The organism is Bacillus sp. 491mf (genome assembly GCF_900112415.1).
Lineage (GTDB): Bacteria > Bacillota > Bacilli > Bacillales > Bacillaceae_G > Bacillus_A.
Genome location: NZ_FOLV01000016.1, coordinates 1 through 57,671, shown reverse-complemented (window position 1 = coordinate 57,671; position 57,671 = coordinate 1). Strand labels below are relative to the sequence as shown.

General features: G+C 36.9%; 48 protein-coding genes and 1 pseudogene (1 of these 49 running past the window's edge). 30 read left to right on the top strand and 19 right to left on the bottom strand.

Features of this window, described 5'->3' with window-relative positions:
* The 5 genes from BM211_RS15590 to rlmD form a co-directional block, all read left to right on the top strand.
* A protein-coding gene (locus BM211_RS15590; protein ID WP_090998462.1) for an ATP-binding protein crosses the window boundary here: on the top strand, window positions 1-792 show its 3' portion. The gene continues 465 nt to the left of window position 1, outside the view; 792 of the gene's 1,257 nt are visible here — the last part of the coding sequence; the start codon falls outside the window, past its left edge; the stop codon is at window positions 790-792.
* A gap of 111 nt (window positions 793-903) precedes the next feature.
* A complete protein-coding gene (locus BM211_RS15585; RefSeq protein ID WP_035433453.1) occupies window positions 904-2,430 on the top strand; it encodes a fumarate hydratase in 1,527 nt (508 codons plus the stop codon).
* A gap of 176 nt (window positions 2,431-2,606) precedes the next feature.
* Window positions 2,607-3,389 (top strand): delta-lactam-biosynthetic de-N-acetylase, encoded by a 783-nt coding sequence (gene pdaA / locus BM211_RS15580; RefSeq protein WP_090998460.1) that lies wholly within the window; start codon window positions 2,607-2,609, stop codon window positions 3,387-3,389.
* 58 nt (window positions 3,390-3,447) lie between these two features.
* Window positions 3,448-4,311: a DNA-3-methyladenine glycosylase family protein gene (locus tag BM211_RS15575; RefSeq protein WP_035433455.1), complete on the top strand. Its 864-nt coding sequence runs from the start codon at window positions 3,448-3,450 to the stop codon at window positions 4,309-4,311.
* Window positions 4,312-4,321: 10 nt separating this feature from the next.
* Window positions 4,322-5,707: a 23S rRNA (uracil(1939)-C(5))-methyltransferase RlmD gene (rlmD, locus tag BM211_RS15570; RefSeq protein ID WP_035433457.1), complete on the top strand. Its 1,386-nt coding sequence runs from the start codon at window positions 4,322-4,324 to the stop codon at window positions 5,705-5,707.
* 110 nt (window positions 5,708-5,817) lie between these two features.
* On the opposite strand, the gene BM211_RS15565 is transcribed toward rlmD, so the two are convergent.
* Window positions 5,818-7,266, bottom strand: coding sequence for a L,D-transpeptidase family protein (locus BM211_RS15565; protein ID WP_035433458.1), 1,449 nt, complete (start codon window positions 7,264-7,266; stop codon window positions 5,818-5,820).
* 390 nt (window positions 7,267-7,656) lie between these two features.
* Between BM211_RS15565 and BM211_RS15560 the strand changes: the two genes are divergently transcribed.
* Both BM211_RS15560 and abc-f read left to right on the top strand, forming a co-directional pair.
* Window positions 7,657-8,541 (top strand): DnaD domain-containing protein, encoded by an 885-nt coding sequence (locus BM211_RS15560; protein WP_090998459.1) that lies wholly within the window; start codon window positions 7,657-7,659, stop codon window positions 8,539-8,541.
* A gap of 462 nt (window positions 8,542-9,003) precedes the next feature.
* A complete protein-coding gene (abc-f, locus tag BM211_RS15555) occupies window positions 9,004-10,932 on the top strand; it encodes a ribosomal protection-like ABC-F family protein (RefSeq protein WP_090998457.1) in 1,929 nt (642 codons plus the stop codon).
* A gap of 256 nt (window positions 10,933-11,188) precedes the next feature.
* Here the strand turns inward: abc-f and BM211_RS15550 are convergent, their stop codons facing one another.
* Window positions 11,189-11,854, bottom strand: coding sequence for a TetR/AcrR family transcriptional regulator (locus BM211_RS15550; RefSeq protein ID WP_051957313.1), 666 nt, complete (start codon window positions 11,852-11,854; stop codon window positions 11,189-11,191).
* A 150-nt stretch (window positions 11,855-12,004) separates the two neighbouring features.
* On the opposite strand from BM211_RS15550, the gene BM211_RS15545 reads away from it, so the two are divergent.
* The 4 genes from BM211_RS15545 to truA all read left to right on the top strand — a co-directional run bounded on the left by BM211_RS15545 (window position 12,005) and on the right by truA (window position 15,646).
* Window positions 12,005-12,973 carry an aldo/keto reductase gene (locus tag BM211_RS15545; protein WP_035433461.1) on the top strand — a complete coding sequence of 323 codons (969 nt, stop codon included), beginning with the start codon at window positions 12,005-12,007 and terminating at the stop codon, window positions 12,971-12,973.
* A 142-nt stretch (window positions 12,974-13,115) separates the two neighbouring features.
* On the top strand, window positions 13,116-13,961 hold the full coding sequence (locus BM211_RS15540) for a hypothetical protein (protein WP_090998455.1): 846 nt from the start codon (window positions 13,116-13,118) through the stop codon (window positions 13,959-13,961).
* A 193-nt stretch (window positions 13,962-14,154) separates the two neighbouring features.
* Window positions 14,155-14,652 carry a DinB family protein gene (locus tag BM211_RS15535; RefSeq protein ID WP_035433463.1) on the top strand — a complete coding sequence of 166 codons (498 nt, stop codon included), beginning with the start codon at window positions 14,155-14,157 and terminating at the stop codon, window positions 14,650-14,652.
* Between the two features lie 256 nt (window positions 14,653-14,908).
* Window positions 14,909-15,646: a tRNA pseudouridine(38-40) synthase TruA gene (gene truA / locus BM211_RS15530; RefSeq protein WP_035433464.1), complete on the top strand. Its 738-nt coding sequence runs from the start codon at window positions 14,909-14,911 to the stop codon at window positions 15,644-15,646.
* Window positions 15,647-15,697: 51 nt separating this feature from the next.
* Here the strand turns inward: truA and BM211_RS15525 are convergent, their stop codons facing one another.
* Window positions 15,698-16,576 (bottom strand): aminoglycoside phosphotransferase family protein, encoded by an 879-nt coding sequence (locus tag BM211_RS15525; RefSeq protein ID WP_090998453.1) that lies wholly within the window; start codon window positions 16,574-16,576, stop codon window positions 15,698-15,700.
* 64 nt (window positions 16,577-16,640) lie between these two features.
* Entirely contained in the window at window positions 16,641-18,041 is a 1,401-nt protein-coding gene (locus tag BM211_RS15520) for a sigma-54 interaction domain-containing protein (RefSeq protein ID WP_090998452.1), read from the bottom strand.
* A 282-nt stretch (window positions 18,042-18,323) separates the two neighbouring features.
* Here BM211_RS15520 and BM211_RS15515 point away from each other — a divergent pair, with 282 nt between their 5' ends.
* The gene (locus BM211_RS15515; RefSeq protein ID WP_035433467.1) at window positions 18,324-18,578 is read left to right on the top strand and encodes a biotin/lipoyl attachment domain-containing protein; all 255 of its coding nucleotides are present in this window, start codon (window positions 18,324-18,326) and stop codon (window positions 18,576-18,578) included.
* Window positions 18,579-18,812: 234 nt separating this feature from the next.
* Window positions 18,813-20,228, top strand: coding sequence for an amino acid permease (locus BM211_RS15510; RefSeq protein ID WP_090998450.1), 1,416 nt, complete (start codon window positions 18,813-18,815; stop codon window positions 20,226-20,228).
* A gap of 61 nt (window positions 20,229-20,289) precedes the next feature.
* Here the strand turns inward: BM211_RS15510 and BM211_RS15505 are convergent, their stop codons facing one another.
* Window positions 20,290-20,958 carry a DUF1232 domain-containing protein gene (locus tag BM211_RS15505; protein WP_035433469.1) on the bottom strand — a complete coding sequence of 223 codons (669 nt, stop codon included), beginning with the start codon at window positions 20,956-20,958 and terminating at the stop codon, window positions 20,290-20,292.
* A 127-nt stretch (window positions 20,959-21,085) separates the two neighbouring features.
* On the opposite strand from BM211_RS15505, the gene BM211_RS15500 reads away from it, so the two are divergent.
* Together BM211_RS15500 and BM211_RS26510 are read left to right on the top strand one after the other, a co-directional pair.
* Entirely contained in the window at window positions 21,086-21,694 is a 609-nt protein-coding gene (locus BM211_RS15500) for a manganese efflux pump (RefSeq protein ID WP_035433470.1), read from the top strand.
* A gap of 247 nt (window positions 21,695-21,941) precedes the next feature.
* A complete protein-coding gene (locus BM211_RS26510; RefSeq protein WP_020061179.1) occupies window positions 21,942-22,100 on the top strand; it encodes a hypothetical protein in 159 nt (52 codons plus the stop codon).
* A 47-nt stretch (window positions 22,101-22,147) separates the two neighbouring features.
* Here BM211_RS26510 and BM211_RS15490 read toward each other — a convergent pair whose 3' ends face one another.
* Window positions 22,148-22,489 (bottom strand): DUF3969 family protein, encoded by a 342-nt coding sequence (locus BM211_RS15490; protein ID WP_035433471.1) that lies wholly within the window; start codon window positions 22,487-22,489, stop codon window positions 22,148-22,150.
* 188 nt (window positions 22,490-22,677) lie between these two features.
* Entirely contained in the window at window positions 22,678-23,607 is a 930-nt protein-coding gene (glsA, locus tag BM211_RS15485; protein WP_035433472.1) for a glutaminase A, read from the bottom strand.
* A gap of 453 nt (window positions 23,608-24,060) precedes the next feature.
* Between glsA and nagE the strand changes: the two genes are divergently transcribed.
* Entirely contained in the window at window positions 24,061-25,557 is a 1,497-nt protein-coding gene (gene nagE, locus BM211_RS15480; RefSeq protein WP_090998448.1) for an N-acetylglucosamine-specific PTS transporter subunit IIBC, read from the top strand.
* Window positions 25,558-25,605: 48 nt separating this feature from the next.
* On the opposite strand, the gene BM211_RS26035 is transcribed toward nagE, so the two are convergent.
* The gene (locus BM211_RS26035) at window positions 25,606-25,887 is read right to left on the bottom strand and encodes a hypothetical protein (RefSeq protein ID WP_141771652.1); all 282 of its coding nucleotides are present in this window, start codon (window positions 25,885-25,887) and stop codon (window positions 25,606-25,608) included.
* A 110-nt stretch (window positions 25,888-25,997) separates the two neighbouring features.
* On the opposite strand from BM211_RS26035, the gene BM211_RS15475 reads away from it, so the two are divergent.
* Together BM211_RS15475 and BM211_RS15470 are read left to right on the top strand one after the other, a co-directional pair.
* Entirely contained in the window at window positions 25,998-27,176 is a 1,179-nt protein-coding gene (locus tag BM211_RS15475; RefSeq protein ID WP_256217131.1) for a serine hydrolase domain-containing protein, read from the top strand.
* A gap of 262 nt (window positions 27,177-27,438) precedes the next feature.
* A complete protein-coding gene (locus tag BM211_RS15470) occupies window positions 27,439-28,257 on the top strand; it encodes a sugar ABC transporter ATP-binding protein (protein ID WP_090998445.1) in 819 nt (272 codons plus the stop codon).
* A 387-nt stretch (window positions 28,258-28,644) separates the two neighbouring features.
* On the opposite strand, the pseudogene pyk reads toward BM211_RS15470, so the two are convergent.
* Window positions 28,645-30,054: pseudogene (gene pyk / locus BM211_RS15465) on the bottom strand (pyruvate kinase); the annotation flags it as partial.
* Window positions 30,055-30,549: 495 nt separating this feature from the next.
* On the opposite strand from pyk, the gene pflB reads away from it, so the two are divergent.
* The 3 genes from pflB to BM211_RS15450 all read left to right on the top strand — a co-directional run bounded on the left by pflB (window position 30,550) and on the right by BM211_RS15450 (window position 35,174).
* The gene (pflB, locus tag BM211_RS15460; RefSeq protein WP_035433477.1) at window positions 30,550-32,799 is read left to right on the top strand and encodes a formate C-acetyltransferase; all 2,250 of its coding nucleotides are present in this window, start codon (window positions 30,550-30,552) and stop codon (window positions 32,797-32,799) included.
* A 67-nt stretch (window positions 32,800-32,866) separates the two neighbouring features.
* The gene (pflA, locus tag BM211_RS15455; protein WP_035433478.1) at window positions 32,867-33,598 is read left to right on the top strand and encodes a pyruvate formate-lyase-activating protein; all 732 of its coding nucleotides are present in this window, start codon (window positions 32,867-32,869) and stop codon (window positions 33,596-33,598) included.
* Between the two features lie 412 nt (window positions 33,599-34,010).
* Entirely contained in the window at window positions 34,011-35,174 is a 1,164-nt protein-coding gene (locus tag BM211_RS15450) for a diglucosyl diacylglycerol synthase (protein ID WP_035433479.1), read from the top strand.
* Between the two features lie 653 nt (window positions 35,175-35,827).
* On the opposite strand, the gene BM211_RS15445 is transcribed toward BM211_RS15450, so the two are convergent.
* From BM211_RS15445 to BM211_RS15430, 4 genes are all read right to left on the bottom strand, one after another.
* Window positions 35,828-35,950, bottom strand: a complete 123-nt coding sequence (locus BM211_RS15445; protein WP_081904876.1) for a YfhE family protein — start codon at window positions 35,948-35,950, stop codon at window positions 35,828-35,830.
* Between the two features lie 67 nt (window positions 35,951-36,017).
* Window positions 36,018-36,575, bottom strand: coding sequence for a GNAT family N-acetyltransferase (locus BM211_RS15440; RefSeq protein ID WP_035433480.1), 558 nt, complete (start codon window positions 36,573-36,575; stop codon window positions 36,018-36,020).
* Window positions 36,576-36,825: 250 nt separating this feature from the next.
* The gene (locus BM211_RS15435; RefSeq protein WP_090998441.1) at window positions 36,826-37,950 is read right to left on the bottom strand and encodes an amidohydrolase; all 1,125 of its coding nucleotides are present in this window, start codon (window positions 37,948-37,950) and stop codon (window positions 36,826-36,828) included.
* Window positions 37,951-38,108: 158 nt separating this feature from the next.
* Window positions 38,109-39,014, bottom strand: a complete 906-nt coding sequence (locus tag BM211_RS15430) for a TIGR01777 family oxidoreductase (RefSeq protein ID WP_090998439.1) — start codon at window positions 39,012-39,014, stop codon at window positions 38,109-38,111.
* Window positions 39,015-39,095: 81 nt separating this feature from the next.
* Between BM211_RS15430 and recX the strand changes: the two genes are divergently transcribed.
* Both recX and BM211_RS15420 read left to right on the top strand, forming a co-directional pair.
* Window positions 39,096-39,908, top strand: a complete 813-nt coding sequence (recX, locus tag BM211_RS15425; RefSeq protein ID WP_035433483.1) for a recombination regulator RecX — start codon at window positions 39,096-39,098, stop codon at window positions 39,906-39,908.
* Window positions 39,909-39,919: 11 nt separating this feature from the next.
* Complete coding sequence (locus BM211_RS15420) at window positions 39,920-40,240, top strand: YfhH family protein (RefSeq protein WP_035433484.1); 321 nt, start codon at window positions 39,920-39,922, stop codon at window positions 40,238-40,240.
* A 62-nt stretch (window positions 40,241-40,302) separates the two neighbouring features.
* On the opposite strand, the gene BM211_RS15415 is transcribed toward BM211_RS15420, so the two are convergent.
* Together BM211_RS15415 and sspK are read right to left on the bottom strand one after the other, a co-directional pair.
* Window positions 40,303-40,455, bottom strand: coding sequence for a YpzG family protein (locus BM211_RS15415; protein ID WP_081904877.1), 153 nt, complete (start codon window positions 40,453-40,455; stop codon window positions 40,303-40,305).
* 38 nt (window positions 40,456-40,493) lie between these two features.
* Window positions 40,494-40,652 (bottom strand): small, acid-soluble spore protein K, encoded by a 159-nt coding sequence (gene sspK, locus BM211_RS15410; RefSeq protein WP_035433485.1) that lies wholly within the window; start codon window positions 40,650-40,652, stop codon window positions 40,494-40,496.
* 286 nt (window positions 40,653-40,938) lie between these two features.
* On the opposite strand from sspK, the gene BM211_RS15405 reads away from it, so the two are divergent.
* Complete coding sequence (locus BM211_RS15405) at window positions 40,939-41,205, top strand: YfhJ family protein (protein WP_035433486.1); 267 nt, start codon at window positions 40,939-40,941, stop codon at window positions 41,203-41,205.
* Window positions 41,206-41,231: 26 nt separating this feature from the next.
* Here BM211_RS15405 and BM211_RS15400 read toward each other — a convergent pair whose 3' ends face one another.
* Window positions 41,232-42,212 (bottom strand): metal-dependent hydrolase, encoded by a 981-nt coding sequence (locus BM211_RS15400; RefSeq protein WP_035433487.1) that lies wholly within the window; start codon window positions 42,210-42,212, stop codon window positions 41,232-41,234.
* Between the two features lie 148 nt (window positions 42,213-42,360).
* Between BM211_RS15400 and mutY the strand changes: the two genes are divergently transcribed.
* Together mutY and BM211_RS15390 are read left to right on the top strand one after the other, a co-directional pair.
* A complete protein-coding gene (mutY, locus tag BM211_RS15395) occupies window positions 42,361-43,455 on the top strand; it encodes an A/G-specific adenine glycosylase (protein WP_035433488.1) in 1,095 nt (364 codons plus the stop codon).
* A 114-nt stretch (window positions 43,456-43,569) separates the two neighbouring features.
* Window positions 43,570-47,979, top strand: a complete 4,410-nt coding sequence (locus tag BM211_RS15390) for a lamin tail domain-containing metallophosphoesterase family protein (RefSeq protein ID WP_090998438.1) — start codon at window positions 43,570-43,572, stop codon at window positions 47,977-47,979.
* A gap of 14 nt (window positions 47,980-47,993) precedes the next feature.
* On the opposite strand, the gene BM211_RS15385 is transcribed toward BM211_RS15390, so the two are convergent.
* On the bottom strand, window positions 47,994-48,218 hold the full coding sequence (locus BM211_RS15385) for a hypothetical protein (RefSeq protein ID WP_035433508.1): 225 nt from the start codon (window positions 48,216-48,218) through the stop codon (window positions 47,994-47,996).
* Window positions 48,219-48,338: 120 nt separating this feature from the next.
* Here BM211_RS15385 and BM211_RS15380 point away from each other — a divergent pair, with 120 nt between their 5' ends.
* The 4 genes from BM211_RS15380 (at window position 48,339) to BM211_RS15365 (ending at window position 51,530) form a co-directional block, all read left to right on the top strand.
* A complete protein-coding gene (locus BM211_RS15380; protein WP_177206948.1) occupies window positions 48,339-48,614 on the top strand; it encodes a gamma-type small acid-soluble spore protein in 276 nt (91 codons plus the stop codon).
* Between the two features lie 152 nt (window positions 48,615-48,766).
* Window positions 48,767-49,027: a YgaB family protein gene (locus tag BM211_RS15375; protein WP_035433491.1), complete on the top strand. Its 261-nt coding sequence runs from the start codon at window positions 48,767-48,769 to the stop codon at window positions 49,025-49,027.
* A gap of 153 nt (window positions 49,028-49,180) precedes the next feature.
* On the top strand, window positions 49,181-49,711 hold the full coding sequence (locus BM211_RS15370; RefSeq protein ID WP_035433492.1) for a nucleoside tri-diphosphate phosphatase: 531 nt from the start codon (window positions 49,181-49,183) through the stop codon (window positions 49,709-49,711).
* 61 nt (window positions 49,712-49,772) lie between these two features.
* A complete protein-coding gene (locus tag BM211_RS15365; protein WP_090998436.1) occupies window positions 49,773-51,530 on the top strand; it encodes an ABC transporter ATP-binding protein in 1,758 nt (585 codons plus the stop codon).
* Window positions 51,531-51,547: 17 nt separating this feature from the next.
* Here BM211_RS15365 and BM211_RS15360 read toward each other — a convergent pair whose 3' ends face one another.
* Window positions 51,548-52,636 (bottom strand): FUSC family protein, encoded by a 1,089-nt coding sequence (locus BM211_RS15360; RefSeq protein WP_035433494.1) that lies wholly within the window; start codon window positions 52,634-52,636, stop codon window positions 51,548-51,550.
* Window positions 52,637-52,825: 189 nt separating this feature from the next.
* Window positions 52,826-57,265, bottom strand: a complete 4,440-nt coding sequence (locus BM211_RS15355; RefSeq protein ID WP_090998434.1) for a glutamate synthase-related protein — start codon at window positions 57,263-57,265, stop codon at window positions 52,826-52,828.
* Between the last annotated feature and the right edge of the window lie 406 nt (window positions 57,266-57,671).

Here is a 57,671-nt window from a genome sequence, read left to right as displayed (position 1 = left end):
CCCTTTACTTCACCCGGGTTATTTGAACGGTTTAAGAAAAAAGTTGGTGGCGGTATTTTATTATATGGCCCTCCTGGTTGCGGTAAAACATATATTGCAAAAGCAACTGCGGGAGAATGTGGAGCGCATTTTACGACAATGAGTATTACTGATATTCTTGATCCGTATGTTGGCGTAAGTGAACAAAACATACGAGAAATTTTCCAATATGCTCGTTCCAAAAAACCATGTATTTTATTTCTAGATGAAATGGATGCGCTTGGATTTAACCGGAGTAAAGCATCAGGGCATCCGACACTAAGAACAGTTATAGATCAATTGTTAACAGAAATCGAAGGTATTGATACGAATACAGATAAACTATTGTTAATTGGTGCGACAAATATGCCGTGGGATATTGATCCTGCATTTAAAAGACCAGGTCGCTTTGACAAAATGATTTTTGTTTCACCGCCCGATTTAGAAGCACGGAGCAGTATTTTTAAAATTAAGTTGGCAGGCAAACCGATTTCAACAATAGATTACGATTTGCTAGCGAAAGAAACAGAACTCTATTCTGGTGCTGATATTGAGAATGTAGTGGAGCTAGCTTTAGAAAATGTTTTAGAAGAAATTATGACAACGGGCATAGAGCGAATGATTACAATGAAGGATTTAACCGATGCCATAGTAGAAACAAAGCCATCTACGTTAGAGTGGTTCCGTACAATTAAAAATTATATTAAATATGCAAATGAAAGCGGTGCATATGATGATGTACAAGCATATTTAAAAAGATACAAAAAAATATAATCTCATTAAGACGCTATTGAAAATAGAAGGAATGGAAAAAAAAGAGTATAATCATATTGTGAAATTTTGAAATGCGTTTTGGTAGCGTTCACAATTGAGGGGGAAGTAATTATGAAAAAGCTTCAAGAAAGCATGTATCAACTAATTGTTGAAACGTCAACGAATTTACCGAAAGATGTAAGGCGTGTAATTCAACAAGCGAAGGAACGAGAAAATGCAGGAACTCGTTCTGCGATGGCACTTGGCACAATTACAAATAACATTAAAATGGCTGATGATAATATTTCGCCAATTTGCCAAGATACAGGGATGCCAACTTTTAAAGTGTACACACCAGTTGGTGTAAACCAACTGCAAATTAAAGAAGCAATTTACAAAGCAATCGAACAAGCAACGAAAGACGGGAAGCTTCGCCCGAACTCTGTAGATTCTCTGTTTGGTGATAACAGCGGAAATAACTTAGGACCAGGAACACCTGTCATTAAGTTTGAGCAATGGGAAAAAGATTATATTGATGCACGCCTTATTTTAAAAGGCGGTGGCTGTGAAAATAAAAATATTCAATACAGCTTACCTTGTGAAATTGAAGGACTAGGCCGAGCTGGCCGTGATTTAGAAGGAATTCGTAAATGCCTTCTTCATGCGGTATATCAAGCACAAGGGCAAGGATGCAGCGCCGGCGTAATTGGCGTTGGTATCGGAGGAGATCGCACGTCAGGTTATGAACTTGCGAAAAACCAATTGTTCCGTTCATTAGATGATGAAAATTCAATTCCAGAATTGAAGCAACTTGAAGATTATATTATGGAAAATGCCAATAAGCTTGGTATTGGAACGATGGGATTTGGCGGCGAAACAACATTACTTGGCTGCAAAATCGGTGTATACAACCGTCTTCCAGCTAGCTTCTATGTTTCTGTTGCGTATAACTGTTGGGCATATCGCCGCCTAGGTGTAACGATTCACCCAGAATCAGGTGAAATTATTGACTGGTTATACCAAGAAGGTGAAGACACGTTAAAACACGAGGAAGCAAACGAAGAAGCAAATACACAACGTGAAATCGTCTTACAGGCGCCAATTACTGAGGAACAAATTCGCGAACTTCGCGTTGGTGACGTTGTAACGATCAACGGTATGATGTATACAGGCCGCGATGCAATTCATAAACATTTAATGGATAACGATTGCCCAGTTGATTTAAATGGACAAGTTATTTATCACTGCGGACCAGTTGTTGTAAAAGATGAAAACGACAATTGGAAAATTAAAGCGGCAGGACCGACAACAAGTATTCGTGAAGAACCGTACCAAGGCGATATTATGAAGAAATTTGGTATTCGCGCTGTTATCGGTAAAGGTGGTATGGGTGCGAAAACATTGGCGGCATTAAATGAACATGGCGGCGTATACTTAAATGCAATCGGCGGTGCAGCACAGTACTACGCAGAGTGCATTAAAGAAGTAAAAGACGTTGATTTCTTACAATTTGGTATTCCAGAAGCAATGTGGCATTTACGTATAGAAGGATTTAAAGCGGTTGTAACGATGGATTCTCACGGTAATAGCTTACATGCTGATGTAGATAAATCATCTTTAGAGAAGTTAGCATCGTTTAAAGAACCAGTTTTTAAATAAGAATGAGGAGCTGACGTTTGTCGGCTCTTTTTTTTGCGTTCGGTGCGTCGAACGTAAAAAAAGAGCCGATATATTGGTTTCTTTGTATTGGTATAAATGGAAAAACGTGTTCGGCATGAAAAAATTATAGACACAGAAACTACAAGTACGATTATATAGGAAAAGGAGCTTATACAATGAAGCGTAATTGGTTATACATTGGTATTATCTTTTCAATTATGATGGTACTTGTTCCGACTTCTGTGCTTGCTTATGTGAATACACCAAATCATTGGGGAATTCCACGCGCGAAAAATGAAACTCCCCCGGATGCTGGTCAAAAATTTACAGAGCTGCTGCAGAAAAACGGAGGATTTTATTTAGGGGATACAAAGAAAAAAGATATTTATTTAACGTTTGATAATGGATATGAAAATGGCTTTACCGGAAAAATTCTTGATGTGTTAAAAGAAAAGAAAGTCCCAGCAACGTTTTTTGTGACAGGACACTATATTAAAACGCAACCAGATTTATTAAAACGAATGGTGAATGAAGGACATATTGTTGGAAATCACTCACAGAGTCATCCCGATTTTACAACGGTACATGATGCAAAGCTTCGCGTGGAATTGCAAATTGTAACAGACGAAATTAAAAAGGTGACAGGACAAAAAGAAGTACGATATGTAAGGCCACCGCGCGGTATTTTTAGTGAACGTACATTAGCGCTTGCAAAAGATATGGGCTACTATAATGTCTTTTGGTCACTTGCTTTTCTCGATTGGAAAGTAGACGAGCAAAGAGGATGGCAATATGCTCATAATAATGTAATGAATATGATTCACCCTGGAGCAGTTATTTTGCTGCACGCTATTTCGAAAGATAACACAGAAGCACTTGCGAAAATCATTGATGATTTACGCGAGAAGGGGTATCATTTTAAAAGCTTAGATGATTTAGTAAAAGGCAATCAACCGTAAGCATGTATGCTTGCGGTTTTCTCATGCTATAATGATGTGTAAAAAGGATGAGGAATGCATGTGGAGTGAACAAATTACGTTAGATTATCCGTATCGTTTTGAAGAAGTATTAAAACGTTTATCTTTTGACCCGTTAAATATCATTCATTTAGAAGATAAAACCATTCATGTCCCACTTACCCTAGATGGAAAGCAAGTTATTGTCCGTGTACAAGGGAAGGGGACAACTGGAGCACCGCAATTTTGGATTTCTAGCCAAAGCGATAAACAAGATGAAATTATGAAGCGTATTTCTTCTATTTTTCAATGGAATCAACCTTTTCATGAGATTCAGCATCATTTTTTAAACACATCGTTACGGCCGCTTTTTGAAACATTTGCATATACTCCAATTATTTTAGAGTTCGATTATTTTGCTTGTCTTCTTCGCTGTATTATTCATCAACAAGTTCACCTGAAATTTGCGACAGCACTGACAGAACAATTTGTAAAAACATATGGAACAGAAAGAAAAGGCGTTTTCTTTTTTCCGACGCCTGAACAAGTAGCAAATATTACAGTAGAAGAATTAAGAAATCAAAAATTTAGTCAGCGTAAAGCAGAGTATATCATTGGACTTGCACAACATATTGTGGACGGAAAGCTAAACTTAGAAGAGTTAGAGGAGAAAACAGACGAAGAAGTTGCAGCGGTGCTATTACCAGTGCGAGGTATTGGGGCATGGACTGTACAAAATTTCTTACTATTTGCTCTTGGACGTCAAAATATGTTTCCAAAAGCTGATATTGGGATTCAACGTGCACTTCAACAGCTATTTCAATTAGAACAAAAGCCAGATGACGTATTTTTAGAACGAATGAAACAAGAGTGTGAACCATATTGCAGTTATGCATCATTATATTTATGGAAAAGTATAGAGTAGAGGTGTAACAATGATACAAAAACAACATGAGAGTAAGTTAGAAGTTGGTCAAACATTTCCTGTGACAATTAAGCGTCTTGGGATTAACGGAGAGGGCGTAGGTTACTTTAAGCGCCAGGTTGTCTTCATTCCAGGAGCACTACCAGGAGAAGAAGTTGTTGCAGAAACAACGAAAATTCAGCGTGGCTTTGCAGAAGCAAAAGTGAAAAAAATTCGTAAAGCTTCCCCGCATCGCTTGAAGCCGCCATGTGCTGTTTATGAGAAATGCGGCGGTTGTCAGCTTCAGCATTTAGATTATCAAGAACAATTAAATCAAAAACGTGACATCGTTGTACAAGCATTTGAGAAGTATATGAACGGCAGTATGGAAGATAAGATTCGTCAGACGCTTGGTATGGAAGACCCATGGCATTATCGTAACAAAAGCCAACTGCAAGTCGGACGTAAAGATGAAAAGGTCATCACAGGATTATACGAACAAAACTCACATCGCTTAATTGATATCTCGCATTGTATGATTCAACATAAAGCAACGAACGAAGCAACAAAAGTTGTAAGACGTATATTAGAAAAACTGAACATTTCTATTTACAATGAAAGAAAACAAAAAGGTCTTGTACGTACAATTGTAACGCGTGCTGCAGTGCAAACAGGGGAAGTGCAAGTTACATTAATTACGACAAAAGAAGAATTGCCAAATAAAGAACAGTTTATTGCAGAAGTGCAAAAACAAATGCCGTCTGTAAAATCGATTATGCAAAATGTGAACTGGCGTAAAACATCAGTCATCTTCGGCGATAAAACATTCCGCTTAGCTGGAAAAGAAGTAATTCAAGAAACACTCGGGGATTTATCATTTGAATTATCTGCACGCGCATTCTTCCAGTTAAATCCTGAGCAAACCGTTGTGTTATATAACGAGGCGAAAAAAGCAGCTGCTTTAACAGGAACTGAAAAAGTTGTAGATGCTTATTGCGGCGTTGGAACAATCGGACTGTGGCTTGCAAAAGATGCAGCAGAAGTGCGCGGTATGGATGTTATTCCAGAAGCGATTGAAGATGCGAAGAAAAATGCAAAGCGTCACGGTTTCACAAATACAAAGTACGAGGCTGGAAAAGCGGAACAATGGCTGCCAAAATGGGTAAAAGAAGGCTGGCGTCCAGATGTCATCGTTGTGGATCCGCCGCGCACTGGTTGTGATGATAAACTACTTGAAACGATTTTAAAAGTAAAACCGGAAACGGTTGTGTACGTATCTTGTAACCCGTCATCATTAGCGCGTGATGTGAAAACGTTAATGAAGAGTTATGACGTGGAGTATGTACAGCCAGTTGATATGTTCCCGCATACGGCGCATGTGGAGAATGTTGTTAGGCTTGTTAGAAAAGAAAAGTAAATGAATTACGCTGAACCGTACCATAAGTACATGGCATAAATAATAAAAAACAAAGAAGCAGACAATCACTTAAGATTTCCTGCTTCTTTGTTTTTATAAAGAAAATATTGTTAGTACACAACAACCGGTTCATTAGTACTAAGATTATCATACACAGTTTTCGCAATACTAGGAGGGAGGTTAACACATCCGCCCGAACCTCCAGTTAAATAGGCATTATTTGCCCAGTTTGTTCGCCAGCCGGCATCGTGGAATCCTTGTCCGCCGTTTGTAAATGGAGCCCAGTAATCCACATTAACGGAATAATCGGGTTTACCTACTGCACTGCCTTTTAGTGTGTACGGTGTTCGTTTATAAAGGATATACCATACACCTGGTGATGTATCTTCACTCGTGCTATGTTTACCAGTTACTACATTCGTTGTGACTACCAATTGTCCATCTTTGTAAATCCAAATTTGCTGTTCAGCAATTGACACTTCCGCATACGTGTCTCCAATGCCGTTATTCGCTGTTGTTTCATAACCGATGCCTTCATTATTCCAGCCATTTCCGTAAATATGAGAAGCAGAAAGCGATTTTTCCCCTTTTTCGAAGGCTTCTTTGACGCGTTTTGCTTCTTTTTCAATATCTATTGCCCAGCCATAGCCTTGTCCTCTTACTGATATGACCGAACCAGAATGGGTTTTAAATGTGAAGTTTTTAGTTAATGTTGATTGAGAATTATTAATTTCAGCAATCTTGTTCTTAATGTCACTTGCGTCGATTGTAACCTTCATATCTTTTGACATAGAGGCGTTTTTAATTAAATCTTTAGCTTTTAAAGAGTGCACTTTATTTTGTACCTTATAATCAATGGTTTGTTGAAGAAGATTCTGTAGTGCTTGTTCTTCTTTTTTAACAATCGAATCGTTTTCTTTAATAGGCTTTATGTATACAGTTTTCAAATGAATTTCACTTTTATACTTCTGCTTGTCGTAATCTTTTAATAGACTAGCAACGTCATACTGTTTTCCGTCAACGCTTTTTGAAATAACAACTTTACCTTGTTCGAGTTTCGCCATAGCATCTTGAGGCGCTTTTAAATCTTCATTCATAGAGATGAGCTTTTCTTCTACAAGTTTTTTCAGCGTTTCGCTTCGATACTGATCCGCATTTTTCGGTAGCAGTGAATAATTTTTTCCCTTTGAAGAAGGGAAAAATGTCCACTGGCTTTTTAATAGTTCCTTAACTTTAGGCAAATCTTTTTCTGTAAGTTCCGTTTGTGTATTTTTTTCATCTAAAATTTGTTTCTCTCCGACATAGACCTTGTTTTCTAATCCAGATACTTTTAATTTCTGGATTGCCTGATCAGCAGTCATACCACCGACTTTTGTGTCATTAATCGTAATCTGTGAATTGAAGTGGGTTGTCTGATAATAACTCACTCCCCCAATAAGAAGCGCGATAATACCAACGCCGCCCGCTGTGATAAGTTTCCAATTTGTAGAGCGTTTGCTTGATCTTGACCGTTTTTTATCAACTTCTTCAACTGATTCATTTATTGTGTTGTTGTTCATAAACTATTCCTCCGTATATATCAACGTCAATCGATTTTAAACTAAAACCATTGATTAGTGTACCTTATTCTTCTTAAATTTTCATTACTTTTGACTAGATTTTATTGTTCTAAATTGGACAAATTTGGATTTTTTTAAATAGAATGACACTGAATAGCCCATTATAACCCCCTTGCAAGCCCCTTAAAAGCCCCTTAAAAGCCCCTTATAAGTAATAAATCATTAAAAAAACAAAATAAAAAACTACTACTACAAGAATCACCCCCGAAAGAACTAAAACCGTAGTAGTCATTTTTTTGAAAATCAAATTACCAAATCTCCTCTTTTGTCCTTATATCTATTAAGGAGACGGAAATCTCATATGTGTCATCAAAGATGGGAGGAATTAATATGGCGGTATACCGAAATGTACAGGTGGATTTTTGGCAGGATGATTTTGTATTGGAGTTAACGCCAGAGGAACGATACTTTTACATATACTTGCTGACATGTTCTAAAACGACGCAATGCGGCATTTATTCCTTGCCGAAGCGTTTAGCGGAGATGGAAACAGGTTATAACCGAGAGACTGTTGAGAAGCTGCTGCAGCGGTTCATCGACTATGGAAAAATAGTATATGATGCAGAAACGAAGGAGTTATACATCAAAAATTGGTTACGCTATAACCCGGTTACGAATACGAACATCGAAAAATGTGTGTTGCGTGAGTTAAAGACTGTGAAAAGCAAAAAGTTTGTACACATGTTTTTGGAAAAATGTTTGGAGGAAGAGATGAATATTCCATTATTATTAGAGCATTTTGGCGTACCAGTTAAGGATTCTCAAGCCGATGCTGAAAGCTGTGAAGCAGATGAAGGAATGACTCCAGATAGCGATGTATTCACGTTTTATGAACAAAACTTTGGCAGCTTGTCACCGTATACGAAGGAGGAACTGAATACGTGGATGAATGATTTGTCAGATGAACTTGTATGGAAAGCACTCCAGATTGCCCATGAAAATAACAAGCATACGCTTGCTTATGTGAAAGGCATTTTACGGGACTGGCATGAGAGAGGATATACGAAGCTTAGTGAAGTAGAGGAAGCAGCAGTACGGTTTCGGAAGAAGGAACCTTCTGTCGTTCATGAGACTGAGGAGTTTCTAAAGGAGTGCGAAGAGTGGGAGAAAAATGTACCGTCTGAAGAAGAATTGCAGAAGTTCTTGCAGGAACATGGTTGGCATCCGCGAACTGGAAATTCCATTAATTGTATTTACAAAAATATCGAAAAGTGAGATAATAAAGAAAATTCCGAAGGGGGAAAGTAAGTTATGACACCAACTAATTGCTAATATTGATTTTAAATTAAAATTAATAGGGATTTTATAATGAGTATTAATTTTCCTAATTTTACTAGGTTTATTTGGTTATGCTCTTTATGGAATCAAGGCAATGTAGAAGGTAACTTACTTTACTAAAATCGAGATTATAATTTATAACATATTTCAAAAGTTGTTTTGAAATTGTTCGCCTCTGTTTAGTAGGCGAAGTGTATAGGCATAACAATGTGTTTTTGACGTACACATTTTCTGCTTGTATACAGTTTCATAAATTATATTACACAGATTATTTAGACTGTAAGAAGAGATCATCTTCTTATGGTCTTTTTATTTTTAACAATAAAATAGTAATGAAGGTCTTCTTTGTCCTGTCCATAAAATGCGTAACTTGTATTATGGATGAAAGAAGGGAATTGCATGTTTGAATTAACGTTAAATGGTATTAAGAAATATATGGATGCTACACTTGTTCTTAAAAATATAAGTTTTGAGGTTTATGCAGGAGAGAAGGTTGGGGTTGTTGGCGCAAATGGCAGCGGAAAGAGCACGATCCTAAAGTTAATTGCGGGGATAGAGCCTATGCATTATTATCCAGGTTATCCACAAACCTCAAGCTCTGGATATGATGAAGGTCTTATTCACTTTCCGAGAGGGGCAACTTGTGCATATCTCGAGCAAACGCCTTCGTATCCACAAGGTTTAAAGGTGATTGATGTTTTAAACATGGCTTTTGAGGAAGTTCATTGTATAGAGAAAGAAATGCGTGTATTAGAAGGGCAAATGAAGACGTTAGAAGATGCCGCGTTAGAAAAAGCCCTGCAAAAGTATAGTGATTTAGTTCAATTATATGAAGCGAAGGGCGGATATGATATAGAAGAAAAATTAGGCAAGGTTTGCACAGGGCTGAAATTTGATGAGAGCTTTTTAAACAAGGATTTTGATTTATTGAGCGGCGGTGAAAAAACGACCGTTGTACTTGGGAAACTACTGATTCATGATCCAGACATATTGTTGCTTGATGAGCCGACCAATCATTTAGATATGGATTCCGTTGAATGGCTCGAGGGCTATTTGAAGAGCTATAAGGGAGTTGTCATTATCGTATCCCATGATCGATATTTTTTAGACAATGTAGTCACAAAAATTGTAGAAATAGAGGATATGGAGTCTATCACCTACAAGGGGAACTATTCATCTTATGTGAATCAAAAGGAAGAGAATTTACGCATTCAGTATGAGCATTTTAGAGAGCAGCAAAAAAAGATTAATTCCATGGAAAAGACCGTAACGGATTTGAGAGATTGGGCTATGAGAGCCGATAATAACAAGTTCTTTAGAAGAGCTGCTAGTATACAAAAAAAGCTCGATAAAATGGAGCGGATTGAAAAGCCGGTGTTTGAGAGACAAAATATGAAGCTACATGTAAAGGCTGCGCAAAGATCCGGAAATGAAACCATTAAAGCAGTAGGACTTTCTAAAAGCTATGGAGATAAAGTAATTTTTAAGGATGCTGATGTAATGGTTCATTACGGGGAAAGAGTGGGGCTAATCGGCTCTAATGGCAGCGGGAAAACCACGTTTTTAAAGATGCTTTTAGGGGAAGAGCAGCCGGATCAAGGTGTAGTGGAATTAGGTGCTAATGTAATGGCGGCATATTTACCGCAGAAAATTACTTTTAAAAGTGAAGAACTTACGGTACTGGAATGCTTTAGAGAGGATATCTCGATACTGGAGGGAAAAGCACGGGAATATTTATCAAAGTTTATGTTTTATAAAAATAGCGTCTTCAAAAAAGTAAAGCATTTATCAGGTGGGGAAAGAATTAGACTCAAACTTGGTATGTTGTTATATCAAGATGTAAATTTATTAATACTGGATGAGCCGACCAATCATCTGGATATTGATTCGATAGAGACTCTTGAGGAAGCTTTAGAGGATTTTAAGGGAACTATATTTTTTATCTCTCACGACAGATATTTTATTAATAAAATCGGTGAAAGAGTAATTGATATTGAGGATCACTCCTGTAAAAGCTATCTTGGAAATTACGATTATTATAAAAGCGTAAAAGAGGAGTTAAGCCTGAAGAATGTGAAGGAACCGGTTAAAAAGAGCGTGAAGGTGAAGAAACAAAGAAATGATGCGGACGATATAAAGGGGGAAGCAGTAAAGACTAAGGCACTAGTGAAGATTGAAAGGCTTGAAGAGGAAATAAGACAGCTAGATATAGCTATGGCTGCTGATCCTATCGAGTATGAGGAACTCAATCAGCTATATGGTAGGAAACTTGAATTAAATCATGAACTAGATTCGGCGATGGAATTGTGGTTAAGTTTTGGAGATTAACTTTAACGGTCTATATCTCTCCTAAGTTTTGTAAGTATTTAGAGATGAAAAGCTTTAAGTCTTTTGAGCAAATAATTGTAATTCATCAGATATAGAAATTGACATACAAAAACACTATCCTTTCTTATGATTCTATGGAAAGGATAGCGTATTGTTCATTTTAGGGGGATTAGCTTGATGGAAATATCGTGCCCCCTATAAGGTCTTTAAATGTTGAAAGAAATAAATGTGAAACAAGTGTTAGTTGGTAACCTGTCTATATATAATTCGATACTTTTTGAACAATATACTGTATTGTGGATTCCATTTTCGAATCATCTATCTCGTCCTTATATTTATGATGAATGACTTGTTGCTTTTTAAGAATGTAATAATCAAAAAGTGCTTGATATAAAGTCATATTGTTTTGAATTAAGATTGTAGGTTCAAAGAGCTTCCGCAGTAGTATATCGTCTTGGATAAGGATGAGTGCAGGGTTTATCGTGTTGAACACTTCTGTTTTTATATGTTTTTCATAGAATTTTTTTAATTTATTATTTCGTTCGTTTTGAGCTTGTACGATTTGCTCGTATAGTACAGGAGCACTATGCTTTAAATCTAATATAAAAGTATCAGATATATAAAAAGCAATGAGTAATGACTGCTCAAATGTTTTTTGAAAACGCTCTCCGAACGGGACTGTTTCTTCAAAAATGGTTTGATCGATACTAGTAATATATTCGGCATAAATCTTGACGATGTATTGGATAATCTCATCTTTTGATGAGAAATACTTGTACATAGTTGCTTTGCTAATATCCATATAACGAGCAATATCATCTGTTCGTAATGGGCTTATACCTTGTTTTTTTACAATCGGTAATAATTTAAAAATGAGCTTTTTTCTCATTTCTGCTTGATTATCGATATTGTTATTTAACATAACAACCCTCCTTGCATTCATTTTATTATAGGCTAGTTTATGGATTTATACAAATTAAACTAATTGAACTAAAAACACAAAAACAGTTTACTTGTTATTTTTTGTGTGTTATTCTCTTTTTACATTATCTTTTCGAAAGAAGGGGAACTTATGAAAAAGAAGAAACTAGGTTCACAAGGTTTAGAAGTAGCGGAAATCGGATTAGGTTGTATGGGGATGTCTGAATTTTATGGTCAAACAGATGAGATAGAGGCGACAAAAACAATTCATCGTGCTTTTGAACTTGGAATTACAATGTTCGATACAGCGGATATTTATGGATATGATGAAGAGGGAATGGGAACAAATGAAAAACTAGTAGGGAAAGCGTTACAAAAGGTTCGGTATGATGTGAAAATTGCAACGAAGTTCGGAGCGTTGCGAAATGAAACAAAATCACTAGGATATAACGGTTCTCCTCAATATGTGAAGGAAGCATGTGAAGCAAGTTTAAGAAGATTAGGAACAGACTACATTGACTTATATTATTTACATCGAGTTGATCCAAATACACCAATTGAAGAAACTGTAGGGGCAATGGCAAAGTTAGTGCAAGAAGGAAAAGTACGTTATATTGGACTGTCTGAAGTAACAGGTGAGCAATTAAAAACAGCTCATGCAATTCATCCAATTTCAGCTGTTCAAACAGAATATTCTCTTTGGTCACGCGATCCAGAGAAAGATATTTTACCAGTTTGCCGTGAATTAGGCGTTGGATTCGTTCCGTATAGTCCACTTGGCCGCGGATTTTTAACAGGAAATTTAACAAGTCGTGATCAATTAACACCTGATGATTGGAGATATTATAATCCACGTTTTTCAGAAGAAGCGTTTGCTTCGAATATGAAAATTGTCGAAGGAATTAAGCAGCTTGCGCTAAAGAAAGAATGCACGCCTGCACAATTAGCACTTGCTTGGGTTGTTGCCCAAGGCGAAGGAATCGTGCCAATTCCGGGTACAAAGCGAGTGAAGTATTTAGAACAAAATGTAGCAGCTCTTGAAGTAACTTTAACAGAAGAAGAACTAGCATATTTAAACACGATTGCGCCAATTGGCGGTACGATTGGTAATCGATATTAAGATTGATAATCATATGAAAAATCAAATAGAGAAACGTATGACTTCGAATTAATAAATATGTTTTATCTATATATAAATATAAATAATAAAATGATTTTGTGTACCCAATTTGAAATGTTAGATCATAAAGGAGCAAAAAAACATGAACAAATTTAAAGACATTCAAAATAATCATTTAGTATTAACACAATATCATCGTTGGTATCAAGTATATGAAGCTCCATTTAACAAAGCACGTATTGACAATCAGTTAGATATTTTAGCGGAAGAAATCGACATTTCATCGCAAATTGGAACAACGAAAGGGAAAATGGGTATAGAAGATAAATTAAAAATGTTTGAAGGATGGCAAAATGCACATCATGTTGAAAACACATCAATCAAACAGTTGAACGATGAGGAACTTTCATTAGAAGCAGATATTCTTTATCAAAATATACGCCCAGATAATAGTAGATACAGCTACAAAATTCATTATTCAACAATTTTGACACTTAGAGAGAATGACTTGCCTCTTTTTACAAAGGTTCATTTAAAACCAATCGGTAATGTAGAAAATCCGCAATTTACATCGGCCTATGCAGACAATAGAGCAAAATCATTTATGCATTACTGGTTATATTTAATGGAAACGGTATCTGTGGACGGTGATAAATTCAAAGAACTACTAGCGGAACAATTTGAATTGAATTTAAGTACAGGTTCTAAAATCGATACATTAAAAGGATTTAACGAATGGTTGGCAACCATTTCAAATCAAGTGAAACAAAGCGGACATTATCCGAAAAATTTCTCAGTTACAGAAAATGCGGATAACACGATAAATGTTTCCGTAGATTTTGAATGGGAAGGTATTTCTGTTGATGATAAACCGATGGTTGCGGAAACACATCATGAATGGGTACTTGAAAATAATTTAGATGAGCGATTTGCTCGTATGAAAATGATGAAAGTAACTCAAACAAAGCCATTCCAAACAGTAGAATAATTTGAAATATAGTTCTGATACGAACAAAACAAGAAAATTGTATGTTAAGGTACCATTTAAATAAAAATCACCGATTTCCTGTACGTTAAAAAGTCGATGATTCTTGATATTTTGTTTCTTGTAATGTTCATAAAAGAAACAGAACAATAAAATTAGCAAATTAGAAAATAAAACAGGATGTGAGTCGATTATTATGGAGCAATCAAATAAAGCGTTTAGCGAGGCATTAGTAAAATCGTTAAGGGGAGAACGAGGACATCTTCCCATCAAGAATGCTTTGTCGGATATAGACGTGGCTCTTGCGGGAAAACGCAGAGAGGAACTACCTTATTCTATTTATCAATTAGTGAAACACATGACCTACTGGCAAGACTTTCTCTTATTAGCTGCTCAGGGGGAAAAACCTGCACTGCCTGCTCATGTAAGAGAGAGCTGGCCTGAAGGAGAATGTCCTGGCAGTGAGGAAGAGTGGAAACAGACGATTCAGTATTTTCTTCAGGGGATTGAGCAGGCATGCATGATTGCCCAAACTGCTCAATTGGACGAACCATTGGAGAGCTGGCCTGGTGAAACCCGAGGCGGTGTGCTACGCAATATTGCATCTCACAACTCCTACCATTTAGGAGAAATTGTACTGATTCGCAGATTATTTAGTGCTTGGCCACCGCCAACAGGTGGATATCCGGTCTAAACAAGGTTATTGGTTGAACCCTTTCCTGTGAATTGACTTCTATATTTTTAGATATGAATAATTACTTTGCGGTCTACAACAAGACCCTGTGATTACTCCTATAATACCGAATACAAGAGACCGATTTTGTATTCATAATCTACCACGGTACCCTGTAGCGTGGTATTTTTTCATATGAAGGTGTATATTTAGGTACAGGTAAAAGAAAGGCGGTGAGTCTGTTACTAAAACAGAATAACTTTAGTAGCAGAAAATAATGAACAACTACAAACTAACAATTCAATATGACGGCGGCCGCTATAAAGGCTGGCAGCGTCTTGGTAATAGCGAGAATACCATTCAAGGAAAAATAGAAAATGTATTATCTGAAATGTTCGGAAAAGAAATTGAAATTATCGGCTGCAGCAGAACAGATGCGGGTGTGCATGCTTTGAATCAAGTAGCTAACTTTAAGATTGATGAGAATTTGACGGAGCATAAAGTGAAAAAAAGTTTAAATCAATACTTACCAAATGATATTAGTATTACTGATGTGGAATTAGTTTCGGAGCGTTTCCATGCTCGCTACAATTCGAAAGCGAAAACGTATTTATATAAGATTTGGAATGAAGAACATACGAATCCGTTTATGCGAAAGTATAGCATGCATGTTGGAAAAAAGTTGAATATTGAAAGCATGAGAAAAGCAGCTCAATATTTTATCGGTTCGCATGATTTTACAGCTTTCTCTAATGCGAAGTCGAAGAAAAAATCAATGGTTCGTGAAATCTATTCATTAGATGTAATGGAACAGGATGGCTTCGTTCAAGTTAGAGTAAGCGGAAACGGATTTCTTCACAATATGGTGAGAAAAATTGTTGGAGCGTTAATAGAAGTCGGATTAGGCCAGTTAGACGCTGAAGCAATACCACAAATTTTAGAGGGAAAACAACGAAATCAAATCAATTGTCTTGCGGAGGCAAGTGGATTGTATTTGGAGAAAGTTGATTTTTAATTTAAACAAGCCCCCGTTTCAAAACACATTAGCTTTGAATTGGGGGCAAATTTATCGCACGTTTGAAAAAAACGTGTTTAGAATTGCTAAATTCTCCTGTAAAAAGGTTTGATGTTTTTCAATGCCTCTTTTTTTACACCAACCAATTGAGTTAAATGCATCCATAAAGCGATAAAATGGTAAAACTTCCTGTAAATTAATAAGAGGGCGAACGGACTCGTAGCCTTGTTGATAAGCTTCCATTGTGCCGGGATATTTTATAAAGATATCACGATTGATTTTTGTGAAATCTATTTCGGTTGCTCCGATGCGGGTACCTTCAAAGTCAATGATACCCGCTACTTGATTTTCATAAACTAAAATATTACCAGGGCGAAAATCCATATGTATAAAACTAGGTCCGTCTGGAGACGGAAGTAATTTCAAATGATGTTCAAAATATTGCAAGCTTTGTTCGTATAAATGTGGGTCGATTACTTCTTTTGCATATTTTGTAAAGGAATAAAAAAATTGCTGAATAAACGCAGACCATTGATTATACACATTGGGAATGGAACTTTTGAAGTCTTGCTCATTCGGAATAATTGCATGCAACGTAGCGTGTTGCACTCCGATATCATAAGCTAATTTGGCATCTACCTTCTCTGTAGCCGGTACACCGTTGATTGCGGATAATAACAATGCACCGCTACATTCCTCATTTCCTCCCCAATAATCTAATACTTGTGGTACGGATAACTCATGGGGTAATCGATCAAGTATGGTATATTCACGTTCAAGTTTTACTTTAGAAGAAGGAATCTTAACATAAACTGTACGTTGATTGATTAACTTGATTTTATAAACTGTTGAACTAAAAGATTGAGGAACATCTTCAATTATTAATACGTGTAGTTTGAATTTTTCTATGACTTGTTCCAGCTTATCCATTTGCAAACCACCTATCTATAAACATCGAATATAAGCAAAGGTCTCTAGAATACATATAAGGCTACTAGTTCAACCCATACTTTTTCAACCGATATTGCAAGTTTTGCCTACTTAATCCTAAATACTTCGCGGCTTGCGAGATATTTCCATTATGCTCGCTAAGAATTTCAATGATATATTCTTTTTCCATGTCTTTCATTGTGTTCTTTAAAGTTTTCGATTGATTGCTTTCCCATCTAGCCAGGGGAGGTTGAATAGAGCATTCATTTTTTGTTAGCTCATAAAGACGGGTTGGGATATGGGATGTTGTAATCATTTCCTCATCTTCAATTAAGTTCATAGAACCTTCAATGATGTGCTCTAACTCGCGAATATTTCCGGGCCAATCGTGTTGATAGAAAAAGTCGATTACGTTGTCATCCACACCTTGTACTTGTAAGCCAAACTGCATATTATATTTTTCAATAAAACGATGAAGAAGCGGTAAAATGTCATCTTTACGCTGCCGTAAAGATGGGAGAAATAAAGTAACGACGCTTAATCTGTAATATAAATCTTTTCGTAAGCGATTGTGCGTGATAGCTTCAATTGGATCTTCATTAATTGTAGCTATGATGCGAACGTCTACTTCTTTTTCTTGTGTTCCGCCGATTCTTCGGATTGTTTTATCTTGGATGGCACGCAATAATTTAGCTTGCAGTGCTGGACTTAATGAGTTAATTTCATCTAATAATAAAGTTCCTCCATGCGCTTCCTCAAATAAACCAGGTTTATCGATTGCTCCTGTAAAAGCTCCTTTGTTTGTACCGAATAATAAGCTTTCCATTAAAGTTTCAGGAATGGCTGCACAATTTTGCGAGATAAAAGGCTTTCCGGCACGCTGGCTTTCATGATGAATACTTTGTGCAAATAATTCTTTTCCGGTTCCTGTTTCTCCGACGATCAGTACAGAGGAAGAGGTCCGTGTTACTCTTTTCGCTTCTGTAATAACCGATTGAATAGCGCTAGAATTCCCTATTATATGATCGAAGGTAAATTTCGTATGATGCACTCGCATGGCGTTTCCTTTACTCATTTGTTTTAATGGAGGAAACTCTTTTACGATTTCAACAGCGCCCTTGATTTTTCCGTTCTTCACGATCGGAAAGGTATCATTAATCGTTGTAATCTCTTGTCCTTTATTATTAAAATACGTTTGTTTGATATTTTTCTTTGCTTTTCCAAGTGTTAACGCCTCGATAAGAGTACTGTTTTGATTTTCTTCAAATGCAAATACTTCTAAAAGATTTTTATAGAGTACATCTTTATGATCCATCGATTCAATTTCCATCATTTTACGATTATAGATGATCGTTTTGCCTTCTTCGTTAATCATGTGAATCCCAATATCAATTTCATTCAGTAAAGTTTCATATAACGAATTCATTTCAACTAATTTTTTGAAATTGATTTCTTCTGTATGCATGTTTCATCTTCTCCTCGTTATACTCTATGAAGACTGATTTTTCTTAATTTTAATAAAATTTTTGCAAGTATGCAAAAAAAATTTGCGTTTTTAACCTTAAAAATTTGTCAAAGAGAAGAAAGAGTTTGTGTAAAATGCAGATGTTTTCAGTACGAACTCTTAAATCCAAGTAAAAAAATTAGGTTGGTATACATCTTGCATAAATAATAGTTGAATTCTAGCAATTTGGAGGTGGGTTAAAGGGGTTACATGCGCAATTCATAAGAGAGAGAGGTTTAAAAGATGAAAACAGTGATAGAAAACGTGTACAGTCCTTGTTATGGCAAAGTTGCGAAATTATTTATTAACGAAAGCTCCTATGTTTATGAGTGGGAGAAATTAGCTTTAATTGAAACGATGGATGAGCGGAAAGTAGAAGTAAAAGTGGGAATTAGCGGCTATGTGGAATTGCTAGAAGTAGAAGAAGGACAAGCTATCACGAATGAAACATTATTAATATCAGTTAGAGATGATTTATTGATCACAGGAAGTGATTAATACAGTCTTTCTAGATAATGTACCGTTTTCTAAGAGTCTTTTAAACAATTGTAGTAAATGATAAAGAAATTTTCGTAGCAACTATCTATCGGGTTATCGGTATTTCCTTGGATTGGGAGAGTTTCTTTTGAAACATCTCCCTCCTGTTACAAATTTATAGTAATAATGAGAATGCACTTTTATTTTTTTACATTATTTTTAAGGCGTTTACATCTTTGGGCAAGGGGGATTCATATGGAAAAGCAAAACCAGGAGTTAAAGCGAGAGCTAAAAAGTCGGCACATATTTATGATTGCACTTGGAGGGGTTATCGGTACAGGGCTTTTCTTAGGATCTGGCTATACAATTCATGAAGCCGGACCAGGCGGTGCACTTGTTGCGTATCTTGTTGGGGGCTTTGTTATGTATTTAACGATGCTCTGCCTTGGCGAATTAGCAGTTGCTATGCCGAATGCAGGATCTTATCAAATGTATGCTGCAAAGAATATTTCGCCTGCGGTAGGTTATGTAGTTGGTTGGATGTCATGGTTAAACTGGGCTGCTACGATAGGGATTGAGTTGATTGCAGTAAGCATTTTAATGAAGCGCTGGTTTCCTCATGTACCATCTTGGATATGGTGCGTCGTGTTTGCAGTCCTTCTTTTTTCGATTAATGCATTATCATCACGGAGTTTTGCGGAAGTTGAGTTTTGGGTTGCGGGCATTAAAGTCATTACGATTATTGCATTTATTATTTTAGGCGGGGCAGCGATGTTCGGATTTTTACATATGAAAGGAAATGAAGCAGCACCGATACTTTCAAACTTTACTGATCACGGGGGACTGTTCCCGAATGGACTGACAGCGGTTCTAATTACAATGATTGCCGTTAATTTCTCCTTTCAGGGGACCGAAATTGTTGGGATTGCGGCCGGTGAGAGTGAAAATCCGGAGAAAGCCATTCCGCAAGCAATTAAAAATACAGCTTGGCGTATATTGGTTTTCTTTATACTTTCTATGTTCATACTCGCTGGGTTATTCCCGTGGGAAAAAGCGGGATTAGTAGAAAGTCCATTCGTAGTTGTATTTGATAAAATTGGGATTCCATATGCTGCAGATATTATGAACTTTGTTATTATTACAGCGGTGTTATCAGTAGCAAATTCGGGCTTATATGCAACTTCTCGTATGCTTTGGTCTATGTCGAATCAAGGGATGATTAGTCCAATTTTTGGGAAGTTATCTAAAAAGGGTGTTCCTATTTATGCATTAATTACAAGTATGATTTTTGGTTGTCTTTCTTTATTATCTGGTATATATGCAGAGGATACAGTTTATTTATGGCTTCTTTCTATTGCAGGATTCGGTGGAATACTAGTCTGGGCATCGATTGGTTTATCCAATCTTCTTAGTAGAAGAACGTACATAAAGCAAGGCGGGGATATTAAGGATCTGAAATTTAAAACGCCGTTGTATCCCGTTGTGCCACTCCTTTGTTTCGGATTGAATATGGCTGTAATTGTGAGCATGGCTTTTATTCCAGATCAACGTATGGCATTGTATTGTGGTATTCCGTTTCTGCTTGCTTGCTTACTGTTTTATCATTTTTCTAAGAATAAAAAAATGAAACAGACTGAAGAAACAAATGCAAAAGAAGTACATAGCTTATAATGAAAACAAGGAAAATCGGTGCATGCTGCGCCGATTTTCTTTGTTTTTTATGTGGAATGCGCTATTCTTCTTTCGCTGATTTGTTTTTCATCGCAATTAATTTTTCCTTTACTAATTCTACCGCAATTGCATCATCTAAGTATCCAATGGGAAATATGTAATCTGGAATAATATCTGTTGATAAAACGAAATAAAGCAAGGCACTTCCGATAATTGCTCGTTCTTGCGATGTAATCGTTTCGTTGCAAAATTGATGATACATATCTGTGAGTTGATCAATGAAAGGACCTGTACTATCAAGCTGTTGCAATTTTGCTAGGAATCCTTCATGAATAAGGCGTGTGCCTTCTGTTGTTTTCGCATAGCGTTCGTAATTTTCAAGCTCTTGTTTTACACGAGTTGTTGTGTACTTGTAATCAAATACGTTAGAGGATTGTAATATGTTTTGAATGGCATCAATTGATGTATATATTTCAGTCTGGGGTTCAGTAGTTTGGTGAGGCTGTTTGGCGTACGTTGCATCATATAAGAACTGTATAGGAATTTGGAGACATTCTGCAAATTTTTGAAGGTGCTTTTTCTTCGCTTGTTGCTTTCCATTAATAATTCGTGAAATGGTGGAAGGGTCAATATTGGTTAGCGTTCCAAATTGTCGCATCGATAGTGAACGCTCTTGTAACAATTCCTTTAATACCGTACCGAGTTGATGATTTATATTCTGAATAGACATAGGTTTAGGCGCTCCTTTTTGTTTCTGAAATGTTGATATTTTATTAAAAGTATATGAAACAGACAGGCACAATTGCTCAATATTTGCATACGATGCAATAAAAAAAGCAATAAGGGAGTGCTTATTGATGTATATAACAAGTTTTCTTTCCATTCTTTTTATTGGGGTAGCTTCAAATTTAGATAATGCAGGTGTAGGTATTGCTTATGGAATTCGGAAGATCCATATCTCATGGTCCAATAATTTTATCATAGCTTTCTTCGGCTTTTTCTTTACACTGTTGGCAGGATTTTTCGGGAATTGGATTTCTTTGTTTATTTCAGATGTTACAGCTAATGTGATTGGTGCTATCGTATTGGGGAGTATTGGCGTATTGGTATTATGCCAGCCGATGCTTAGTAAAGCGGTAGATGAGAGAAAGCAAGGTAATGTATTGATGCGTATTTTACGTAATCCAGAAGCCGCCGATTTTGATGAGTCTAAAACAATTGGCTTTTCAGAAGCAATTGTGCTTGGCGTTGCATTATCCATTAATAACATTGCGGGTGGTTTTGATGCAGGTGTGACAAATTTGAATTTGTGGATGACCGCTATTATTTCGGGCTGCTTTAGCTTCTTATGTGTGAGGTTCTGTTCTTATATCGGTAAAAAATACTTAGCGCTGTATTTAGGGAAATGGGCAACGATCATTGCTGGAGCTTTGCTTATTATCATTGCAGTTAATCAAGTTTTGTGAAAGATATAAAATTAGAGAGGGCGAGAGCGTCTGGCTGTGCATAGAGGCGACCAGGGCCTATTCCTGCCACGTGCGAGAATGAAAACAAAAGGAGAAAGCAAGTAGCGGTCATGATGTATTCTGCGTAGCAGTAAGTATAGAGAAAAACAAATTTCTAGCATTTCCTCGGAAATACAACAAACCATTGCATATGTCGACGACATTTTATTTATACTAACATAGAATTTAGGTAAAGGAAGGTGTTAGTATGGGACGCGGTAAATCCTTTGATCATAAGAAAAAAGGTCATGATCATCAACCTCCAAAAGGTGCGTATATTCATAAAGATGTAAATGAACATACGTTAGAAGAGGAAGAATTACCAGTAAATATTGAAACGTATAAAAATAGTTTGAAAAAACATTAAAAAGCACCTAAAGAGGTGCTTTTTCTACATGTAATGGACGTTTCACTTTACCGAATGTCTTCAAATAATTGTTCCGTTTCTTCATACATTTCATAGTCGCTTAGTACTTGAATACAGCGCCATTTTAGCTCTTCGATATTTTGTTCTAAGTCTTCAGGGATTAGATTTTGAATGTCTTCTAATTCGATGCCAAAATGGACGATTTCTAATACTTTGTCATCAATACTTCGATCCATTAACAATTCCAGAACATCTAGATTAAATATGTATCGATAGGCTTCATCAAGGGAAACAACTTTTAATTTTAAACTTTCAACGATACTTAATACAAAAAGAAGGATCGTCTTCTCAAGAACTGCCTGATCTTCTGTTTGAAGGATGAGTTTCATGAGCACCTCCATCTTCCTCAACGGCTTACCGTCTGTAAGAGTTGATTAGTTAACCATTTAGAGCGAAATGTATTCTCTAAACTGAAGTTTCCTTTTATAAAACCTAGGCTGTACTTGTACTATACTATTCAAGGGTACATGGTGAATATGCACAATTATATTGAAAAAAGCGTCGTTTCAGACGCTTTTTAGAAAATGCTCCAACCTTCTTGTTCAGAAAGTAATTCTAATATTTTAAATCCAGCAATGCTATTTCCGTTTTCATCTAGTGCAGGACCAAAAATACCAATACCCATTTCACCTTTTACACATCCTAAAATTCCGCCAGCTACACCACTTTTCGCTGGAATCCCAACGCGAATTGCAAATTCTCCAGATTCGTTGTACATACCACATGTGACCATAAAGGTTTTACAAATTTTCGTAATGTGTTTTGGGATAATTTGCTTTTTATAATATGGATCATAACCATCCATTGCAAAGATAAGTCCAATACGAGCTAAGTCGATGCAGTTTACTTCGATTGCGCATTGACGTGTGTATAGGTCCATTAACTCTTCGATATCCCCATCAATGATGTTGTTTTGCTTCATATAGTAGCAAAGAGAACGATTTAAATAAGCTGTTTCTAATTCAGAGATGGCCACTTTAGAAGAATAGTTAATGGAAGGATTAGCTGTAATTTCACGCACAAAGTGAAGGATACGCTCCATTTTCTCTTCATTAGAATTTCCGGCAATCATACTCGTAATCGCTAATGCCCCGGCATTAATCATTGGATTTAATGGTTTAGATGGGCTTGTTGTCTCTAGCTTAATAATAGAATTAAAAGGATCACCAGTTGGTTCCATGCCAACTTTCGAAAATACGTACTCCTCACCGCAATCTAAAAGTGCGAGTGCAAGTGTAATTACCTTCGAAATACTTTGAAGTGTAAAGAGTGTCTGGGATTTTCCAGCATGAACGTAATGGTCGTCTTTATGAAAAATCGCAATTCCTAAATCATTAGGATCTGCATTTCCTAACTCAGGAATATACGTTGCAAGCTTACCTTGTTTCGTATAGGGCTGAACTCGATCTAATAATTGTTGTAAGTTGTTCGTCTCGATACACTGCATAATAAACACCCCTAGTTGTATTAGTGATTAAGCTTAACTTGCGAGGCAAGTGTGGAAGTAAATAATAACATGAAATCGAGGAATGATGAAATGCAACTTCTATTTACTTCTTGGGTATGTAAAATGAAAAAATGCCAAAAAAACCTTTTTCTTTTAGGGTGGTCGAGAGTGTCTGGCTGTGCATAGGAGCGGTCAGTGCCTGTTTGTGCCACGTGCGAGGTTTTAAATCCAGTGCAGGTCATCTTTTTTTCTGTATAGCAGCGGCTTATGTGTCGGAAAATTTAAATGAATATACATAGAATTAAATAAACGAGCATAAATTTATAAAAAAACCAATCATAATAACTACACATCTATACAACTATATGTTATTATGTTCCTGTAATAGAAAGCGTTTTCTAAAACATATTTGTATTTGGTAACGATTTCATAATTAGGATAGGGGGAATTCAGATGTTGCAGTTTTTACAACGTATTGGTAAAGCGTTAATGCTCCCAATTGCGGTACTACCAGCAGCCGGTCTATTGCTTCGTTTAGGGCAACCTGACGTATTTAATATTCCTGTTATGGCACAAGCCGGTGCAGCAATTTTTGATAACTTAGCACTTATTTTTGCAATTGGTGTTGCAGTTGGTTTGTCTGTTGATGGCAGCGGTGCCGCAGGTTTGGCCGGTGCGATTGGTTATCTTATTTTGAAAAATACGACTGATACTTTAAGTAAAGGGTATTCAGCGGCAGAGTTAAACGATAAGTTGAAAAGTGTTCAAGATTTAGTGGGTTCTGTAGATCCATCTAAAGTAGCAGATACGTTAGGAAAGATTTCTAAAGCGGCGACGTTAGCACCAAAAATTAATATGGCCATTTTAGGTGGTATCATCGCTGGTATTGTTGCGGGATTACTATATAACAAATTCTATAAAATTAAATTACCAGAATGGTTAGGATTCTTTGCTGGTAAACGTTTCGTTCCAATTATTACATCTGTAGTGATGCTTCTGTTAGGTTTAGTATTTGGAGAAATTTGGCCAACAATTCAAAGCGGTATCGATGCGGTAGCACATGGTATCGTTAACTTAGGAGCAATTGGTGCAGGGCTTTTCGGTTTATTAAACCGTTTATTGATCCCGATTGGTTTACACCATGTAATGAATACGTACTTCTGGTTTGTATTTGGTGAATTTACAAACACAGCAGGAGCGGTTGTAAATGGCGATATTGCTCGTTTCTTTGCAGGAGATCCAAGTGCAGGTATGTTTATGACAGGTTTCTTCCCAATCATGATGTTTGGTTTACCAGCAGCATGTTTTGCGATGATCGCAGCAGCAAAGCCAGAAAAGCGTAAAGCAGTTACAGGTATGTTAATTGGTCTTGCGTTAACTTCATTTTTAACTGGTATTACAGAACCAATTGAATTCTCATTTATGTTCTTATCTCCAGTATTATATGGGATTCATGCTATATTAACAGGTCTTTCTTTATTTATAACAACAAAGCTTGGCATTCACGATGGTTTTTCATTTAGTGCAGGTGCAATTGACTACGGTATTAACTTCGGTATTGCAACAAAGCCAGTATTATTAGCAGGTGTAGGCTTAGTTTATGCCGCAATTTACTTCTTTGTATTCTATTTCTTAATTAAGAAGTTAAACTTAAAAACGCCTGGTCGTGAAGATGATGAGTTATTAGAAGAGGGAACAATTGCAGTAGGTGAATCTGGTTCTATCGGTGAAGCTTATGTCGCAGCGTTAGGCGGAAAAGACAATTTAGCTGTTATTGACAACTGTGCTACTCGTCTTCGTCTACAAGTGAAAGATGCAAGTTTAATAAATGAACAAGCATTAAAACGTGCCGGCGCAAAAGGTGTTATGAAATTAAGTGATACAAGTGTACAAGTTATCGTTGGAACAAACGTTGAGTCTGTTGCTGATGATATGAAGAAGCACGTATAAGGAATATGAAGGCTCTGACTAAAAAGTCCACTTATTAGTCAGAGCCTTTCACTTTTTGGTATGATTCAGCACAGCGGGGGCGACTACTTGTATGTCGAATATCATCGAATGGTCTTTATCCCGCATTAACGGGCAGTAAAAGGTGGGGAAGGGCAAGGAAGAAAACTGCCCGTAAAAGCCCGATTGGTGAGAGCTTTCCATCAGTAAGAAAGGCGTCACTGATGGAAGTTTCACTTTATATTGTGTCGAAGCGCCGATATATTGCAAAGAACGGTCGATAACAGAAGTCAGCTTCGTTTTTTCATTACAAATGTAACGGCTATCTTGCATTTTGGGTGCTCATTTTTATTTTTTTGTACATAGCATTGGTAAAACATTGGTTGCGTGATAAAGTAAGATGTGAAATGAGCAACTATGTGAAAAGGCAGGTTTTTATTGTTATGAAAACTCGCGAACCAATTGTATATGTAAAACGAACGATTATTCTTAGTCTGTTGTTTGCCTTGGTATATTGGGGGTATGCGAAAATTACTTCCCATGATAAAGAAAAGGCAACTTTGCAAGCGATGAAAGAAGAAGAAAAAGAAGTGAAAAAAGAAGTAAAGAAAGAAGAAGTAAAGAAAGAAGAAGTAAAGAAAGAAGAAGTGGTAGCTGAGCAACCTCCGCAAGAAATTAATAATCATGCTCAATTAGATGAGTATATGAAGAGTAAAAACTTTAGCGGCACAGCGGTTGTTGTGAAAAATGGAGAGGTTCTTTTAAACAAAGGGTATGGACTTGCCAATCAAGAAAAAAAAGTTGCTAATAATTCAGAGACATCCTACTATATTGGTTCTATTACAAAAGCTTTTGTCGCAACTTCAATTATGCAATTGAAAGAACAAAATAAATTAAACATACAAGATACGGTCGCGAAATATATTCCTGATTTTCCAAGAGGTGGAGAGATTAAATTAGTGCATCTTCTTACACATACATCAGGGATCCCGGAGTACAGCGAGGGATCAGAGAGCATCACCCATGAGGAATTAATTAGAAGAATAGGAAAGCAAAAGTTGGCATTCCCGCCCGGATCACAATGGAAATACTCCGATTCTAACTATTCCGTGCTTGCGTATATTGCCGAGAAAGTGAGTGGACAATCCCTTCAAGATTATATTCAAAAGAATATCTTTGAAGTTGTCGGTATGAAACATTCCGGATTTGGTGATCAGTTTCAACAAGGAAAATATCCATCTACTGGTTATAAAATAGTAGACAATAAAATGACAACACCAGCTGTACCGAGTATGTCGCAATTATTTGGCTGCGGTGATATATACACGACTGCATATGATTTATATTTATTTGATCAAGCTTTGTTTACAGGAAAGCTGATTTCAAGCGATAGTTATCAACAAATGTTTACCGCAGTTAAAAAGGAGTATGGTTTTGGTTGGTATGTGAACCCTGGCAGTTATTCAAATCATGGTGTTATGCCAGGATGGAATTGTTTAAATAGTTTTAGTAAAGATGGAAATACATATGTTGTGTTATTATCAAATATTCAAAATAATATTAAGTCGTTTGGCGTTGTAAGTAATGATATTTATACGATGGTACGGCATGAGGAAGGTTAGAAAGCTATCTTACGAGATAGCTTTTTTTGTAGTTTTATATGGGGATTTTTGTGAAAAACAAAACCTAAAAAACTTTTCTATGCCTGGCCATGTATAGAAGCGGTCAGTGCCTGTTTCTGCCACGTGCGAGGTTTGAAACAAAGGGAGGAAGCGAGAACAGGTCTGCATAGCCTCGACTTCTATGTTGGGAAATTAAAATAAATTTAAATCTTTGGAAAAGCATGAGATAATGATAAAAAATGTAAAAAATAAGGAGATAAATATGGGGATCCATGAGCATCATGCCAGGAATGGAAAACGGTTTTTTCTTTTTTCTATTTTTATATTTTTACTTGCTATTATAGCGTTTATCCTTGAGTATGTTCGAACGCCGCATTTCCAGTGGAACAAAGATACAATGCCCTTTGTTAGCATGATAGTAACAGCCTGCCTGTTTATGATTTATAGTTTTGTAGAAAGAGGGAGAGCGAAGAAAATTGGCGCAACAATTCGGATCGAAGGGGCCGCGTCGATGCTACAACACCAGCGATTCGTTGTGCGAAGAGAAGTATCTTACGTGACTACAGTTACATACTTTTCGATGGATGGAAATACAATGGGGATTTTAAGAGAAGAATATGAAACAAAACTGCAAAGGCTATGGAAGATTTTCGTATCGTTTTTTTTGAGCGCATTGATTGAAAAACGTTTTGTTTTGTATAACGAATTGGGCGAGGCGATGCTGATTGTAAAACAAAAAGCAGGCATGTCTTTTTCATATACGTTTTATGACTTGGCAGGGAATAAGATCGCTGGGTTGAAACAAATGTTGAGCTTAAAAAAGTTGAAGTGGTTCTTACTGTCTGAGCATGATGAAGAAATTGGTGAGATTACTGGAGATTTGTATGCGAATATCCAAAAGGGACAATGGAATGATGGTAGTGCTATTGAAGTAAAAGAAGATGCGATTCCAGTAGAAGCAATTGAGTATTTTTCGGCTAGTGGTGGCTCGCTTGTTAATTTATCAGTTGTGGAACATGCGAAGTATGAGAAAGCTTTATATTATGCGGTAGCCGCAATATTAACGTTGAAAAATAATTAGATATGGTGGAGGAGCTGACCCAAAAAACATATAAGCACTTTTTGGGTCATTCCTTTTTCACGTTATCGACCTTTCTTTGCAATATATCGGCGCTTCGACACGATTTAAAGACTTCTCGACTATATTCGACATATAAACAGTCGATTCACTGAGCTGAATCGTACCGAAAGGTGAAACTTTTGGGACATCCTCTTTTTTACTTTACTAGCGGGTAGGGAAATATCTTATATATGAATCCATTTAAGTTTTTCACCATAGAAATTGCGGTTATGCAAAATGCAACAAGACCTGCTCTTGTTTTCTACCTTTGTTTTAAAACAGGGAACAGGTCCTGTCTGCTTCTCTCGCCCCTTTAAAAAGAAAAGAATTTATCGTTTTTTATTACTTCACAACCTCAATTTTCAGTAGATTTGTTGTGCCACGTTCGTTAACAGGGACACCTGCTGTTACGATAATGATATCTTGCATAGAGACAAGCTGTCGTTCTTTAGCTTTACTTATTGCTTGTTCAATTACTTCATCTGTCGTTTGTTTTTGGGGAGTGAAAAGTGGATATATGCCCCAGACGAGTGCGAGTTGCTGCATAACAGATTGTTCAGATGTTGTTGCGATAATTGGTGTATTCGGACGGTATTTTGAAATCATTTGTGCTGTATAACCGCTTTTTGTTGGTGTTAAAATTGCCTTTGCTTGTAAAGAATAAGCTGCTTGGACAGCAGCAGCTCCAATTGTTTCTGTTATTTGTTTATGGTCATTGTGAAGAGACTGCTTTTGGTTTTGAAATAAAGAAGATTCTTCTACTTGCAGAGCAATTTTATCCATCATTTGTACAGCTTCTACTGGATATTCACCGGCAGCTGTCTCTCCAGAAAGCATAATCGCATCTGTTCCGTCAAAGATGGCGTTTGCTACATCGGATGCTTCCGCTCTTGTTGGTCTTGGATTTCTTTGCATAGAATCGAGCATTTGTGTTGCTGTAATGACTGGTTTTCCTAGCGTATTGCAAGTATGAATCAATTGTTTTTGAATGATTGGTACATATTCTGCCGGAATTTCGATCCCCATATCACCGCGTGCAACCATAATCCCATCTGTAACTTCGACAATTTCTTTTATATTCTCAATTCCCTCTTGGTTTTCAATTTTTGCGATGATACGAATATGCGAGGCGTTATACGCTGCTAATATATCGCGTACTTCTAAAATGTCGGTAGCTTTACGTACAAAAGAGACTGCGATGTAATCAACCTGTTGCCCTATGCCAAAAAGAATATCTTGTTTATCTTTTTCAGTAATACCTGGCAGGCGGATTTTTACATTTGGTACGTTTACACCTTTATGATCTTTAATGATTCCACCATGTATAACTTTCGTTTGTAATTCGCCATTATCTTTCTTTGTTACCTCTAGCTCTAATAATCCATCATCGAGTAATAGATGCGATCCTATTTCTACATCATCATATAGACCTTCATAAGTGACAGAAAAACGTTGAGATGTTCCGAGCACTTTTTTCATGGAAACAATAACCGTTTCTCCTTCCCGTAATTCTGCTTGGCCACCTTCAAATTCATCTGTGCGAATTTTAGGTCCTTTAATATCTTGTAAGAGCGCAATGTTATTTTGAGAGGCTGTGGCAGCTTTTCGAATTGTGTTGATCCGAACTTGATGTTCTTCGTGCGTTCCATGAGAGAAATTTAACCGAGCCACATTCATTCCAGACTTTAGTAAAGAGAGCAGTGTTTCGTATTGTTCACATGCAGGTCCAATTGTGCAGACAATTTTTGTTTTTCGCATATCAAATTCCTCCTATTTATAGAAGCTTCATTTTAATATGTTGCACTTGTAGGTGTACTTCATGTATACGTATGTAATTTGTATTATTTACTGTTAAAAGTGTTGTTTTTGGATATAGTCCTATGTATATAGAAGAACGTGGTTTTCATAATGGAGAAGTTGTATCGAAACAGGTATAACTTTTTTAATTCTGTTCCAAAAAAACTATAACAGAATATAAGGAATTAGTATTACAGTTTGTGATAGGTACGACTTTTATGTTACAGGAAAACATTTCCTGATTAAGATGCCAAAAAGATGAAATTATGAAAAGAGAGGTTGATTTACCAAAGTTTTCAACAGAGTTTCCACTACGATTGCAGTGATATGCTCAATTATTCACAAACATGTCACAACTTAAACGTTCATGTTTTCAAAAAAGTAGTATCCTAAATACGTAAGCTGTTATATAAAAATTCTTAGTCCTGTACTAATCATAAAATGGAGGAGATTAGGATGACTGAAGTATTAGAAAATGTAAAAAACGCATGGGAAAACTTTAAAGGTGAAAAGTGGAGAGCAGAGATTGATGTTCGCGACTTCATTTTAAATAACATAAACGTTTATGAAGGTGATGATACCTTCTTAGCTGAAGCAACAGAAGCGACGAAACAACTTTGGGATCAAGTAATGGATTTAACAACACAAGAACGTGACAATGGCGGCGTCCTTGACATGGATACAGAAATTGTTTCTACTATTACATCACATGGTCCAGGATATTTAAATAAAGATATTGAAAAAGTAGTTGGTTTCCAAACTGACAAACCATTCAAACGTTCATTACAACCATTCGGTGGTGTTCGTATGGCAGAGCTATCTTGTGAAGCTTACGGATACGAAATGGACAAAGAACTAAGCCGTATTTTCAGAGACTATCGTAAAACGCATAACCAAGGTGTATTCGATGCTTATACTCCAGAAATGAGAGCAGCTCGTAAATCAGGCGTTATTACAGGTCTTCCAGATGCATATGGCCGTGGTCGTATTATTGGTGACTATCGCCGCGTTGCATTATACGGTATTGATCGTTTAATCGAAATGAAAAAAGCAGATTTAAACTTAACGAGCAGTGTAATGAGCGAAGAGACAATTCGTTTACGCGAAGAGTTATCTGAGCAAATGCGTGCCCTTCAAGAATTAAAACAAATGGCAGCTTCTCATGGTTTTGATATTTCTAAACCAGCAACAAATGCACAAGAAGCATTCCAATGGTTATATTTTGGTTATCTTGCAGCAATTAAAGAGCAAAATGGTGCAGCAATGAGCCTTGGCCGTACATCTACTTTCTTAGATATCTATGTTGAAAGAGATTTAGCAAACGGTACATTAACAGAAGAAGCAGCACAAGAAATTGTTGACCACTTCATTATGAAATTACGTCTTGTGAAATTCGCAAGAACACCTGATTATAATGAATTATTCTCTGGTGACCCAACTTGGGTAACAGAATCTATCGGTGGTATTTCACTTGATGGTCGTCCATTAGTAACGAAAAACTCATTCCGTTTCTTGCATACATTAGATAACTTAGGACCAGCTCCAGAACCAAACTTAACAGTTCTTTGGTCTAAACAATTACCAGAGGGCTTTAAAAACTACTGTGCGAAAATGTCTATCAAAACATCTGCAATTCAATATGAAAATGATGACATTATGCGCCCAGAATACGGTGATGACTACGGTATTGCTTGCTGTGTATCTGCAATGAGAATTGGTAAACAAATGCAATTCTTCGGAGCACGTGCAAACTTAGCGAAAGCATTATTATATGCGATCAACGGTGGTAAAGACGAAAAATCAAAAGCACAAGTTGCACCTGAATATGCACCAATTACTTCTGAAGTATTAGATTATGAAGAAGTTATGCGTAAATTCGATGTGACAATGGAATGGTTAGCAGGTCTTTACTTAAATACATTAAATGTAATTCATTACATGCATGATAAATATAGCTATGAGCGTATCGAAATGGCACTTCATGATACAGAGATTATTCGTACAATGGCAACAGGTATCGCAGGATTATCTGTAGTAGCTGACTCTTTAAGTGCAATTAAATATGCGAAAGTAAAACCAATTCGTGATGAAAATGGTCTTGCTGTTGATTTTGAAATTGAAGGAGATTTCCCTAAATACGGTAACAACGATGACCGTGTAGATGAAATGGCAGTAAACCTTGTAAAAACATTTATGAACAAGCTTCGTAAACATAAAACATATCGTAACTCTGTTCATACAATGTCAATCTTAACAATCACATCTAACGTTGTATACGGTAAGAAAACTGGTAACACACCAGATGGCCGTCGTGCCGGCGAACCGTTTGCACCAGGTGCAAACCCAATGCATGGCCGTGATACAAAAGGTGCACTAGCATCATTATTATCTGTTGCGAAATTACCATATGAAGAGGCAAGAGATGGTATTTCTAACACATTCTCTATTATTCCAAAAGCGCTTGGAAAAGAAGAAGATGTACAGATTCGCAACTTAGTATCTATGTTAGATGGGTATGCTATAAAAGAAGGACATCACTTAAATATTAACGTATTTAACCGTGAAACATTAATGGATGCAATGGAACATCCTGAAAAATATCCACAATTAACAATTCGTGTATCTGGTTACGCTGTTAACTTCATTAAGTTAACTCGTGAACAACAAATTGACGTTATTAACCGTACAATGCACGAAAGCATGTAAGTAAAAAAGTTTCCCTCTGTTTTTCATCAGGGCAGAGGGGAGCTGTTTTAATAGAGGAGGAAGTAACATGGTAAAAGGAAGAATTCATTCTGTTGAGTCTTGTGGTACTGTTGATGGCCCAGGGATTCGTTATATCATCTTTACGCAAGGGTGTTTACTACGTTGTCAATATTGTCATAATGCGGATACGTGGGAAATTGGTAAAGGGAAAGAAATAACAGTCGAAGAAGTGATGCAGGATGTTACATGTTACACTCCTTTTATGGAAGCTTCCGGCGGTGGTATTACTGTAAGTGGCGGTGAGCCGCTATTACAGTTAGACTTTTTGATTGAACTGTTTAAGAAATGTAAAGAGGTCGGCATTCATACGACAATTGATTCTTCCGGAGGATGTTATTCTGAAGATGAAGAATTCCAAAGAAAACTAGATATTTTGATGGAATATACAGATTTGGTATTACTTGACTTAAAACATATTGATTCAAAAAGACATCGCAAATTAACGGGCAAACCGAACGAACATATTTTACAATTTGCTCGTTATTTATCAGATAAAAAGAAACCAATTTGGGTGCGTCATGTACTTGTACCTGGAGTTACTGATAGTACAGAAGACCTAGAGAAATTGGCGGCCTTTATTCAAACTCTTGGTAATGTGGAAAAGGTAGAAGTATTGCCATACCATAAGTTAGGGGTTTATAAATGGGAGGCACTAGGTCACAAGTATCCTCTTGAAGGAGTAGAGCCTCCAACGGAAGAAAGCGTTCAAAAAGCAAAGAATATTTTAGGAGCAGTCTAATCCAATTGTGGATTAGGCTTTTTTCTTTCTTTCGATAAATAGTAGAGCAAAGATAAGGAAAAGAGTATACTTATATTATATAATGACTATTTTTGTAAAGAAATGATATGGATAAATTTACGAAAATGTAAAGGGAAAACGAAACAATAGAAAGAATTAAGAAATAGTGTAGTGCGTATCATGAAGTATAGAGACACGTCAAGTTATTGCGAAAGCAGTTATGGGAAAGTATAATGTTAAGATATGAGCAGATGGGATTAAGGGGTCAATAACATATGCTTTGTATATCCACGACAGGTACATATCCAGCGGTAAACCGTTGGGATACAAACTTGCAAAATTATAAGGAAATTGTTTTTTATATTGTGACAGATGCAATATAAAGGACCGAAAAAGCTAGGAGTGGATTTGTTTGATTAAAAACCCCAAGGTTTTAATATTAACAGCACATTACGGTAACGGTCATGTCCAAGTGGCAAAAACATTAGAACAAACATTTCGTCAAAGAGGACTTAAGGATGTAATTGTATGCGATCTTTTTAGTGAATCACATCCTGTCATAACAGACATTACAAAATATTTATATTTAAAAAGCTATACAATTGGGAAAGAGCTATACCGCTTATTTTATTATGGTGTTGAGAAGATTTACGATAAAAAAATCGCATCATGGTATGCCAATTTTGGACGAAAACGTCTAAAAGCGATATTACAAGCTGAAAAACCCGATATTGTTATTAATACATTTCCAATCATTGCGGTGCCGGAGTTAAAAAAACAAACAGATATTTCTATTCCTGTTTATAATGTACTTACTGATTTTTGCTTGCATAAAATATGGATTCACCGAGAAGTGGATCGTTATTTTGTTGCAACAGATTATGTGAAGAACATTATGATAGAAGTAGGAGTACCTGCTGAGCAAATTGTAGAGACTGGAATTCCAATTCGGAAAAGCTTTGAAGCATCTGTTAATGTGGAATCCTTGTATGATAAGTATAATTTGTCACGCGACAAAAAGACTTTACTTATAGTGGCAGGGGCACATGGGGTGTTAGGAAGTGTAAAAGAGTTATGTCAGTCCTTTCTATCAGTTCCTAATCTGCAGATAGCTGTAGTTTGTGGGAAAAATAAAGCATTGCAAGAGGATTTGCTACAATTACAAGAAAGCAATCCAGATGTATTAAGAGTATTCGGTTATGTAGAGAATATTGATGAACTGTTCCGTATTACCTCTTGTATGATCACGAAACCAGGAGGAATTACATTAAGTGAAGCAGCAGCTTTGCAAGTACCTGTCGTTTTATATAAACCAGTACCAGGACAAGAAAATGAAAATGCGAAGTATTTTGAAAAGCAAGGTGCAGCAGTTGTTATTCGTGAAGATCATGAAATTTTTCCAAAAACGAAAGAATTATTGCAAGATGACATGAAGTTATTGCAAATGAGAGAAGCGATGAAACGCATTTATCGTCCGGAACCAGCGTTTCATATTGTGGATTCTATTTTGGAGGAAAATCATGTGCGGGTACATTCGCCGGTACGTTCACCAGCCCTTGTACAGTCTTTTACTTAATATAAGAACCTCTTTTCTAACTGTAGAAGGAGGTTTTTTTCGTTATTTCGTTTAAAACGAAAGAGGCTTATATGTCGGTTCCCACATATAAATCGCCGCTACCAAAAACCCCAACGTGCTCTCCACAAGCATGCTCCTATTGTTTTAAACATAGCCCGTGGTAGAAATAGGGACTGACCGCTTTTATCCACAGCCAGATGCTCTCGTCGTCCAAAAAAGAAAGAGGTCTTTTACACCGGTTTCCACATATAAATCGCCGCTATCAAAAACCCCAACGTGCTCTCCACAAGCATGCTCCTATTGTTTTAAACATTACCTGTGGTAGAAACAGGAACTGACCGCTACTATCCACAGCCAGATGCTAAAGGGGTTTTATATATTATAGATGGTATAGGGAAGGGAAATTGCTTGTAGAATATTAATTTATCCACAAACGAATCCGCTTTCAATATACAGTAAACTTAAAATATTAACAAAACTATCCACAATATCCACAAAATTCAGTGAATATATCCACAATTCAAACAAACTCACTGTGGTTAAATTCCTCTTTTATAGAAAAGATATTCGAATTTATACACATTTCCAACGGTTTTGTGGATAAAGTTTTCCACAAAAAAAGCTACCTCTTCTGAACAAGAGGTAGCTTTATGTTAAAAAATCCCTTTTGGCTTATACCCAGCTGCACGATCTGCTCTTTTAAATTCACGTTGATAGAGAACTTCTTGTGTGCTAGATAATTTACTTTTCGTTTTTTCACGTCTTCTCTTATCCATTCCAGTTCACCTCGTGTCATAAAGTCATTACCTATCGTTACCAATGACAGAGGGAGATATACATAGATTACGCTTCTTTTAAATGGTGAGCGTCTTGGAATGTTGCTTCGCGCATTGTGTGTAGTGTGTATTGATCTTTCGGAATTTCATATAAGTTATACACTTCATCGTTTGCGTTAATTTGATCGTATACACATCTACGTGTTTCATTTGCTAGATTGACGTATGGTAGTTTTTCGGCAGCTTTAATAGAGCGAGTATTTAATTTGCGAATTCGCATGAAAATAGTCTCAATATCTAATTCAAAGAAAAGTTCACTAAAGAAAGCGTCTTTTGCAGGTTTATTATAACCTTTTCCATGATATGGTTTACCAAGCCATGTGCCAAGGAAGCCTGCTTTTTCTTGAATATCAAATAGGGTTATTGTTCCGATTGGATTTCCCCACTCATCAACAATTGTTCGTGAAATTAACTCTCCACGCTCTTCCGCTTCAACGGTTTGTTTTGTCAAAAACAAAAATTCGTCATAAGAAGACGCCTTTTGACGCACAAAGGGGAAGACATCAGGGTGAATCATCAAATCATATAGAACGTGGCTGTCATGTAGGTCACGTTTTTTTAACATACTATCTCCTCCTAAAAAGAGGGCAGCATGACAACAAAAAACACCCCACCCTCGAAATTTTTATATAAAACTTTAAAAAATTTCGGGGTGGGAATCGAACCCACTAGAACCAGTCTATAATGCTGGTGGCGCACCATTTGCCTTCCCCATTCATCAATTTGAAATTACTCAACACGACACAAATTGATTATGGTTTCATTCAGTTTATAATCGTATAATACTTCATCTAGTCAAAAAAATAAACTAGTTTTTATGAATTTTTTGTGTAGATAATTTTTCCATCTATCATTGTTAATACAGGCTTGGCTAAATAGTGAAAAGGATGGTGAGTCCATAGGACAAGATCAGCGTCTTTTTCAGGCTCTATGCTACCGATTTTCTTTTCTAGTCGTATATTGCGAGCTGGTATAATTGTAATTCCTTCTAGAGCTTTATGTTCATCTAATCCTTCTCGGACGGCGATAGCCGCGCAAATATTTAAATATTGAATGGGTGTATAGGGGTGGTCTGTCGTAATAGAAACTTCAATCCCGTGAGTAGATAAAGTATGATATGTTTGCCAAGATTTGTTTTTAATTTCAATCTTTGAACGGCGTGTTAATGTGGGTCCGACAGATACTTTTAAATCGTGACCTGCTAATTTATCAGCAATAAGGTGTCCTTCTGTGCAATGTTCAATACGTAAATCGAGATTAAATTCTTTAGCAAAGCGAAGAGCGCTTAAAATATCATCGGCACGGTGAGCGTGGGCGCGTATAGGAATTTCACGGCGAAGCGCTTGTATAATAGGAATCATTCGAAAGTCGGTATCATTCCCATAGTGTTTTGCTTCATAAAATGCTTCTCGAAGCATTCCCATAATCCCCATACGGGTAATAGATTCTTTGTTTCCGTTGCTATGCATACGTTTTGGATTTTCTCCAAACGCAATTTTTAAACCAGCAGGTTCTTGAATGACCATATGATCGATACTAGTTCCTGCTGTTTTGAGGACGCATGTTGTTCCGCCAATTACATTTTGGCTTCCAGGCATGACATGTACGGTTGTAATACCGCTTTGCCGGGCATCTTGAAAAGCAACATCAAAAGGATGAATGCCGTCTAAAGAACGAATATGAGGGGTTAGGACTTCTGCTGTTTCATTTGCATCATTTCCAGCCCATCCAGTTCCTTCATCATATAAACCGAGATGTGTATGCACATCAATAAAGCCTGGAAGAAGATGAAGACCTCGTGCATCAATAATGGTCATATCCTTGCTAGACTCAATAAATCGTTCTAATGCAACAATTTTGTTGTTTTCTACTAATACATCCCCCTTAAATTTAGAGGAAGTAATAGGGTAAACAGTCGCTTGCTTAAATAATGTTTTCATAAGAACCTCTTTGTTTTATATAAATCCATTTTGATTTTTTAACATATAAATCGCTGCTAAGAAGAATACAGCATGACCGTTTCTATGCGCGGCCAGATGCTCTCGTCTCCTCTTTAAAAAAGAAGGGGTTTTTATGTCATTTTTTAAGAGCTTAGTAGTTATGAGTACGATTCAATATTTTGAAGCGCATGTTCTAAAGTAGCATAGGAATGTGTATATCCGTGTTGTATTGCTTTTTGAGGTAATACTCTTTGTCCTTCTAGCACAAGGATGCTCTTTTCACCGAGAAGAGTTTTGAGCGCAAACGCAGGTACTGGCAACCAATGTGGTCGATGCAGCACTTTCGCGATTGTTCTTCCAAATTCCGTCATTGTTACAGGATGAGGAGCTGTAATATTGAAAGCGCCACTTACTTCTTTTGTGTGAATTGCAAAATCAATCATTCGAACAACATCTTCAAGGTGAACCCAAGACAACAATTGATTTCCTGAGCCGATTGTTCCTCCCATGAACAATTGATAGGGAAGCAACATTTTCGGCAGTGCTCCTCCATTTTTTCCAAGAACAATACCGAAGCGCGTATAAATCGTTCGAATGCCAAGATCAGCTGCTTTACTCGCTTCTTCTTCCCATAATTGTACGGTAGTGGCTAGAAAATCATTCCCTTTCTTAGGATGCTCTTCTGTAAATGTGTCTATTTCTGATGTACCATAATAGCCAATCGCACTGGCATTTATAAATGTGCTTGGGTATGTGTGTAACGTTTGGAGTTGCTTAATTAAGCCTTTTGTCGTGTGTAAACGACTATTTATAATTTTTTCTTGCTGTTTTTTCGTCCAGCGACCATTATTAATCGATTCTCCGGCAAGATTAATAATGACATCAATGGAAGAGAGTGGGAATTTTGAGGCGCCAGCATCCCAATGTATATAGTGTATATTTGCAGGGGAATGATTTTCTCTTACTTGACGTGTCAGGATGTATACGATATGTCCTTTACTTGCTAAATATAAAGTGAGTGCTTTTCCAATAAAACCTGTTCCTCCAGAAATAGCGATTTCCAAAAGAAACCCCTCCTCATTATGTATATTCAAGAAACTCAAATTTGTTTCATAGTATGTTAAAATGATGTTGAGGTGAAATGTATGGCTGTCATTACGAAAATAGAAGTACAAAAACGAACGAACGAAAGATTTAACATTTACATTGATAAAGGTCATGGAGAAGAATATGGTTTTAGTGTTGATCAAGTGACTTTAATCAAACATGGGCTTCAAAAAGGCTTGGAATTTGATGATGTTGAATTAGCAAACGTTTTATATGATGAAGAAGTACAAAAGGCATATTTATATGCAATTACTTACTTATCGCATCAAATGAGAACGAAGCAAGAAGTAGAAGAGCAATTACGGAAAAAGGAAATTGGACAAGCCATCATCTCTGAAGTGGTTTCAAAACTATTACATGACCGTTATATTAATGATAAAGAGTATGCGATTGCATATGTCCGTACGCATAGTAATGTGAGCCAAAAAGGACCAATTGTCATTAGACGTGAACTGTTAAGTAAAGGGATTACGGATGTAATGATTACCCATAGTTTACAGGAGTATCCCGAGGAGAAGCAAATTGAAAATGCTCTTGTGCTTATAGAAAAAAAGAAAAAGTCTTATCAAAAACATTCTTTTCTACAAATGAAACAAAAACTAGAAGAGATGTTAGTGCGGAAAGGATATGGGCGTAATATCATTCAAATTTGTTTAGAAGAACTAAAAGATGAAAAGGATGATAAAAAGCAAGAAGAAGCCCTTATCTATCATGGGAATAAATATCATGAAAAGTATAAGAAATATGATGGTTGGACGTATGAAAATAAGATAAAGCAAGCATTATATCGAAAGGGTTTTTCGATTGATGAAATAGAAGTGTTTATTCAAATGAAACGTGAAGAGGGATGAGGGAGAAAAAAATGAGAAACATGCCAAAGCGCTATAGTGAGATGACACCACATGAATTGCGAGAAGAAATAGGCGTTTTAAAAGAACAGGCAGTAAAAGCAGAACAACTTGGCATTGTAAATGAATTTGATGTTTTAATGAGGAAAATTGCGATGGCACGTGCTTATATGACAGATATAAATGAATTTCAGATTGGCGAAACATATGAACTTGTAGAAGAGCCAGGTGCATCGTTTACCATTACGTATTTTAACGGGGTATTTGCTTGGGGACATAAACAAAATGAAACAGAGGAAATTGGTATTCCTATTTCATTATTGCAAAAAAAGTGAAGACTAGAGAGCCTTGGCTGCTCTAGTTTTCACTTTTTGTAATTGTTAAAGGAGGTAGGCGCTTAAAATTGGCGTTTTTTCATTTCATTTGCCAAAATAATGAGAGACTGCGTTTGCTGCGTTTGTCCATTTACTTGTGCTTTTGCGTGCTTTGGACGAGCCCACGTGGGATTAAATAATTCAGAACGACGGTCTAAATGATTGCGGTAGCTCATTTTATCACCTCGTATAAGAAGTTATCGATAAACAGTTGTTATGCTTCTTCTTGATTCGCGGCACGCATTCGCTCTTGTGGATGCGTGTTAATAGTGCCGTTAGGGCGTTTTGAAGCAAAGCGAGCTTTTGCTTTTGTAGGACCGTTGATTTTGCTGTCGTTTTTGGATTCAGACCAAATTTCCGATTGTTTGCCCAAGAGGAACTCCCCCCTCGTTACAGTTTGATACATGAAGTATCACTTATAGATTGTGCAATGTGAGAGGAAATATTCTAGAGGAATACAAACAAAAAATGGCTTGAAAACCTTTTTCTTTTTTGGGGGGGACGAGAGCAACTGGCCATGTGTAGGAGCGGTCAGTGCCTTTTTCTGCCACGTGCAATATTTAAAACAAAGGGAGAGAGCAAGTGCAGGTCATGTTTTGTTTTGCATAGCTGTGATTTATATGTTAAAAAATAAATGAATCGATTAAAGGAGACATAGTATGAACGATATTTTTGAAAAATTAACGAAAGAACTTCTTGAAAAAAATCCTTCTCTTTCTTATTCTCAAGCGCGTACTTGGATTGAGTTGTTATGGGAGGATTTTGGTGCGACATATGCAAAAGTAGGAACGTATCAAGGGACTGAAATGACAGAGAAAGTGGTACGAGCGTGGATTAATAACCAAGGGGCGCGTTTGCATGAAATTCAAACGAATAATCCAAAGTATAGTCATTTAATTAATAAAGACGATCATGTTAAACATTAAAAAAACGACCAATTGTGGTCGTTTTTTTAATGCGGAATTAGTTCTAATTTTTTGCGCAGTTTTTCTTCGCTGAAAATCCATCCTGTGTAGGAACTCATAATATCAAGTTCTTTATTCAGCTGAACAATTGCGACAAACGGATAATAATCTTTACTGCGATAGCGTAGATCTATAAATCTAACTTCATAATAGTCGTTGTATTCAAAAATATCCCAGCGATAGACAGGAGAAAATGATAAGAACGCTGAAATGTTTTCATCTTTTTGAGCGGCACGAATGACATCGTTATCAGGTAATGGAATGCGCTCGAATTTATCATGAACCATAATACTACCGCGATGCCAACGGGCAACAAAATAGTGGTCTTTTGTAACGATAGCTAAGTGATAATGATAAAAGCGATATGATGGTGAAATGATGACTTGTTCAACGTCACGAAATCGTTTCTTTACGACACCTTTTACATTTTGGCGCATCATAATTCGGCCGATATAATAAACGGTCATTAACATATAAGCAGCTACTCCAGCATAACCTTTATTTGCACCGACAAGCATACATGCAATCGCTAATGTATGAATGAAGAAAATGACGGCATCAAATGTGTTAATGACGCCTAGTGCCACCCATTTCCTAGTAAAGGGCCGCAGTGCTTGTGTACCGTATGCATTGAAAATATCAACGAAGACATGAAGAAATACAGCGATAAATGACCATAGAAGAAGGTGAAGATAGGGCGGGCTTTGAAATACTGCAAAAGTAATCCCACTAACCAAAAATGACCAAAGGATAACAGCTGGGATGGAGTGAGTAATCCCGCGATGATTTCGAATATATTTTGCATTGTTTCTTAATTTTAAAACAGTATCAATATCAGGAACATTAGAACCGACAATTGTTGCAAACATCACAGCTTGTGGCCCGAAGTCACTTTGACTGAGCGCTGGATCTAGTGTTGCTAAGCTTCCTAATGTAACGCCCATGACAAGATGAGTGGCTGTGTCCATGAAAACCACCTCCGTTTTTTATTAATGTAACTCTTTTTATTCTATATCACAAGGCATTTGCCTTTTATTTCTTACATCATCTTACTTAAATTTTCTCCTAAATTCTTTATAATAGTACGTATATGCAAAAAAATGAGGGGGACCAAGTTTGAAGCTTGAAATATTAGATGACTTTAACATAGAAAAATTCCAACATGATTTAATTAGTTGGTTTGAAGCAGAGCAGCGTGATTTGCCATGGCGCATCAATAAAGACCCATATCGCGTTTGGGTTTCGGAAATTATGCTTCAGCAAACCCGGGTTGAAGCTGTAAAACCATATTACGCAAACTTTATGGGAAAGTTTCCAACATTAGAAGCATTAGCTGATGCAGAAGATGAAGAAGTGTTAAAGGCGTGGGAAGGTCTTGGTTATTATTCAAGAGCACGTAACTTACATGCTGCCGTAAAAGAAGTAAAAGAACAATACGGCGGAAAAGTTCCTAGTGATGTAAAACAAATTGAAAAGTTAAAAGGTGTAGGACCTTATACAAAAGGGGCCATTTTGAGTATTGCTTACGGGATTCCAGAGCCGGCTGTTGATGGAAATGTAATGCGCGTATTATCACGTGTTTTGTCAATTTGGGATGATATCGCAAAACCGAAAACACGTAAAGTATTTGAAGATGTTGTTCGCCAAATCATCTCAAAAGAAAATCCATCTTATTTTAACCAAGGGCTGATGGAACTAGGGGCACTTATTTGTGTTCCGAAAAATCCATCTTGTCTTCTCTGTCCTGTTCGGGAGCATTGCCGCGCGTTTGCTGAAGGAGTACAAAAGGAATTACCAGTGAAAAGTAAAGCAAAAGCCCCGAAAATGGTTCCGCTTGTTGCCAGTGTCCTGCGTACGGAAGATGGAAAATATGTTGTTAATAAAAGACCGAGTACCGGATTACTTGCTAACATGTGGGAATTTCCGAACGTTGAAATTAGCGAAGGAATTCGAAATCAGAAACAACAGCTTACTGATTATATGAAAGAGAAATTTGCGATGTCTATTTCCATCGATGACTATGCAATAAATGTGCAACATACGTTTACTCATCGGACGTGGGATATATTTGTGTTTTATGGCACTGCGCTGCAACCAATTGTTGAAACGGACCATTTAAAAATTATTACTACCGAAGAGTTTGAACAATTACCCATTTCGAAATCACATCGAACGATTTATGAAGAATGTGTCAAAAAACTCCAACCATAACGGTTGGAGTTTTTTCGACATAAAGATAACAATCTCTTACAAATATTTCATATTCCCTTAACAAATGACAAATACAATGAAAGTTGTAATGAAAAATGTAAAGGGGGATAGAAAATGTTTAAAAAAGCAATCCGTTCAGCAATTGTAGCGACTTTCTTGTTTCAAACATTGGCTGGGACAGGTTATGTCACTTTTGCTGAGGAGAAGGAACAAAATCAGCAAGCTCTCATTTCAGAAGTTCATTATACAGATGATCTACGCTATATCGAGTTGTATAACTCATCGGCGAAAGTTATGGATATGAAAAATGTTCAACTGAAGGTCAATGGAAAAGTACTAAAACTTAAAGATAAAAATGAAAGGCAATTTGTACAACCGAAAGAAACGAAGTTAATCTTATTTGGAAATAAAACCGTTAATGAGCTGAATGAGCGCTATAAGACAGAAATAAAAGAAGATCAAGTTTTATTTGCTACTGAGGATTTAAGTGATGAAAAAATTAAGATTGAGGTAGCGAATGAGAAAAATAAAATGTTAGATGTCATTGAAACAAGAAAAGAGACTAAAGATATATCAATTCATTCTTTTTGGAATGAAACAAAGAAAGAAATAAAAAATGAAAGACCATCCCCTGGGACTTATACTACATTTGAAACTACAGAATCCACACAAAAAGAAGACTCCAAACAGCTAGAGCCTGCACAAAAAGATAATAATCAAAAAGAAAAGCCGTTTCAAGTACCGTCAGAGCCAGTAAAACAATCAGATCAAGTTGGCGTTACGATCGAGCATACAGCATCACCTACCCATACAGAGGCAGAGGATCTAACTATTACTGCAACGATTAAAGGCGGGGAAAATGTAGCCATTTTGTATACGCAAGATGGCAAATTGACGCACAAAAAATTGCAGATGAATAAAGAAGGAAATAGCGATATTTATAAGGTGACAATTCCTCAAAAAGAGCTGTGGGGGAAGTCATTATTCTATAAAATTGTCGTGCAAGGTAATCAAGAAACGATTGAAAAATCCTATGAAACAAAAGTAGAACATAAAAAAATAGATCCGCAAGGCGTACCGCCATTTTTAATTACCGAAGTGACGCCAGACACGACGAATGTTGGGAAAGCAGATGGATACGAATTTATTGAAGTGTATAACAATAGCGAGAAGGATCTTAATTTTAAGGATTATACAATTCGCTATCGTTATCCATCTGAAGGAGCAGAGGGGGATCTTATCTGGGGATCCACTCCAGATGATGTTGTAATTCCAGCAGGGCAGTCGCTCGTATTTTGGATTATAAATGGTGAAAATAATGAGAAGAATGTAGCTGATTTTAATAAACAATTTGGAGTGAACTTAGTAGAAAATAAAAATATTGTTAGAATATACTCAAATGGAATGGCGAATGGAAGTGCACGTGGCATTGTCGTTGCAACAAAGACGGGGAAAGAAATTGCAGCTGCCTACTACAATGATCAAGCAAACCAAGCTGATGTGAAAGCGAATAAGGGAATTTTATATCGCTACCCTCAAGATGGCTCACAAATGATGCAAAAGATTAGTAGTGCAGAGCATAATGCATCTCCTGGAACTGTATTCGAAGGGCAAGTACCGGCTGAACGAGTTGCTTTGAAGGCAGATGCAATTCCGCCGACAATTTCACATGAACAGGCAGAGGGGCTAATTTCTGAATTTCAGGACCATAAATTGAGTTTTTCTGTTCTTGATAATGAACAAGTTAAAAGTGTGAAATTATATTACAAAACGAATCCTAATGCAGAATATAAAGTTGAAAATTTAGTAGAGAATCGTGTAGATAAAAAATATCATTATACCATTTACTCACCTGAATTAATTGGGAAAGAGAAAATAACATATTACTTGGAAGCTTCTGATGGTTTACATGTAGTAAAAAGTAATATGTACGCAGTGCAAATAGCTGGTGAGAAAGATAAGGGCCCTCTTCGTCTTAATGTAAAAGATGATGAAGTGGTCGCAAATCAAGTTTTATTAAAAGGAACCTCTTCGTCGGCCGGGTCTGAACAACTTTCTCTTTTAGTGGACGGAAAGAAAGTAGAGACGAATACATATCGCGCTTTAGAGAAGCCTGCCTATTTTGCTTTCGATGTGAAGCAAACTGACTTGTATTTTAAAAACGCAGTTACAATTGGAAATGAAGTATTGCGTGTATTTGATGATACGTATAGTGATTATGTCACATTAACTGTAAAAATTGATCAATCAAAAATTAAATATAATGAACCGTTCAAAATTGACATTCGATCTGGCACAAAAACGTCTCCATTTGATGATCGAGTTGAAGAGAACAAAGATGACTTTTATTTAAAAAATGTTCGCCTTGTATTAGCAGATGGAACGACTTTATATGATCCGAACTTTGCAAATCCAAATCAGGAGTTATCAGTTGGTGATGGAGATACATCAACACCAGTATTTACGTTCGGATTCCGAGTTCCAGAAGACAAATTTATTTCAAATGCGTATTTATGGGATACAAAACAAGAAAAGGATGGAAATCATCGAATTGCAGTGCAAGATGGTGTGAATAAAGAAGTCGCCTCGAATGTAAAAGTTGATAACACACCGCCACAAATTTCTACTACAGTACAGAATGAAAAGAAGTACAAAGGGAAAATTCCAATCGATGTAACAGTTACGGACGATATAGCAGGAGTGAAAAATAAAAAAGTTATATTGGACGGTAAAGAGATTATAACTCCATACGAAACGTCATCTGCACAATTAGTAGCAGGAAAGCATGAACTACATGTGGAGGCGGAAGATCAAGTAGGAAATCGTCAAGAAAAGACAGTTATGTTTGAAACCTGGGCAGAAAATCCAACAGATCCTACTCCGATTGCACCTAAAGATGGAGAGGAAAATGTGAGTACGAGTCCGACACTTGAAGCAAAAGTAACTGATCCAACAAATGATGCAATGAAGGCAACATTTTATAAAGGGTATGTGTATAAGCCGAATCAAACGGATCGTATGAAAATTACCGAAAATACAATAGAACAAGAACCACCACAAGCTTTTGCTGTAAATGGTGAGAAAAGCTTTGACCAAGAACAGCTAAGTAAAGTTAGTAAAAAGGACGGGAAATATTATAAGACGGAATCAACAGAGAAATTCCCGTACCATCGCTTTGATGTAACAGTTGCTGCTGATGTGAAAAACGATGATACGGTAGAAGTAAAGTGGTTTGGACGTTCTCTAGAAGGAAGAAAAGTTACGATGTATGCTTGGAACTATACGACAAATAAGTGGACAGAGCTTACATCGAAAATTGCTGGAGATAAGGATTTTGAATTAAAAGGCGCTGTATTAGCAAAAGAATATGTAAAAGATCAAAAAGTAAGTGTGATCGTGCAAGATCAGATTCCAAGTTCACCAAATAAATTTGATTACACATTTGTATGGATGTCGGATACACAGTATTATTCTGAAAGTTATCCACATATTTATAAAAGCCAGGTTGACTGGATTGCTGCGCAAAAAGATGCATTGAATATTAAATATGTATTCCATACAGGAGATCTTGTTGATAAGTCGTATCAAGAATTTCAATGGCAGCGTGCAGATGAATATATGAAAGTACTTGAAAATGCGAAAGTACCGTATGGTGTGTTGGCTGGGAATCATGATGTAAATCATAAAGATGAGGACTATACAGCATACGCGAAATATTTTGGGGACTGGCGCTTTAAAGATAAGTCATTTTACGGTGAAAGTTATAAGGATAACCGTGGACACTATGATTTGATTTCAGCAAAAGGTAACGATTTTATTATGCTGTATATGGGATGGGGCGTTACAGATGAGGATATCCAATGGATGAAGGAAGTATTGGAGAAATATCCAAATCGAAAAGCAATTTTATCGCTCCATGAATATTTACTTGTATCAGGTAATCGTAGTCCGATTGGCGACAAAATTTTTAATGAAGTAGTTAAACCGAATAAAAATGTGTTAGCTGTGTTGAGCGGACATTATCATGATAGTGAGACATTAGTTGATGAAATTGATGATAATGAGGACGGAATCGCAGATCGTAAAGTATATCAAATGTTAGCGGATTATCAAGGTGGCCCAGAGGGTGGACAAGGTTATATGCGTCTTTTGCAATTTGATACAACCGCGAATAAAATGTATGTCAAAACGTACTCTCCATATTTAAATGAATATAATTTTTATAAACCAGAAGAGTATCCAGGAAAAGATGAATTTGAATTAGACGTTGATTTGAAACCTGCGATAAAACAAGTTGCAACAGATTATGTAGAAGTAAACGTGTACACGAACGAAGTAATAGGTAAAGATAATTTTGTGTCAAATTGGCGCAACGCAAAAGTGAAATTGGAGAATTTAAAGGAAAATACGACGTATTACTGGTATATGAAAGTCGAAGACCGATATGGTGGTCAAGTGACTTCACCAATTTGGTCCTTTACAACAGGTAATAAAGGTAGGAGATGGAACGTGTTCCCAAGTTAGGGAACACGTTTCTCTTAATCGTAAGAAATGTTTGTGCTATGGGTCCAACTAGCTTCGTTTTTTTGTAAACCACCACGTGATTCAATCTCTTTTACAATCTCTTTATAAACCGTTTGTCCTTCGACATTTAAATAAGGCATCATTTGTTGTAAGGAATGATGAAAATAAGCGAGTTCTTCTTGATTCCATTGATCTTTTGGAGTCATGGATAACTCTGTCATATCACGTCCAACATACATCATGCAGCACCTCCATCATCATTAGTTTGAATGAACGTTTTTGTCTGTATACGTAAAAAATATTTTTCTTTTTAAGTTTTTAACGGATAGATTCAGCTAAGGATGGTTACATTATTTGTTGTGGAGGTGAGAAAGATGAACAAAAAATCACAAGGTTTTGGTAAAACAACTTCTGGTGCTAGCGTTCAAAGCGCAGGTTTTGGAACAGAATTTGCTTCTGAAACAAATGCACAAGAAGTAAGACAACAAAATGCACAAGCAGAAGCTAAAAAATCTCAAGCTTCTAGCGCTAACGCTCAAAGTGCAGGTGCTAGCTATGGTACAGAGTTTGCAACTGAAACAAATGTACAAGCAGTAAAACAACAAAACGCAAAATCAGCTGCAAAAAAATCTTAGTATGAATTAATAACAAAAAACACTTCTCTTGTAAGAGGAGTGTTTTTTGTTTGTGTGAGCCGACATAACTTCTAATAAGTCAACAAATATAGTCAAAGGAGATGGAATGGTTTTATTCGAAAATATGTAATAGGATTTTTAGGAGGGATTTAATGAAACAGTTTGATGAATTGGTTGGAGAGCAATTGCGGACGATGGATGAATTGTTAAAGTTACAAGTTCATTTAGAAAGATATCAACATCTTGAAATGAATGAGCAAGATGCGAAAGAACTCCATTTTATTCGTCAAGAAATTCAAAGAACAGGAAGAACATTAAAAAGTTTACAATTGAAATTTGAGCAGCAAACAACGGCGGTAATTCATGCTTTTGAAAACGAGAAGATACTTCCAAACGAAGAGACGATTTCATGAATCGGCTCTTTTGTTTTAAAATTTCGACAGAACCGTTATAATAAAAAGAAAAGTGAATTCGGCTCAATATGTTTGAAAAAGAGGTAAAAAAAACAAACGGTGTCACAAATAACAACCTTAGAAGAGCATTCACGGCGAAAGAAGGGAGAAAGTATGGGGTTTCCCAAAGAAGGAGAAAAAATACAAATACATAGTTATAAACATAATGGTTTCATTCATAGAATATGGGAAGAGACAACGGTTTTAAAAGGGACACAAAGTGTTGTTATTGGGGCAAATGATCGCACGGTCGTCACAGAATCTGATGGACGAACGTGGATTACTCGTGAACCAGCTGTTTGTTATTTTCATTCAAATTATTGGTTTAATATTATTGGGATGTTAAGGCAGGAAGGTGTGTATTACTATTGTAATTTAAGTTCGCCATTTGCCTATGACTATGAAGCATTAAAATATATTGACTATGATTTAGATATTAAAGTGTATCCTGATATGACGTATACTTTGTTGGATGAAGATGAGTACGAAAACCATCGTGAGCTTATGAATTATCCAGCTGTTATTGATACGATTTTAAAACGAAATGTTGAGTATTTAACACAATGGATTCATCAACGAAAAGGTCCGTTTGCACCTGATTTTATTGATATGTGGTATGAACGATATTTAATGTATAGAGATTAAAGAAAAACCTGCTAGGGTATCCAGCAGGTTTTATCCTTTTAACATGATTGGAGGGAGAGAAATGAAAGGGATAAAACGGTATGTCCAATTTGTAAAGCCGTATCGGTGTCTCATTACGATTACGATCGTAATCGGTCTCATTAAATTTGGGATTCCGCTTATTATGCCGTGGCTATTAAAGTATATTATTGATGATATTATTCAAGGCGGGAGTTCACTAGAACAGAAAACATCGCAATTATTTGTGGTTATCGGGATTGCATTGTTTATTTTTTCAGTATTACGTCCGCCGATTGAATATTATCGTCAGTACTTTGCGCAGCGTATTGGAAACTCGGTGTTGTATGATTTGAGAAAGCATATTTTTGCGCATTTACAAAAATTAAGCTTACGTTATTACTCCAATACAAAGACGGGGGAAATTATATCTCGTGTAATCAATGATGTTGAGCAGACGAAAGATTTTGTGATTACGGGATTAATGAATGTGTGGCTTGATACGGCAACGATTTTTATTGCGATTACAGTTATGTTTTCGATGAATGTGAAATTAACGCTCGTTTCCTTACTTGTACTGCCTGTTTACGTAGTTACAGTTAAGTATTTTTTCAGTCGCCTTCGAACATTAACACGTGAGCGTTCACAAGCGCTGGCAACGATGCAAGGCTATTTACATGAGCGTATTCAAGGTATGCAAGTGACGCGGAGCTTTGCGTTAGAGGAGTATGAAAAAGAGAAATTTCAAGAGAAGAACAGTGCATTCTTAACAAAGGCATTAACGCATACGAGCTGGACAGCAAGGACATTTTCTACTGTAAACACATTGACGGATCTTGGACCTTTGATCGTAATTGCTTTTTCTGCTTACGAAGTTATTCATGGATCGTTAACACTTGGCACAATGGTCGCTTTTATTGGATATATGGATAGTTTATATAGTCCGCTTCGTCGCCTTGTGAACTCTTCGACAACACTTACACAAGCTTTTGCCTCTATGGACCGTGTGTTTGAATTATTAGATGAAGAGTATGATATTGTTGATCCGCCAAATGCGATTACTAAGAAGTCACTTCGCGGTGAAATTACATTTGAAAATGTTTCATTCCGTTATAACGAGCATGAGCAAGATGTGCTTCGAAATATTTCTTTGTCTATTTCACCAGGTGAAAAAGTAGCACTTGTCGGTTTAAGCGGGGGTGGGAAGTCTTCGCTTGCAAGTTTAATTCCTCGCTTTTATGATGTTTCTAGAGGATCAATTTATGTAGATGAGATTGATGTTAGAAATTATAATGTGCGGAATTTACGTAGTCATATCGGTCTTGTTTTGCAAGATAACATTTTATTTAGCGATACAGTTGGAGCGAATATTTTATATGGAAGACCTGAGGCAACAGAAGAAGAAGTAGTAGAAGCAGCTAAAGCTGCACATATTCATGATTTTATTATGAGTTTGCCTGATAGATATGAAACGGTGGTCGGGGAAAGAGGTGTGAAATTGTCCGGTGGGCAAAGGCAGCGCATCGCAATTGCACGTGTATTTTTGAAAAATCCTTCACTGCTTATTTTAGACGAAGCTACATCTGCGCTAGATTTAGAAAATGAACGTTATATTCAAGAGGCTCTGCAAACGTTAGCTGCTGATCGAACTACAATTATTATTGCGCATCGATTATCAACAATTACACACGTAGATACAATCATTTATTTAGAAGATGGCGAAATAAAAGAACAGGGTTCGCATCAGCAATTAATGCAAAAGTGCGGTTATTATTATAATTTATATCAAATTCAACATATAAAAGAAACGACCCCTTCGTAATAAGAAAGGGTCGTTTTTTATTCATCTTCTTGTTTATCTTGAATTTTTAGTTCATTTTCTGGGTTATGATACGTATAGAAACTGTCTACAAGTAAATCTAAATGTTCTACTTCCTCGCTATAATTAATGATAGCTGACACGAGAGGAAACAGGTGAAGCCATATTCGATAGCTTTCTTCATCATCTTTATTTTGATAGTTCATAAATATATCAATAAGTTGTTGTTTACCAATAGAAACTTCGTCAAGAATTTCAACTGATTGCTGTTTCTTTGCTTTCCCAATAAATTTGAGTAATACTTGCTCATGATAATGAGTTAATGAATCCAGCTCATTTTGAATCGATTCTTGAAATGATTCTGGCATATATCGTAACTCGTTCTCTGCTTTGTGGAGCGCCTTTAATGTACTTAAAGCACGACTTGTTGTTGCTAACATTTGTCTAAATAGGACTAGTTTACGAATTTTAGCAAGTTGTACTTTTTTTGTATAACTTCTTTCTTCTTTATACAACAAGTAGTAATGATTGAGACGAATCATTTTCTCTTTCATACGATCAATATCTGCTTTCAATGTTGTGAAATCAGATGCTTGCCTACTGCTCATTCGAATCCATTTTATAATTTCTTCTGTATTATCCACGATTTTGTAATAGAGTTTTGTTTCGTATTTTGGCGGCATAAAGATTAAATTTACAAGAGATGCCGCAATAATTCCAACCATAATTGTTGCGAATCGTAATAGGGCAAAATCAAAGAAATTTGCTCCTTGATATTCCATAATGGCAATCACCGTTACGAGCGCAATGGAGATTGTATTTTCTAGATGTAGTTTTAAGGCAAGTGCAATAACTAGTATGCACGTTAATCCAATAATAAAAGGATTACTTCCAAAAGCAAACACAAAGACAATGGCAAAAATTGCCCCCATCACATTTGCTTGAATTTGTTCTAGCGCTGTTAAATACGAGCGGTACACAGAAGGTTGTACAGCAAAAATTGCTGAGATTCCCGCAAATACAGGGCTCGGTAATTCAAGCAGCAAACATGCAAATAAAGCAAGTGTAATGGCAATACCCGTTTTTAAAACGCGAGCACCAAGTTTCATACTTTTCTTTTATATCCTTTCTTTCTTGTCAGAATGAATGTACAATATGATACTATACATTCATTAACTTATGTTAGCAAGTAGTATTTTAATGAAAAAACCTGCTGAATTTCAGCAGGTTTTTTTGATTTGTTATACAGTACTATGAGAATGAAAGGTCATCAATGAAAAAGCGGTTATTCTTTTGCTTTACTCTGTTGAAACAGATGGATCAGCTTGCTCTCTCGTTGGAATTACTTCGTAGAAATGAGCATGTAGATTGGATAACAAAAGTGAGAGAAGAGCAACCTCTTTGTATTGTTCATGCTCATTTAATATACGAAGATAATCTAATAATAACTCTTTCACATCAGATTCTCCTATTTTGCTGAGTGGGCGAAGCGTAACATTCGCTCCTTTTGCAATTCGTCGTTTTAATGATTGTTCTGTTAAGCCAAAATCAGGATGATGACGTAAGTAGACAACTCCGCCCGTCATTCCGGCACAAATCCACGGGCCGGGGTCACCGAGGACGAGCGCGCGGCCGTTTGTCATATATTCAAAGGCAAATCCTTTTATATTAGCGTGAACACCGATATTTCCATGCTCTTCTTTCGGGAGTGGTTTTGTCATTCTTCCGCCAATAATCATATCAGCTCCTGAGAGACGAATGCCTGCTCTAGCGTCAGCGTTTCCTTGTACATATAATGATCCTTTTTGTGCGCCGTATCCGAATCCTTTTCCAACAGAACCGTTATAGTATTTTTCATCCCTTCCTTTTGTTTTTGTAATATAAATCCCACCGCCAAAAGCTGTTTTTCCGATGCCATCTTGTGCGCCGCCGTTCACATGAATAAAAAGGTTTTCGCTATTATAGGCGCCTAGTCCATTTCCAGGAACAGAACCGTTTGTATATTTTAATGTGAGTGGTTCTAATACACGGTTTTCATACAGTTTGCTGCGAGTGCGATAGCAAGATTCCATACCGCCCATTACACGTTGATCGACGCCAACATGAATAAGTTCTTTAGATGTAATGGAATAATGAGCATTGCTACATTCTTGAGGAACTGCTGTTTGCACGGTATTGCACGCTACATCTTCTAATGGTTGTAATAAGTAATGTAAATTTAGCAAATGCTGTCCTTGCGTTTGTTCTAATAAATCAGAACGGCCGACAATTTCTTGTAAGTTGCTATAACCAAGCTGCGCCGTTAATCGCTTTAGTTCTGTTCCAAAAGCTGTGAATAAATGTAACAATCCTTCTACAGCACTTTCAAAATTTCGCGGTACGAAGCGGCGCAGGCCGTGTTCTTTCGCTTGTACTTCTGATTCAATTTGCGTTGCAATCCCAACATGACAAGTATCTAAATGACAGCCGCGGCATGTTGTACAGCCAATCGCAATCATAGACAGTGTCCCGAAGCCAATGCGGTTTGCACCAAGCAGCATAATTTTTAATACATCTGCAGCACTCTTGATGCCACCGTCAGCCCAAATTTCTACACACCCTCTCATTCCTGCTTCTAACAGGGCATTATGAGCAGCTTTTACACCAATTTCAACAGGAAGACCAACGTGCTGCAGGGCATGAATACGTGCTGCACCTGTCCCGCCGTCAAAACCGCTAATGTTAATAAAGTCAGCACCCGCTTTGGCGATGCCTACTGCTATAGTTCCGATATTAGGGACAACAGGAACTTTAACAGCGACTTTTGCATGTTGGTTGGCAGTCTTAATTTCAGTAATAATTTGCGCTAAATCTTCAATTGAATAAATGTCATGATTATTGGAAGGGGAGATTAAATCCGAACCAATTGTTGCATTTCGCGCTTCTGCAATTTTTGCTGTTACTTTTGACCCTGGTAAATGTCCGCCTTCTCCAGGTTTTGCTCCTTGCCCAATTTTAATTTCAATTAAATTAGATGAATTCAGGAGTTCAGCGTTGACCCCAAAACGTCCTGATGCGATTTGTTGCCCGCGTGTATGTGGATATTTACCAATCATATCTTTAATCTCGCCGCCTTCACCGTTTAAACTAATCATATTTAATCGGTCAGCAGCCTCAGCATAAGCACGGAAGGCAATTTCATTTTGTGATCCAAATGACATCGAACTAACAATAAATGGTAAGCTATGATTGTTTACCGCAATTGAAACCTTCTCAATTGGCATTTTATCGTCTGTTTCTTTTGTTTTGATAAGATGACGAATTGCCGTTGGATTTTTTTCTTCTAATTCATCCAGTTTTTCACGGTAGTCATCGTATGCATTTCCTTTGGCGATATCTCCAATCGCTTTCCAAATGCGCGGAAATAAATGAAACGTTTTTCGGATGTTTGCTTTTTCATTTGTATAATCGAGTGCCCTAGCTTTTGCATCTTCCGCTAGTGCTTGTAGCGAAAAAGCCAACCCACTAGATCCAAGGAAATTTGTAATATCCAATATTTGTGCAATTTCTTCGTGTAGACCAATAGAAGAGAAGAGGCGACCATAGCCGCGTAATTCATGGATTCCAAGTGTCGAAATCACTTTTTCAATTCCCTTATTCAATGCGTTATATAAATTGAGAAGAGGCGTTTCTGTTCCATCGTTTACTGTTGCAAATGTAAGGTATGGATTGATAACATCTGCTCCTAAACCATATAAAGTTACAATGTCGTGTAAAGACCGAATTGCTCCGGAACGTACGATAATTGCACAATCACGGCGTAGGTTATGTTTGACGAGTTCTCGATGAATTTTGGCTGTAAGTAAGTGCGGATCAATCCATAATTGGTTGTTTTGATGAGCTTTTGCATCATCAATGATAAGAAGCGATGTGCCTTTTTTTATTGCTAGTGTAGCTTCTGCACCAAGACGATGCAGTGCGGCACTTAAAGTTTCATCCTCTGTAAACGTTCCGGATAATTTATAAACAGTGCTGTGCAGAGAAAATAGACGGATGAGTTGTTCGTAAGATACTGTGCTCTGCTGCCCGGAAGCTTGTTGACCCAATGCTCCTTCTAAAATGATAGGGCTTGGAAGTTCTACAATAAATGGTTGTTCATTTGCCGCATATAGATTTGGCCGTTTTCCTACAATTGTACGCGTCGAAAAGTGTTCTACTTCCCGGTCTCGATCAATTGCAGGATTTGTTACAACAGCAACGCTTTCCTTTATAAAGTCAGCAACATTTCGTCTCCTGGAATCGAGTGCTGCAAGAGGAGCATCATGCCCAAGGGAACGAATTGGTTCAGCGCCTTTTTCAGCCATTTGTTCGAGAAGCTGAATATGTTCGCGGTCCCAGCCGAAAGCCGCGTATTGCTCCGTTTTTACTTCGGTAATGGAAACAAGGTTATCTAATTCACCTGTTGGCGGAACATATAGATGATTGCGATAGCCGGTACATTCCATTCGTTGTTTCATACGTGCATATACTTCTTTTTGGTATGCATCGTATTCGTATAAGACAAGATCACCTTCTAGGTCTCGCTTTAGTCCTATTTTTTCCCCTGGAGCAAGTGATTTTGGTTCTGCAACATATTCAGCTGGAGAAATAACACCTGGTTCAGAGGAAAAAATATAAGAGCTTTCCGTTTCTACTTTCCAAACGGGGCGTAAACCAAGGGAGTCTACGCTAAAAACAGCCTCATCTTTATGGCGTGAAATAATTCCAGCTGGCCCTTGCGCAAAATGCCCCCATGCTTCACGGATATACGTATATAAATCTTGCATATGTGGCTCGTATAATTTTATTTCATTAACGATTGGTGGAAATAATATATCCATTGCTTCGAATAAGTTATAGTTGTAATTGGTGAGGAGTGTTTCTAGCGTCCGGTTTAAGTCTTGCGAGTCACTGCCGCCATCTGTAAGCGGCACATCAATCATTTCAGCTTGATCTCGCAGCTTAGCAATCGTATTAATTTCTCCATTATGTCCAAGGATGCTAAATGGTTGCACGCGAAAAAAGTTAGATAATGTATTCGTAGAATAACGGTTATGTCCAAGTGTCATTGTAGATGCGATGAGTGGATGACGCAGATCATCATAATAGGATACAAGTGTATCGCCAGCTCCGAGTACCTTATAAATAACATAATCCGAACTGAATGACGCAACATGAATTGCTTCATTTTTTTCGATTTCAATCGTTAGGGAGAATAATAATTGGTCAATCTTTTCATGTTGATTTTCTGGGATAACGGCAATTTGCCAAAATAGCGGTTCTTCTTGTTTACCAAGAGGTCCGAGGGCATCAGAGTTAGTTACGGCGCTAGTTTCAAATAGAATCGCTAAATTCTCTTTTTGTAGTAAGGAGCGGATTTCATTTTGCAGGGCATGGGTGCTTTGTTTTTGCTGGAGAAAAAAATGTCCAACGATAAAGTGAGGATGGTCCACTAATGTTGGATTATAACCATTTTTCATTAATTTCTCTTTCCAAAGTGCTTTCGGAAGATCGATATGAATTCCGATTCCATCGCCTTCGTTATTAATAAATCCAGCACGGTGATTCATTTTCACAAGAGACTGTATACAAAGATCGATGTTTTCTTTCGTCGGAATGTTTCGTTTCTCCATTACGGAAACGATTCCACACGCGTCATGTTCTGCATTTGCATAATTTCGAAATAAAGATGGTGTCCATTTATTTGTCGTATCTGGCATTCGCTAATCCCCCTCTGTTTGGATTTAGAATAATCAAAATATTAAAGGTGTACGACACCTAATATTACGGATAATAAAGTGAAACACTGCTGAAGAGTAGAAGGATAACTCTTTATGATCGGTTGAAGATAGAGAATTATGAATAATTATACTATTGTTGTGTAATTTATGAAATAGTAAAAATAAAAAAACAGAGGATTGCCTCTGTTTTTTTATAATTTTATCCCGCTATTCGTGGGCAGTAATACTCCCGCCTCAAAATTCAGTAAAAGCATTGTCCAGCTCTAGCGGCTAGAATCTCCGGCCGTTTCGCCCCCTCGGACGAGGCAAAAAGCGCCTCTTTGTCAGGGGCGTGGGCGTCCTGCGATTCTGAGCGAGCCGCTTCCGCTTTTCTTAAGAAGTTAGG

Excerpts from the sequence above, each read along its gene's own strand:
- BM211_RS15550 (WP_051957313.1), bottom strand. The coding sequence starts at position 11,854 with ATGTTAAATAACAATATCGATAATCAAGCAGAAATGAGAAAAAAGCTC.
- BM211_RS15510 (WP_090998450.1), top strand. The coding sequence starts at position 18,813 with ATGGAAAAGCAAAACCAGGAGTTAAAGCGAGAGCTAAAAAGTCGGCAC.
- BM211_RS26035 (WP_141771652.1), bottom strand. The coding sequence starts at position 25,887 with ATGCAAGATAGCCGTTACATTTGTAATGAAAAAACGAAGCTGACTTCT.
- nagE (WP_090998448.1), top strand. The coding sequence starts at position 24,061 with ATGTTGCAGTTTTTACAACGTATTGGTAAAGCGTTAATGCTCCCAATT.
- pdaA (WP_090998460.1), top strand. The coding sequence starts at position 2,607 with ATGAAGCGTAATTGGTTATACATTGGTATTATCTTTTCAATTATGATG.
- BM211_RS15505 (WP_035433469.1), bottom strand. The coding sequence starts at position 20,958 with ATGTCTATTCAGAATATAAATCATCAACTCGGTACGGTATTAAAGGAA.
- BM211_RS15420 (WP_035433484.1), top strand. The coding sequence starts at position 39,920 with ATGAGAAACATGCCAAAGCGCTATAGTGAGATGACACCACATGAATTG.
- BM211_RS15515 (WP_035433467.1), top strand. The coding sequence starts at position 18,324 with ATGAAAACAGTGATAGAAAACGTGTACAGTCCTTGTTATGGCAAAGTT.
- BM211_RS15500 (WP_035433470.1), top strand. The coding sequence starts at position 21,086 with ATGTATATAACAAGTTTTCTTTCCATTCTTTTTATTGGGGTAGCTTCA.
- BM211_RS15385 (WP_035433508.1), bottom strand. The coding sequence starts at position 48,218 with ATGTATGTTGGACGTGATATGACAGAGTTATCCATGACTCCAAAAGAT.
- BM211_RS15445 (WP_081904876.1), bottom strand. The coding sequence starts at position 35,950 with ATGGATAAGAGAAGACGTGAAAAAACGAAAAGTAAATTATCTAGCACA.
- recX (WP_035433483.1), top strand. The coding sequence starts at position 39,096 with ATGGCTGTCATTACGAAAATAGAAGTACAAAAACGAACGAACGAAAGA.
- BM211_RS26510 (WP_020061179.1), top strand. The coding sequence starts at position 21,942 with ATGGGACGCGGTAAATCCTTTGATCATAAGAAAAAAGGTCATGATCAT.
- BM211_RS15375 (WP_035433491.1), top strand. The coding sequence starts at position 48,767 with ATGAAACAGTTTGATGAATTGGTTGGAGAGCAATTGCGGACGATGGAT.
- BM211_RS15565 (WP_035433458.1), bottom strand. The coding sequence starts at position 7,266 with ATGAACAACAACACAATAAATGAATCAGTTGAAGAAGTTGATAAAAAA.
- BM211_RS15540 (WP_090998455.1), top strand. The coding sequence starts at position 13,116 with ATGAACAAATTTAAAGACATTCAAAATAATCATTTAGTATTAACACAA.
- BM211_RS15545 (WP_035433461.1), top strand. The coding sequence starts at position 12,005 with ATGAAAAAGAAGAAACTAGGTTCACAAGGTTTAGAAGTAGCGGAAATC.
- BM211_RS15370 (WP_035433492.1), top strand. The coding sequence starts at position 49,181 with ATGGGGTTTCCCAAAGAAGGAGAAAAAATACAAATACATAGTTATAAA.
- BM211_RS15525 (WP_090998453.1), bottom strand. The coding sequence starts at position 16,576 with ATGGATAAGCTGGAACAAGTCATAGAAAAATTCAAACTACACGTATTA.
- pflA (WP_035433478.1), top strand. The coding sequence starts at position 32,867 with ATGGTAAAAGGAAGAATTCATTCTGTTGAGTCTTGTGGTACTGTTGAT.
- BM211_RS15390 (WP_090998438.1), top strand. The coding sequence starts at position 43,570 with ATGTTTAAAAAAGCAATCCGTTCAGCAATTGTAGCGACTTTCTTGTTT.
- BM211_RS15475 (WP_256217131.1), top strand. The coding sequence starts at position 25,998 with ATGAAAACTCGCGAACCAATTGTATATGTAAAACGAACGATTATTCTT.
- BM211_RS15470 (WP_090998445.1), top strand. The coding sequence starts at position 27,439 with ATGGGGATCCATGAGCATCATGCCAGGAATGGAAAACGGTTTTTTCTT.
- BM211_RS15415 (WP_081904877.1), bottom strand. The coding sequence starts at position 40,455 with ATGAGCTACCGCAATCATTTAGACCGTCGTTCTGAATTATTTAATCCC.
- BM211_RS15440 (WP_035433480.1), bottom strand. The coding sequence starts at position 36,575 with ATGTTAAAAAAACGTGACCTACATGACAGCCACGTTCTATATGATTTG.
- rlmD (WP_035433457.1), top strand. The coding sequence starts at position 4,322 with ATGATACAAAAACAACATGAGAGTAAGTTAGAAGTTGGTCAAACATTT.
- BM211_RS15405 (WP_035433486.1), top strand. The coding sequence starts at position 40,939 with ATGAACGATATTTTTGAAAAATTAACGAAAGAACTTCTTGAAAAAAAT.
- BM211_RS15535 (WP_035433463.1), top strand. The coding sequence starts at position 14,155 with ATGGAGCAATCAAATAAAGCGTTTAGCGAGGCATTAGTAAAATCGTTA.
- truA (WP_035433464.1), top strand. The coding sequence starts at position 14,909 with ATGAACAACTACAAACTAACAATTCAATATGACGGCGGCCGCTATAAA.
- BM211_RS15355 (WP_090998434.1), bottom strand. The coding sequence starts at position 57,265 with ATGCCAGATACGACAAATAAATGGACACCATCTTTATTTCGAAATTAT.
- BM211_RS15575 (WP_035433455.1), top strand. The coding sequence starts at position 3,448 with ATGTGGAGTGAACAAATTACGTTAGATTATCCGTATCGTTTTGAAGAA.
- BM211_RS15435 (WP_090998441.1), bottom strand. The coding sequence starts at position 37,950 with ATGAAAACATTATTTAAGCAAGCGACTGTTTACCCTATTACTTCCTCT.
- glsA (WP_035433472.1), bottom strand. The coding sequence starts at position 23,607 with ATGCAGTGTATCGAGACGAACAACTTACAACAATTATTAGATCGAGTT.
- BM211_RS15560 (WP_090998459.1), top strand. The coding sequence starts at position 7,657 with ATGGCGGTATACCGAAATGTACAGGTGGATTTTTGGCAGGATGATTTT.
- BM211_RS15400 (WP_035433487.1), bottom strand. The coding sequence starts at position 42,212 with ATGGACACAGCCACTCATCTTGTCATGGGCGTTACATTAGGAAGCTTA.
- BM211_RS15585 (WP_035433453.1), top strand. The coding sequence starts at position 904 with ATGAAAAAGCTTCAAGAAAGCATGTATCAACTAATTGTTGAAACGTCA.
- pflB (WP_035433477.1), top strand. The coding sequence starts at position 30,550 with ATGACTGAAGTATTAGAAAATGTAAAAAACGCATGGGAAAACTTTAAA.
- BM211_RS15520 (WP_090998452.1), bottom strand. The coding sequence starts at position 18,041 with ATGCATACAGAAGAAATCAATTTCAAAAAATTAGTTGAAATGAATTCG.
- abc-f (WP_090998457.1), top strand. The coding sequence starts at position 9,004 with ATGTTTGAATTAACGTTAAATGGTATTAAGAAATATATGGATGCTACA.
- BM211_RS15490 (WP_035433471.1), bottom strand. The coding sequence starts at position 22,489 with ATGAAACTCATCCTTCAAACAGAAGATCAGGCAGTTCTTGAGAAGACG.
- BM211_RS15365 (WP_090998436.1), top strand. The coding sequence starts at position 49,773 with ATGAAAGGGATAAAACGGTATGTCCAATTTGTAAAGCCGTATCGGTGT.
- BM211_RS15360 (WP_035433494.1), bottom strand. The coding sequence starts at position 52,636 with ATGAAACTTGGTGCTCGCGTTTTAAAAACGGGTATTGCCATTACACTT.